The sequence below is a fragment of the Acidimicrobiales bacterium genome, assembly GCA_025455885.1.
Classification (GTDB): Bacteria; Actinomycetota; Acidimicrobiia; order Acidimicrobiales; family Acidimicrobilacustridaceae; genus Rhabdothermincola_A.
Window position 1 is genome coordinate 34,035 of sequence record JALOLR010000016.1, and the last position, 55,865, is coordinate 89,899.

Below are 55,865 nucleotides of genomic sequence, written 5' to 3' on the forward strand. Positions count from 1 at the left end.
CCCGCACCCCCCACCTCCCGGATCGTCGCCCGCGCCCCCGCCGTTCGCCGCGCCGGTGACGCGCACCAACACGAACGCGATCGTCGCCCTGGTCCTCGGGATCGTGGGACTGACCACGTGCCAGCCACTCGGGATCGTCGCCATCTTCCTCGGGCGGGCGGCTCGTCAGGAGATCGCCCGGTCGGGCGGCACCGAGTCCGGGGACGGACTGGCCCAGGCGGGGTACATCCTCGGCATCGTGAGCGCGGCGCTGCTGGCGGTCGCCGTGGTCGCCTTCGCGGTGATCCTGCTGATCGCCGTCCTCACGAGCGGCTCCGCAGGCGCATCGTGAGCGCGACCGACCGCTGTCGCGATGCCGATCCGATCCTGACGCGTCGATCGGCTGACCCCGGGCGGGCTCGCCCGGCGGCCGTGGTTCAGACGTCCCGATCGGGGAGCGCGCAGGCGTTCAGCCCGACCATCGAGGAGAGGCGGGTGCGGTTGCGGGCCACCAGGCGGTAGACCCAACCAGCCACGACCCGGATGCCGGGCGCGGCGATCACGGCGCCGATCGCCGGCCACGGACGTGACGAGAGCCGCAGCGCCTCGGCCACCCCCAGCTGGGCTTCGAGGCGCCGACCGTCGGGGGTGACGACCACGACGGCCTCGGCCACCCGGGCGGTGTCCTCGGGATGGGACGCCGTCCACTCCTGCGAGGTGACCATCCGGGCCGTGCAGCCCGCCCGACGGAGGAAGCCCACGCTGGCCGAGCAGATGCCGCAGTCACCGTCGAAGACGAGGATCGGGTGCACCGTTCCAGTGTGCCGGTCTCCTCCGGCGACCACACCCGGGACGGGGCGGGGATCCGCGGTCACCGGGGTCCTGTGGATCCGACCACTCCACCCACCGGGATCAGTCGGCGAGCGTGCCGAAGTAGATCTGCCACGCCAGTGCCGTCTTCGCCACCAGGCTCAACACCAGGTACACCTTCTCGCCGTACAAGTAGTCGGCGAACTTCCCCTTCCCCCGGTACTGCAGCCACTGGTTGAGCGCGAAGCAGTTGAAGAGCAGGAACAGCGTGACGTAGATGACGAACACGAACGGGGGCACGCCGTCCGTGCCGGGCTCGGCCTCGACGGTGGCCACCACCAGCGCCGTCGTGACGATGATCCAGGGGATGATCCCGGCGATGCAGCCGAACACGAACGGCCACCAGTCCACGTCCGAGCGGTCGGTGTTCACCTTCTCCATCACCAACCCGAACAGGATCATCGAGGCGTTCACGCCGGCGATGGCGATGATGGCGTAGAGGTTGTTCACGCCGACGAGGAGCCCGATCAGCACGATCATGATCGACGCCGAGACCGAGTACTCGGCCCACCGGGCCACGTTGATCCCCCGGCGCAGGTTGGCCTCGTACCACCCGCGGATCGACGGCGCGGCCATCAACAGGTGATCGGCGGCGGCCAGGAACAGGAAGACGGCGACGGCGATCGGGAAGCTGATCTCGAAGAAGGTGGTCGACCGGTCGAGAGAGCCGGGCGCGCCCGGTGGCCCGCTCTGGACCGTGGCGACGATCGGGATGGCGAACCCTGCGCTGATGACCAGGATGACGACGCCCTGCACCAGGTGGGCGAGGCCCACGCCGAGGTTCCAGATCCTCAGGTTGGCGAAGCGGGCGCGCTGATCCCCGTCCGACAGGCTGGTGCGGGCCGCGCGGTCCATGTGGTTCGACATGCCCCACCATCCCATGCCGAGGACCGCGTTGCGGGGGTCCGCCGGCCCCTCGATCGCCGGGACGGTCAGTCGAAGGCGGGGATGACCTCGTCGCCGAAGAGCCGGATCATGGCGGCGATCTCGTCGTAGGTGCCGAGGGACGCCTTCTCCGCGGCGCCGGGCAGGCCCGCCCCGAACGCGGCGTGGACGTGTTCGCAGCCGGTCAGCTCGCGGTAGCGCTGCACCTGGGCGATCACGTCGTCGGGGGCGCCGAACAGCAACCGGTCGGCGGCGATCTCGGTCGGAGGCACGCTCTCGCCGGCGTCGATGCGGGCGAAGAGCTCCTTCTCGGCGTCGTCCTCGACCGACTCCCGCCAGTGCTCCATCAGCCCGCCGACGTACTCGGGGAGGACCTCGTCCATCACCTGTGCCCGGTCGGCACCCACCCAGGCGTAGCGGCGCAGCACCCAGTCGGGGGTGGTGCCGGCGGCCTCGCAGGACGACCGGTAGACGCCCAGGCACGACAGGGCCTTGGCGAGCGACTGCACCGGTCCGCACAGCCAGGCATCGCCGAGACGGGCGGCCCGGTCGACGGCGGGATCGGCGACGCCGGCCACCCACAACGGGGGGTGCGGGTCCTGGACGGGGCGGGGGTGCACGGTGAGGTCCGGGAACGACCAGAAGCGGCCTTCGAACGACGTCTCCTCACCGGTCCAGACGAGCCGGAGGATGGTCAGGGCCTCCTCCATCCGGGCGCCGCGCTCGGTGAAGTCCGAGCCGTGCACCTGGTACTCGAGGGGCCACCAGCCGAGGCCGACGCCGAGGGAGATGCGACCGCCGGAGAGCTGGTCGATCGTGGCGACCTGCTCGGCGACCCGCACCGGGTTGTGCACCGGCAGCTGGAAGATGCCGGTGCCGACGCGGATGTCGGACGTGCGGGCCGCCACCGACGCCAGGAACGTGAGCGGATCGCTCATGTTGCCGGGCATGAAGTGGTGGTGGCCGATCGTGACGGTGTCGTACCCGCACTCCTCGGCCAGCACCGCCAGCGCGTAGGTCTCGCGGAACGGATCCGGTCGGGAGAGGTCCTTCAGCAGCGGCAGCGACAACGAGAACTTCATGGCCTGCAGTCAAGCAGGCCCGCCCGCCGGCACCGGACCCGCGTCGGGGTCACGCGGTCGGCGCCGGCATCTCCAGGTCCATCAGCTCGCACGTGATCTGGGTGACGGGGTTGTGGACGGCCATGGCCAGCGCGTCCGGGCCCATCGACATGGCGAACATCTCGGCGAGCTTCACCATCACGAGGCAGAAGTGGAACCCGGCCAGCTTCTCGTAGAAGTCGACGTGGGACGCGGGGCGGCCCATGAGGTCCTCCCACAGGGCGATCGTCGCCGCCCGGTCGAGCATCCCGGGGGGGAGGGGGGCGCCGACGCCGTCGGTCGAGTAGCGCTGGAGGAACAGCCACCAGCCGAGGTCGCTCTCGGGGTTGCCGAGGGCGACCATCTCCCAGTCGAAGACCCCGATCACCTCGGTGCCGTCGAACATGAGGTTGCCGGGTCGGGCGTCGCCCCAGGCCAGGCCGAGGTGCTCGGTGTCATCGGGCCAGTTGGCCTCCAGCCAGTCCCAGGCCGGGTGGACGACGGGATGGGCCTCGCCCTTCGTGGCCCAGGCGAGGTACGAAGCGGAGTAGTTGCGGCGCTGCACGGCCCCGGTGGGGCCGTGGTGGGGCTGGTCGAGGAACGCGAGCCCGGCGGCCCGCCAGTCGACCTGTCCGACCTGGACCAGCGCGGCGACGGCGTTGCGGTGCCACTCCTCGCGTCGGGCCGGGCTCATCTCCATGACGAAGCCCTCCTGGGTGTAGGGCGGCGAGTCGCCCGGCACCTGGCCGGCGAGGCGGTCCATCACGAAGAACGGGGCACCGAGCACCGCGGGGTCGGACTCGGCCCCGCGGGTGCGCGGCACCGGGACGTCGGTGTGCTCGCCGAGGTGGCGGATGACCTCGTACTGGTGGACCAACAGGTCGCTCTCGGGGAAGAGCTTGTGGACCAGCGGCTGGCTGCGCAGCACCAGCGCGGCGGTCTCGCGCCGTCCGTCGGCCCCGGTCCACGAGGCGTCGAAGAGGAAGGTCTCGTTGGAGAACCCGCTGGCCTGCGGGACGACGAGGTCGGTCACCTCGACGGGGCCGACATGGGGCATCTGCCCGGCCATCCACCTCTCGAGCACCTCGGTCACGTGCGCCGGGTCGCGTTGTCCTTCGACTGGCATGGTCCCCCCGATCGTCGTCCGGTCCTGCCCCCTGTCGGGCGGAGCGACCTTAGGCGGGAGGGGGAACGTCCGGCGCCGTGAGGTGCGGCGCGGGAGGCTCAGTCGGCCTTCGCGACCTGCTGGCTCAGGTACAGCTCGGTGCCGAGCTGCTCGATCAGGCTGAGCTGCGCCTCCAGCCAGTCGGCGTGCTCCTCCTCGCCCTTCAGGATGTGCTCGAGCAGCTCCCGCGAGCCGTGGTCGTGACGGTCGGAGCACAGCTCGATGCCCCTGGTCAGGCGCTCGACGGCCTCGACCTCCACCTGGAGGGCGAGCTGGAGCTTCTCGGGGACGTCCTCGCCGACGCGCACGGAGCCGAGGCGTTGGAGGTTGGGGACCCCGTCGAGGTAGAGGATGCGCTCGATCAGGGCCTCGGCGTCGTGCATCTCGTCGATCGACTCGTGGCGGAACTTCGCGCCGAGCCCGTCGTAGCCCCAGTTCTGCATCATCTTGGCGTCGATGAAGTACTGGTTGACCGCGGTCAGCTCAGCGGTGAGGACCTCGTTGAGGATCTCGATGACGTCGGGGTTGCCGTTCACGGTGCTCCTGTTCGGGCGGACGGGCCGCCGATCAGGCGACGGCGGAAGGGGTGCGCAGCGCCGGCTCCACCGGCGTGCCGGTGCGGGCGCTGAGCAACTCTGCCAGAGCCGGGCGACATCCGCCGCACTCGGCCCCGATGCCGCACACGTCACCGAGCTCCTCGACGTTGCAGATCCCCTCGTCGATCGCGGCGGCGACGGCGGAGTCGTTCACGTTCCGGCAGTGGCAGATGATCACCCGGTGCCCTTCCTCGAACGGCCCCCTCGCGGGGACCCGACGTCGTTAAGTATGCCTAACAACCTCGGTGGGGTCAACCCGGAGCCCGGGGCCCGGGCTCGGGTCGGGCCGCCAGCTCCCCGAGCATCCGGGCGAGGGGGTCGTCGCCGTCCCGGCGACCCACGGCGCCGTCGTCGGGGACGGGCCACCGGGATCCCGGCGCCGGCGCCTGCACCCACTCCGTCGTGGCCACCCGCTCGGCGATGCGCCACCGCCCGTCCCGACGCTCGAAGCGGTCGACGAAGCGGAACCCGACCGTCAGGTTGCGGCGCGGGTCGGGGTCCGAGCTGCGGTGGTGGGCCACCCCGTAGGTCTCCGAGACGGCGACGTCCGCCTCCCCGGTCGGATCGGCCGACGCGAAGTCGACCAGGTGGTTGGCGACCAGGTGGAACGTGGCGTCGTAGCGACGGAGCAGCCCGCCGACCCAGGCCACGAACTCGTCGACGGTGCCCGAGAAGGTGCCGTGGGTGTCCGTGGCGTCGGGGTGGTAGCACGACCGGACGAGGTCGAGGTCGAGGCGGTCGATGCCCCGGCAGTAGCGCAGCACCACCTCCTCGATGGCGCGGACGTCGCCGAGGCGACCGTCGGGGCCGGCCACCGCTCAGCCCGCCGCCGGTCGGGGCGTGGCCGGCGGGGCCGCCGACGAACCGCCGTCCACCACGACCTCGGCCCCGGAGACGTAGCTGGCCTCGGGCGAGGCGAGGTAGCAGACCACCGACGCCACCTCCGCGGCCTGCCCGGCGCGACCCAACGGGACGCCGGCGAAGCGGGCGTCGCCGAGCCCGGTGGCGTCGGGCGGGAGCATGTCGGTCTCGATGGGACCGGGCATCACCGCGTTCACGCGGATCCCCTCCGGCCCGAACTCCTGGGCGGCCACCCGGGTCAGACCCCGCAGCGCCCACTTGGAGGCGCCGTAGGCCCCCTGCCACGCGTAGCCGTGCATCGATGCCAGGGAGACGACGTTCACGACCGCGCCGCCACCCGCCCGTCGCAGGGCCGGCAGGGCCGCCGTCATGCCGAGGAACGGCCCGAGGGTGTTCACCTCGAACGCCCGACGCAGGCCGTCCGCCGACTCGTCCTCGAGGGCGCGCCGCCAGAAGACCCCGGCGTTGTTGACGACCACGTCGAGCGATCCGAAGGTCTGCTCGGCGGTCTCGACCGCCGCCGCCCAACCGGTCTCGTCGCTCACGTCGTGTTCGACGAAGCGCACACGCGGCCCGAGCTCCCCGGCCAGGGTCCGGCCCAGCTCGACCAGGACGTCGGTCAGCACCACCGACGCCCCTTCGTCGACGAGCCGGCGGGCGATCGCCTCACCCATCCCGCGGGCGGCGCCGGTCACGAGCGCCACCCGGCCGTCGAATCGCCCGCTCGTCTCGCTGTCGGGTCCTGGCACCTCACGCTCCTCCACCGTCGTCCCGGTCGAACCTTGACAGATCCGCGCCGGGCGCGCTCGACTGCCCGACGGCCGACGACGGGTCGCACGCGAGGGGGAGACGGATGCACGCAGCAGGGGCAGTGGTCGTGACCGGGGGGGCGTCGGGGATCGGCCGGGCGAGCGCGAGGGCCGTCGCCGCCCAGGGCAGGGGGGTCGTGCTCTGGGACCTCGACGGTGACACGGCCGTCGCCGAGGCCGCCGCCATCGCCGGGGAGCTCGGTGTCGAGGCCCACGGCGCCGCGGTCGACGTCACCGACGCCTCGTCCTTCGCGGCCGCCATCGACGACGCGCGGCGCGTCGTCGGACCGATGGGCGGGCTCGTGCACGCCGCCGGCGTGGTCCGCGCCGAGAACCTCGGTCAGCTCGACGACGGGCTCTGGGACGCCGTGCTCGACGTCAACCTCAGGGCCTTCCCCCTGCTCGTGCAGGCCCTGCTGCCCGAGCTGCGCTCGGTGTCCGGCGCGGCCGTCGTCGGCATCGCCTCGATCGAGGGCTGGATCGGCAACGCGGCCATCCCCGCGTACTGCGCTTCCAAGGCCGGGGTGCTCGGGGCGGTGCGCTCGATGGCCCACCAGCTCGGCCCCGAGGGGATCCGGGTGAACGCCGTCTGCCCCGGGTACATCGAGACCCCGATGCTCCAGGTCGCCCTCGACATCCCCGAGGTCCACGAGGAGTTCCGGCGCTCGTCGGTGCTCGGCAGGGTGGGTCGACCCGAGGAGATCGGCGCACCCGTGGCGTTCCTGCTCTCGGACGCGGCATCGTTCATCACCGGGGCCTCGATCGTCGTCGACGGCGGCGTCACCGCCGTGGACTGAGGCCCCACACCGGCCGACGCGCCGGCCGGTCCGACCCGGGCCCGGGGGGGGGGCGGTGGTTGCGGTGGCCGCTACGGCGCGTCGCGGGTCCCGGTCTCCGAGAGGACGGGGCCGGCGGGCTCGGTGGGGGTGGCGCCGCGGGCCGCCCGTCGGGCCTCGCGCTCCTCGGCCTGGCGGATGAAGTGCGGGATGGTGGCGTTCTCGGCCCGCTCCCGCTCCACCGCCCAGTGCAGGAAGCGCGCCGCGATCTGGATCCAGATGATCATCCCGCCGATCACCTGGGCGATGCCCGAGGCCAGCTCCTGGTCGTCGACGGCGCTGAAGCTGTCCACCACCCGGGGGGCCAGCTCGAAGGTGGCGAAGAGCGGGTACTCGGCCCAGGTCATGAAGAACGACGTGGGTAGCGGGGCGATCGACTGGATGAACAGGTAGATCAGCGCCAGCGGCCCGACCAGTCGGGGTCTCATCGGCGACGGCGGTTGCACCGGGAGCCACAGGATCACCCCGGCCAGGATCCAGAGGGCGTCGATCGCGAACGAGCCGAGCGGGCTGGTGATCGTGCGGTCCGAGACCATCGGGGTGTTGACGAGGAGCAGCAGGCCGCTCGTGGTGAGGACGGCGACCACGGGATGGGTGACGGCGCGGATGACGGCCCGTCGGCGGTCGGTGGCGTCGAGCCACCGGCCGAGCACCGGCGGCGCCCCGTACAACAGGAGCGGGATGGCGATGAGCACGACGATCACCTGGCGGCCCATCTGCACCGACAGCAGGTAGCCGGCGCCGAGCGACGCCATCGGCCAGTCGGTGGCGACCAGGACGAGGAGGATGCCGAGCACCGCGGAGAGCTTGCGCCGCAGCGGGAAGCCGGGGTCCTTGCGGTAGGCCCACGTGTAGAGCGCGACGAGGGTCCCGACGAGGAGCCAGGCGCCCAGGTAGGGGCGCCACTCCCACGTCCAGGCCCGGCCGTCCGCCGAGCACCACCAGCTCACGGGGCGCTCCAGTCGATCGTCGACAGGCGGGGGAGGTCCTCGGCCCAGGCCTGCTCACGGGTGCCGAACGGGTAGGCGATGTGGGCCAGGTTGTCGGCGGTGAACACCAGGATCTGGCTCGGGTGGCCCACCGCGTAGGAGTCGCCGCCCTCGCCCTCGGGGTCGATGACCACCGGCGGGAGGCCCACCTGGGCCATGGCCCGGTCGATCTCCTCGGGGGTCGCGGTCAGCCCGACGAATCGACGGTCGAAGCGGTTGAGGAAGTCCCGCATCCGTTCCGGGGTGTCGCGCGCCGTGTCGACCCCCACGAACACCACGTTGGGGTTGCCGGTCGCCAGGCGGGCGTCCTCGATCGCCGGGGCGATGGCCCCCATGTGGATCGGGCAGATGTCCGGGCAGCTCGTGTAGCCGAAGAGCACCATCGTGAGCTCCCCGTCGGTCTCGGCGCGCAGGTCGAACGGCTGGCCCTCGGTGTCGGTGAAGACCACGTCCGGCTTCGCCACCGGCTCGGTGAGCAGCCGGCCCTGGAAGCCGAGGTTGTCGGCGTCGGACCCGCCGACCTCGTCGGCGGGGGTCACGCAGGAGGCGAGCAGGAGGGCGGCGACCGCGACCACCAGCATCACCGGCCCCCGGTGGCTGGCGGTCACCCGGCCACCTCCGCGGGGTCGACCACGGCGACGTCGACGGTCACGTCGTTGCCGCTCTCGAGGAGCAGGGTGATCGGGTACGTGTCGCCGACGGCGAGGTCGGACGGCACGTCGAGCATCAGGTGGGCGCCGCCCGGTTCGAGCACGAGGTCGGTCCCGGCCGCCACGGGCAGGCCGTCGACGCCGCCCATCACCGCACGTCCGGTGGCGTCGACCTCGGTGCGGTGGAGCATCACCAGCGTGCTCCCGTCCGAGCGGGCCCCGAGGAGGACGTCGTCGACGGTGCCGTCGTTCGCGAGCGTGAGGTAGGCGGCGGCCTGGCCCGGATCGAAGGGGAGGGCCATGCGGGCGTCGGTCACCCGGAGCTCACCGTCGCTGCTCGTCGCCGCCCCCGACCCGGGGTCGCCGTCCTCCCCCGCCCTCCACAGGGTCACCACGAGGACCGCGGCGAGCGCGAGGACGACAGCGGGGGCCACGAACGGGCGGAGCCGGCGTCCTGCGCGGACCGGAGGGGCGGCGGCGGGCGAGCGGGGGGCGACGTCGGCCATACACCGCCATTGAAGCCCGGGTGGGTGGTGGCGCACACATCGCGCCGGCGGGAAATCCTCTCGACCCGGCCGGGTCCGGTCGGTTCAGCCCGGCGGGGGCCAGGGCGCGGTCCGGGGCCACGGCGAGGCGGACTCGATCTGCGCGGCGAGCTGCAGGAGGATGCCCTCGCGGTTGTGGGAGGCGAGGAACTGCGCGCCCATGGGCAGTCCGTCGCCGTCGTGGCCGGCGGGGACGGACATCGCGGGTTGGCCGGTGACGTTGGCCAGCGCGGTCATCTCGCTGAACCGACCGGCCCGGGTGAACATGGCCTCGGTGCTGGTCGTGTCGAGCCAGCCCAGCTCGGGGACCGGCGGGAGCAGGGTGGGGGTCAGCCAGAGGTCGTGGCCGACGAAGAAGGGGGCCACCGACCGGCTCACCTCCTCGATGCGCTGAAGGGCGCGGATGACCTCGACCCCGGAGAAGCCCACGCTGCGCTGGTGCATGAAGCGGCTGAACGGCTCGAGGTCGTCGTCGGCCAACGGGCGCCCCAGTTCCGCCAACCGGTCCTCGACCTGCGCGGCCGAAGCGGCTCCCATCACCACCGACACGCACTCGATGACCGCGCTCGGGTCGTAGGTGGGCAGGCCCTCGGTGACCTCGTGGCCCAGCTCCTCGCACAGGGCCGCCATCCGTTCGATGGCCTCGACGGCCGCGGGGTGCGCCTCGGTGCCGGCCACCGACCGGGTGGACACCGCGATCCGCAACGGCTGGAGCGGCTCGGACAGCACGGCCATGAACGTCCCTGCCCGCGGTCGGGGTGGCGTCGCCCCCGGGTCACCGGCGGTGCCTCCGGCGACGGCGTCGAGGAGCGCTGCGCTGTCGCGCACCGTGCGGGTCACGGCGTGGCCGATCGTGAGCGGATAGGCGAAGTAGTTGAGCTGGGGGAGCGACGGCGTGCGCATGCGGGTGGGCTTCAAGCCGAACAGCCCGCACTCCGAGGCCGGGATCCGTATCGAGCCCCCGCCGTCGTTGGCGTGCCCCGCAGGCACCATGCCGGCCGCCACCGCGGCGGCCGACCCACCGCTCGACCCGCCCGTGGAGTGCGTGGTCCGCCAGGGGTTGCGGGTCGGGCCGTGCAGCAAGGGCTCGGTGCTGGCGTTCTTGCCGAACTCCGGCGAGTTCGTGTTCCCCAGGATGACGAGGCCGGCGGCCTTGTAGCGGCGGGTGAGCTCGCTGTCCGACGTGGCGACCACGTCGGAGAAGAGGCGACTGCCCCGGGTGGCGGGCAGGCCGGCCACGTCGCACCCGAGGTCCTTCACCACGAACGGCACGCCCTTGAGCGGACCGTCGGGCAACCCCTCGTCGACCTCGGCCAGCGCCGCCTCGAACCGGGTGGCCACGACGGCGTTGAGCGCGGGATTGCGCTCCTCGATCCGGCGGATGGCGGTCTCGGCGAGCTCGCGGGCCGTCACCTCCCCGATCGTGACCATCCACGCCATGTCGATGGCGTCGCGGGTGTCGAAGACATCGTCGAGGTCGGTCATCGCGCCGGCTCGAGGAGGTGGTGGTAGCGGGTCGTGTAGTCGGCGAAACGTTCCGCCAAGGGCTCGGTGGCCAGACCGAACTCCTCGAGCGAGTAGGTGTGGCGTCCGTGCACGCCCTGGGTGTGCGTCGCGGAGTGCGCCCGCATGGCCTCCTCGGCCTCGGGCGAGAGCGTCTCGCCGAGCTGTTCGTAGATCGACCGCACCGTGGCCGACGGCTCCGAGACGAGGTCGTCGTAGGCGACGTCGACGAACGCCGCGCCGCGCCCTGCGGCGGTGACCTCGTCACGGAAGCGCGACTGGCGCTCGAGCAGCGTGGCGATGAGGTCGGGCCAGGTGGCGGCGATGTAGTCGGTGAAGTCGTGGTCGGTGAACGTGCTGGTGAGGGACCGCACGAGGCTGAGCACCGACGCCGTCACCCGGACGGGGTCGCGGTGCGTGAGGACGTACCGGGCGTCGGGGTACGTCGCCTCGAGCGACCAGGGGTCGACGAGGTGGATGGGCGACTTGAGCTGCCACTGCCCCGGGTAGGCGGACTGCAGGACCTGCAGCATCTGGCGGTGGTAGCGGTAGGCAGGGCCGTGGTCGGCCTCGAAGAGCCACTCGCGGTAGCCCTCGACGTTGAACATCGTCGGGTAGATCAGGCTCGTGAAGTGCTGGGCCAGCACGACCGCGCACTCGATGGGCATGTCCGGCGGGTCGAAGTGGATGGCCTTGAAGCCCGGGTTCACCAGGTCGAGCATGTTCGGCGCCTCTCGGGCCGCCACGAACCGGGGGTCGTCGACGTAGCCCTCCGCGGTGGGTGGCGGGACCGAGTCCCCCGCTTCCCACGCCAGCAGCGACCGGTTCGCGGGGTCGGCGCCCAGGAGGTGGCTCAGGGCCGTCGTGCCGGTGCGGGGGAGCCCGATGAGGAAGATCGGGGCGACCACCGGGTCGTCGGCAAGGTCGGGGTGGGTCCGGTGCCAGTCGGTGATCCGGAGGCGGTTGGTCAGGTGGTTGACGACGGTCTGCTCCACGGCGGCTTCGCCGATGGCGTCGAGGTGGGCGTCGTCCGTCAGCGACTCCAGCAGCACGGCGAGGCCCTCGCGCCACGACGGGTCGCCGGCGTCGTCGGAGCCCGCGGCCTCGGATGCCCGCTCCAACAGGACGTCGATGTCGGTCTGCACTGGTGATGCCCCCCCTGCGTTCGCAACGTCCCGGGGGACCGTAGCGCCGTGCGCCCGGCCGTGGCTCCGGCCCGGCACGGGGACGACCGCCCCTTCCCGGGGCAGCGGCCGGGGCGGACTGCTAGAACCGGGTGATGGCCCAGCACGGCGGACTCGACGGGACCAGGGCGCTCGTCGTCGGCGGGAGCAGCGGCATCGGGCTCGCCGCGGCCCGGCTCCTCGCCGCCGACGGCTGTCGCGTCACGATCGCGGGTCGGGACGAGCAGCGCCTCGTCGACGCGCTCCGCACCCTCGCCGCCGAGGGCCTCGAGGCGCACCCGTGCCCCTGTGACGCGCTCCGGCCGATGGACGTCGCCGACGCGGTGGCGTTCGCCGCCGACGGCGAGAGCCTCGAGGTGGCGGTCACCGTGCCGGGCGGCGGCACGCCGAGCCGCCTCGTCGACTACGACCCGGACCAGTTCAGCGCCGAGGTCGACCTCAACGTCCGACCGGTCTTCCTGCTCCTCAAGTACGCGGTGCCGGCCATGCCACCCGGTGGCTCGATCGTTGCCGTGTCGTCCACCGCGGCGGCCTTCAGCACCCGGGGCCTGGCGTCCTACAAGACCGGCAAGGCGGCCGTCGACGCGTTGGTCGAGGTCGCGGCCGACGAGCTCGGCGAGGAGGGGATCCGGGTCAACTCCGTTCGACCCGGCCTGACCCGCACCGCCGCCACCGAGGGGCTCTTCGCCGACGACGCCACCATGGCCGCCTTCCTCGACGCCCAACCCCTCGCCCGGGGCGGTGAGGCCGACGACGTCGCCCGGGCCATTCGCTTCCTCGCCGGGCCGGAGTCCGGGTGGGTCACGGGCCAGCACCTCGCCGTCGACGGGGGCCACACGCTACGGGCCTTCCCGGACCTGCGCCCGGCACCCGCGACCACGGACGCCGAGTCGTGACGCCGGTCCGGACGTGACCGGCGACGAACTCCCCGGCGGCTGGGGTCCGACGCTCCACGACCTCGCCGAGCGACGAGCTGCGTCGCGGGCGATGGGAGGCGAGGAGCGGCTCTCGAAGCGGCGCGCCCGAGGCCTCCTCGACGCCCGCCAGCGGGTCGAGCACCTCCTCGATCCGGGATCGTTCCGGGAGATCGGCACGCTGGTCGGCGAGGAGGTACCCGCCGACGGCATCGTCGCCGGCGCCGGTCGCATCGACGGTCGACCGGTGATGGTCGGTGCCGAGGACTTCACGACCCTCGCCGGCTCGATCGGTCCGGGGAGCAGCTCCAAGCGGTACCGCGTCGCCGAACTGGCCCTCCGGGACCGGATGCCGCTCGTGATGCTGCTCGAGGGGGCCGGCCATCGCGGCGGCGGACACGGGGGTCGGGCTCCCACCGACCTGCTCGCCCAGGCCCAGTGCTCCGGGCGCGTCCCCGTGCTCAGCGCGGTGATGGGCCCCTCGGCGGGGCACGGGGCGCTGATCGTCCCGATGTCGGACTTCAGCGTGATGACGGCGAGCGGCGCGGTGTTCACGGCCGGGCCACCCGTGGTGAAGGAGTCCCTGGGCGAGGAGATCTCCAAGGAGGACCTGGGCGGCCCCGCCGTCGCCACGGCCAGCGGGCTGATCCACAACGTGGCCCCCGACGATGCCGCCGCGCTCGACATGCTGCGCCACTACCTCGAGTTCTTCCCGTCGAGCGCATGGTCGTACCCGCCGTCGGTGCCCGGCGCCGACCAGGGGCCCCGCACCACCGACGAGCTCCTCGAGATCGTGCCCCGCGACACGCGACGGGTCTACGACATGGCCGACGTCCTCGACGTGGTCGTCGACGACGGCCACTGGTTCGAGGTGCAGCCGGGGTTCGGGCCCTCCGTCATCTGCGCGCTGGCCCACCTCGGCGGCGACCCGGTGGCCGTCATCGCCAACCAGCCCCGCGTGCTCGCGGGATCGGTCGACGCCGACGCCGCGGACAAGGCCGCCCACTTCATCACGGTGGCCGACTCCTACCACCTCCCCCTCGTGTTCCTCGCCGACAACCCCGGCATGCTGCCCGGCCGGGTCTCGGAGCAGGCCGGGGTCCTGCGCAGCGGGGCACGGATGTTCGCCGCCCAGACGCAGGCCACCAGCCCGAAGCTGCACCTCACGCTCCGCAAGGCCTACGGCTTCGGGTCGATGGTCATGTCGCTGGTCGGCTTCGACGGCCAGTCGGCGACCTTCGCGTATCCGGGGGCGACGCTCGGGGCGATGGGGGCCGCGGCCATGAGCCGCGCCACCGGGGCCGAAGCCGACGAGGCGGCGCTGCTCCGCGACGCGGAGCTGCAGGCCTCCTACCGCTCGGCCGCCAACCTGGGCTTCGACGAGCTCGTCGATCCGCGCGAGACCCGCACCGTGCTCCTCGACGCGCTCCGCAGGGCGCTGTCGCGGCGCCAGGTCGCCCCCGAGCCGGTGGCCCGCGTCGCCGTCACCCCCTGATCCGGCGCGCCTCGCGAACGAACCCCGCCCGCGTCGCCGGCGTGCCGGCCGTCGGCACTACTGTCGGTCGGCGTGGTGGTCGGTGCGCTCCTGGGAGTCGTCGCGGGCGTCGTGGCGGTCGGCGGCGCGGCCAAGCTGCGCGACCCCGACGCCAGCGCCCCCATGTTGCGGGCCCTCGGGCTGCCGTCCTCGCGACTGCTGGCGCGGGCCCTCGGCGCGGTCGAGGTCGTGGTCGGGGTGAGCGCCTACCTCCTCGGCGGCCCGGTGCCGGCCGCCGTCACGGCCGCCCTCTACCTCGGGTTCACCGTCGCCATCCTGCGGCTGCGCGCCGGCGGCCAGACCGTGTCGTGCGGGTGCTTCGGCCGCTCGTCCGCTCCGCCGAGCCTGCTGCACGTCGCCGTCGACGGCGCGGCCGCCGTCGTGGCCACCGTGGCGGCGATCACCGCCGCCCCGGGGTTCCTCGAGATGCGCCCGGACCTCCCCGGCGCCGGCGTCGCCTACCTCCTGGTCTCGGGGGTCGCCGTGGGCCTGGTCGTCGCGCTGCTCACCGCCCTGCCCGACGCCCTCGCCGCGGCGCGCCGCCTCCCGGCTTCCGAAGCGGCGGCGCTCCGTCCCGTGCAGTCCTTCCGTCTCGGAGGTTCGATCCGATGAGCATGACGTCGTCCACCGTGGTCGAGAAGCTCTCGGGGGTCCTCTCGGCCCGCATGGGGCGCCGGGGGTTCTTCGCCCGCTCGGCGGTCGTGGGCACCGCCCTGGCCGCGAACCCCGTCGCCTACGCCCTCACCCCGACCGACGCCTACGCGGCGATCTGCTCGTGCCAGGGCCAGGGTTGCGCGTGCGGGTCGCTGTGCTGTGACGGCTACACCGAGTTCTGCTGCACGCTCACCGGGCGCAACCAGTGCCCGCCGGGCTCGGTCCTGGCCGGGTGGTGGAAGGTCGACGGCACCGGGTTCTGCTCGGGACCCCGCTACTACATGGACTGCAACGCCCCCTGCAACGGCTGCGGGTGCGGCGGCAACGGCGTGTGCAGCGGTGCGTGCTCCGGCACGGGCTGCGGGTGCGCCAACGGCGACTGCAACAACCGGAAGGCGGGCTGCACCAACTTCCGCTACGGCCAGTGCAACCAGGGGATCGCCTGCCTCGGCCCGATCGTCTGCCGCCTCGTCACCTGCATCGCACCGTGGGAGATCGACGGCACCTGCACCGGCACGGTCCGGGTCGACAACGCCACCGCCAACCACGACCGGCCGTGCCTGCACACCGTGGACGGGAGCGTCGAGTCCGCCACCGAGGTCACCGGGGGCATCCGGGTGACCGGTTGGGCGCTCGACGCCGACACCAACGCGCCGATCGACGTGCACGTCTACGTGGACGGCGTCGGGGCCGGCTCCGGCGTGGCGTCGCGTTCACGGCCCGACGTGGCCGCCGCCTTCCCGGGGCAGGGGCCGAACCACGGCTACGACATCACCGTCCCGGCCGCGCCCGGGGTCCGCCAGGTCTGCGTCTACGGCATCAACGTCGGCCCCAGCGGGAACGGCAACCTGTTGCTCGGGTGCCGCACGGTCCGGGTGGGCAGCCCATTCGGCAACTTCGAGGGGTTCCGGGTCGGGACGGGCACCATCACGCTCACCGGCTGGGCGATCGACCCCGACACGACCGGGCCGGTCGACATCCACGTGTACATCGACGGCAACGGCGCGGGATCGTTCGTCGCCAACCGCTTCCGCGCCGACGTCGGCCAGGCCTACCCGGCCTACGGCCCCAACCACGGCTTCGACATCACCGTCCCGATCAGCGGCGGGCCCCACCGGGTCTGCGTCTACGCCATCAACACAGGGATCGCCGGCACCACCAACCCGGAGCTCGGCTGCATCCAGGTCGACATCGGGTCGCCGCTCGGCAACCTCGACACCGTCGACCCCGCCGCCGGCGGGGTCCTGGTCGGGGGATGGGCGGTCGACCTCGACGACCTCACCACCTCGGTCACCGTCGACCTGCGTGTCGACGGGCGGCTCGCCGCGACGACCGTCGCCAACACACCGTTCCCGGCGCTGCAGGCCTACATCCCGGCGGCCGGACCGAACCGGGGCTACCGCTCGTTCGTCCCGGCCGCCCCCGGGCGACGGACCCTCTCCGCCGTGGCCCGCAACGTCGGTCCCGGGGTCGACAAGGTGCTCGCCCAGCGGACCGTCGACGTCCGCGCCGGCGACCCCTTCGGGAACCTCGAGCTGGCCGCCGCCGGGCCTCGTCAGATCCGCGTGGTCGGCTGGATGATCGATCCGGATTCGACAGCCCCGATCGACGTGCACGTGTACGTCAACGGCGCGTTCGCGGGGCTCGGCGTCGCCGACCGGAACCGGCCCGACGTCGGCGCCGCCTATCCCGGCTTCGGGCCGGTCCACGGGTTCGACGTGGTAGTGCCCGCCGCCGCCGGGCTCCAGACGGTGCAGGTGTACGCCATCAACGTGGGCCCCGGCACCACCAATCCGCTGATCGGAACCCGGAGCGTCTTCGTGGGCGGCAACCCCTTCGGCAACTTCGAGGCGGTCCGGGACTCGAGCGGGGCGTTCCGGGTGAGCGGCTGGGTGATCGATCCCGACACCGCCGGCCCGGTCGAGCTCCACGTGTACGCCAACGGCGGGGGGGTCGGGCGGGCGGTCGCCGACCGTGACCGCCCCGACGTCGGCATCGCGTACCCGCTCTACGGGGCGGCCCACGGTTTCGACGCCACGTTCCCGGTCGCTCGCGGCACCTACGACGTGTGCGTCTACGCGATCAACCTGGCGAGCGGCAACACCAACCCGCTGCTGGCCTGCCGCCGCGTGGTCGTCTCGTGACCGCGTCCCCGACCGCCCGGGGGCCGCGTTGACCGCGGTCGTCGTCGTGCTGGCCGTCGCCGTGGCAGTGCTGGGGGTGCTCGTCGTCGGGCTGCTGCGCACCCACGCCGAGGTCCTCCGCCGCCTGAGCGAGCTCGGCGCCGGGGTCTACGACGACGAGGTGACCACCACCTCGTCGACCACCGGCGGCGTGCGCTCGCCGGTGGAGATCCGCACCCGCCCCGGGGTCCCCGAGCCCCGGGACCAGGCCGAGCCGGTCACCGCGACGGCCTTCGACGTCGCGGGCGTCACCCCCGACGGGTCGGCGGTCGCCGCCGGGGTCGTCGGTCGGGACCACACCACCCTGTTGGCCTTCCTGTCGAGCGGCTGCGGGACCTGCGCCGACTTCTGGCGGGCCTTCGGCGACGGCGAGGGGACACGCCTCCCCGGCCGCGACACCCGTCTCGTCATCGTCACCAAGGGCCCGACGCTCGAGAGCGTGAGCGAGGTCGCCCGGTTGGCTCCGGCGGGCATCACGACCGTCATGTCCGACGGGGCCTACGACGACTACCGCGTGCCCGCCAACCCGTACTTCATCCTGGTCGACGGCCCGACGGGCAACGTGGTGGGGGAGGGGGCGGCGGCGAGCTGGGCCCAGGTGGCCAACCTGCTCGGCCAAGCCGCCGCTGACGCCGGTCACGACCTCGACGGCGCGCCCCTGACGCCCTCCGCTCCCGCCGGGCGACTCACCGGCCCCGAGCGATCCCGGCGGGCCGACGAGGAGCTGCGCGCCGCCGGCATCGGGCCGGGGCACCCCAGCCTCTACCCGGACCAGCTCATCGCCGACGACGAACCGCCCGAGGCGTCGCTCCCCGGGGGTGGTGGCACCCAGGACGGGCGGAGCTGACGTGCCGCTCTCCCTGCTCGTCGCGGGGATGGCGGCCGCGGTCATCGGCGCCGTGCGCTCGACGTGGTCGCCCTGAGGGGAGTCGATGCTCTCGAGCATCACCCCGCTCGGTGAGCGGGGACGGGCCCAACGGTGGTGGCTCACGGCCACCGCCTACATCCTCGGTTCGGCCCTCGGCGGCGTCGCCGTCGGCGCGGCGCTCGGGGCCCTCGGCTCGCTGCTGGCCCGGACGGACTGGTCGGACCCGGTCGTGGCGGGCGTGGTCGTGGCGCTCGCCGTCGTCGCCCTCGTCTTCGACGCCGGTGCGGCCCGACTGCGCCTCCCCCGCTACGGCCGACAGGTGAACGAGGACTGGATGAGCACCTACCGCGGGTGGGTCTACGGCGGCGGCTACGGCCTCCAGCTCGGGGCGGGTCTCACCACGATCGTGACGGCGGCGCTGGTGTACCTCGTCTTCGCCCTCTGCCTCCTGGCCGGTTCGTGGTGGGGCGGGGCGTTGATCGGCCTCACCTTCGGGCTGACACGCGGCCTCGCGTTGCTGAGCGTGCGCCACGTGACCGACCCCGGGGCGCTGGTGGCCTTCCACCGCCGTCTGCAACGGGCGGCACCGCGAGCCCGAGGGGCGACCGTCGTCGCCGAGGTGGTCGTGCTGGCCGTCGGGATCGCGATCGTGGTCGGCGCCTGACGCCCGCCCGGCCGCCCCCCGGGGTACGACGGTGGCAGACTCGCGAGATGGCCACGATCGCCGCCCACGGGATCACGGTGACCGCCCCCCAGGGTTGGGACACCGAGATCTTCCGTCGTGACCCCGATCCGCTCCCGGACCCGGCGCTGCCGTCGACGCGGGGCCCGGCCGGGACCTCGACCACCACTGTCCCTCCCGTCGCCCACGTCGCCAACTTCGGGCTCCCGCCCGTCCGCGGCGACTTCGGGGGCGGGGCGGTCGAGCTGATGGGCAGCGGCGGGGTGTTCATCTCCCTCCTGGAGCACCCGCCGGAGGAGGCCGACACCGCCCTCTTCGCCGGCCGCACGATCCCGTGGCCGTTCGTCGCCGACGACCTGTCGCCCGACACGCTCCAGCGCGGCATCGCCGGCCAGGCCGGCCTCCAGCGGTTCTTCGTCGTCGACGGACGACCGTTCTGCCTCTACGTGGTCGTGGGCAGCTACCGCCTGCGGGCCACGCTCATCGGTGAGGTCAACCGGGTGCTGGCGTCGGTGCGCTTCGCCTGAGGCCCGTCGCGCCGCCGTCGTCGGCCGGTCACGACCTCCGCAGCGCGTCGCGCCACGAGCGACGGGGGGCCAGCTCGTGGTCACGGGCGGCGCGGAGGCGCTCGTCGCGGAGGCGGTCGACCTCGTGGTCGTCGAGCGGGGTGAGCGCCTCGCGGCCCACCACCCAGCCGAGGAGGAGGTCGGCCAGAACCGGGTTGCGGGCCAGGACGGGACCGTGCAGGTAGGTCCCGACCACACGCCCGCGCACCACGCCCTCGTACCCGTCGCCGTTCCCCTCACCGACCTCCACCGCGGCCAGCGTCGAGGAGTCCGGGCCGACGACCGAGCGGCCGGCATGGTTCTCGAACCCGGTGAGCGCGCCGAGGGCGATCGGGTCGCCGGCCGGGTCGGGCACCGTCGCCGAGCCGGTGAGCAGCTCGCCGACGGCGCGGGGTCGGTCGACGCGGATCGTGGTGCAGTCGAGCAGCCCGAGGCCGGGCCGGTCGGTCCCCGTGGCGTCGGGGAAGCGGTGGCCCAGGATCTGCATGCCGGCGCACACGGCGAGCACCACCGCACCCGCCTCCACGGCGCGGTGCAGGGCCCGGCTCTCGGCGAGGTCCTTCGCGGCCTGGGTCTGGGGGCCGTCCTCACCACCGCCGACGAGGTACAGGTCGCACGAGTCCGGGGCGACCTCGCCGCCCCGCACGGTCACGAGCTCGGCGGGGATCCCCCGCCAGGCGAGCCGGCGGGCGAGCACGACGGCGTTGCCGCCGTCGCCGTAGGTGCCGAGCAGATCGGGGTAGAGCACCCCGATCCGGACCGTCGACGCACCGCCGGCACCGGCGGTCATCCCGGCCCCCCGAGCTGGTCGAGGAAGGCCTGGAAGGCCGTGTAGTTGGCGGCGACGTCGACGGTCACGTCGGCCGAGAAGGTCGGGTGGGAGGCGACGGCGGCGACGGCCGCGTCGAGGTCGGGAGCCCGGTCGTGCTCGACGTCGGCGTAGCGCAGGCGGACGGCGAGGTCGGAACCCCGCTCGCCGGTCGCCACGACGTAGCGGCCCCGGAGGCGCTCGAAGGGCACGTCCCACAGCCACGACGGGTCGTGCCCGTCGGCGATGCGGGCGTTGATCGCCACGATGATCGGCGCGGGCGCCGGGGCGAGCAGCTCGAGCGCCTCCTGCCACCCGGCCGGGTTCTTGGCGAGCACGAGGCGGACGGCCACACCGTCGATCCTCGCCACGCGGTACCGCCCGGCGATCTCGGTCACCCCGGCCAGGGCGGCGGCCGCCGCGGCGGCGTCGACGCCCATGGCCGTGGCGGCGGCCAGTGCGAACGCGGCGTTGACGGCGTTCACCCGCCCGGGCAGGGCCAGCTCGACGGTGACGGACCCGGACGGGAGGTGGACCGTGGTGGGCTCGGGTCCCGCACCGGGCGTCGCGGTCGAGATGGTGACGTCCGGGGCCGGTCGAGCGAGATCGCAGCCCGTGCAGCGCCACGCGTCGGTGGTGAAGTCGATCCGTCCCGAGCACGCCGGGCACCCCGTGGCGTCGGCCGTCCAGTCGAGCCCGGTGCCCACCCAGATCACGGTGGGCGCCGCCATGGCCGCCCACGCCACCAGCGGGTCGTCGGCGTTGGCGACGACCCGAGCCGGGGGGTCGTCGGTGAGCGCCCGCCGCCACCGCTCGGCCAGCTTGCGCACCTCCTGGGTGCGGTCGAGCTGGTCACGGCTGAGGTTCGACAGCACGACCGTCGAGGCGCCGGTCGCGTGGAGCACCGGACCGAGCCAGCGTTCGTCGACCTCCAGCACCGCCGTCGCCGTCGGGTCCGCCGGGCCGAGGGCGGCCACGATCCCGGGGGTCATGTTGGCCCCCAGCGAGTTCGACACGACCGGCCCGTCCGCCTCGAGCGCCGCCCCCAGCAGGCGTGTGGTGGTCGTCTTGCCGTTCGTGGCGCTGACGAGGGCGACCTCTCGCCCCCCGCTCAGGTGGGCCAGCAGACCGGGGTCGACGGCCAGGGCGGCACGACCGCCGATCACGCTGCCGGAGCCGAAGCGAACGATCCTGGAGGCGCCGGCGACGGCTCGACCCACCCCGACGGCGATGCGGGCCCGCACCGGACGCGAGGGGCTCGGAGGCGGGGAGGAAGGGGGGGCGGTCACGGCGGGTCGATGCTAACGAGCGCCGCCGCGCCGGCATCGCCATCGGCCCTCGGGGCCGCGTCGCCGGGGCCCCGAGCCCGGCGGTAGCGTCGGGTGCATGGTCGCGGCAGCCCCCCGAGCGCGGCGCTCGCACCGCGACCCGAGCCGCACCCGTCTCCGGGGGGGCAGGTGACCGGCTCCGGTGGGAGTCCCACCGGTCGGGCGCAGGTCCTCGCCGTCCTCACCATCGTGCTGGCCGTGGTGGTCGGCGCGCTGGCCCTGGGTGGCGAGGAGTCGCTTCGGTCGTCGCTGCGCAGCGTCGGACCGGGCATCCCGGAGGGCGAGGCCGCAGCCCCCTCGGTGGCCCTCCTCGGCGACTCGATCTTCTCCGAGAGCGCCGACACGCTGAGCGATCGGCTGGAACCGACCTACGACGTGGCCATCGACGCGGTGCCGGGACTCACGACCACCCAACAGATCGCGGGGGCCGACCGCCTCGCCGCCGAGGCCGCCCCCGTCGACCAGGTCGTGGTCAACCTCGGCACCAACGACGCCGCCCAAGAGGTGGACCCCACCGAGTCCCGCCGGTCGCTCGAGCAGATCCTCGCCACCTTCCCCGAGGCCCGCTGCGTCCACCTGGTCACCATCACCGACAAAGCCCGCGACCTCGACCCGGTGGTGGCGTGGGACGAGGCCGTCCGGGTCAACGAGATGCTCCGCACCCTCGCCGGCGACCCTCGGGTGCGCTTCGTGGAGTGGGCGGCGATCCTCGACGACAACGATCCCGCGGACGGGGGCGGTTCCAACCTGGGGCCGCTGCTCCGGGATCGTGTGCATCCCACCGTCGCCGGCCAACAGGCCCTCGCCGAGGCCGTCGCCACCAGCCTCGACGGCTGCTGACCGGCCGGGGCTCGCGCGGGCGCGAGACTCGCCGGTCATGGAGACACCTGACTTCGGGGACCGCCCGGGCGCCGCGCTGGTGACGGGCGGGACCGGCGGGATCGGTGCGGCGATCTGTCGGATCCTCGTCGCGCGGGGCAGTGCCGTGGCCTTCACGTACCGGGCGAACGCCGTCGGGGCCGAGGACCTCGTCGCCGAGCTCACCGCCGGCGGGGGGCGCGCCCACGCGTGGCCCGCGGACCTCGCCGACGAGGACGTGGCGGCGAACGTCGTTGCCGAGACCGTCGGCCGGTTCGGCGGGCTGCACACGCTCGTGCACGCCGCCGGCCCCCACGTCCCGCAGATCCACCTCTCGAAGGTCACCCCCGCGCAGTACCGGGCGCAGCTCGACGGGGAGGCGGCCGCCTTCTTCAACGTCGTCCACCCGGCGCTCACCCCCCTCCGGGAGGCACGCGGCAGCATCGTGGCGGTCACGACGGCCGCGACCCGTCGCTACCCGGTGCGTGACGGGCTCTCCTCGGGCACGAAGGGTGCGGTCGAGCAGGTCGTGCGGGCCCTCGCCGCCGAGGAGGGCCGCTTCGGGGTCCGGGCCAACTGCGTCGGTCCGGGGATGCTCACCGACGGGATGGCCGCCCGGTTGATGGCCTCGGGCGACCTCGACGACGCCGCTCTCGAGGTCACGATGCGCAACATCCCCCTGCGCACGTTCGGCGACGCGGTCGACATCGCGGAGGCGGTGTGCTTCCTGGCCTCGGATCGGGCCGACTTCATCAGCGGCCAGACCCTCGACGTGGACGGCGGTTACGGGATCTGACGTCGCGGGCCGCCGTGCCACCAGCGGGTCCGTCAGGCGGCGGGCTCGTCGGGCACGGCGCGCAGCTCCCCGCTCCCGGCGGCGGTGCCCGACGGCTCCACCTCGAGCCCGCCCATCACCCACGCCAGCGAGCGGGTCAGGGCCCGGGCCGCCGGTCGCACGAGCAGCGGGTCGACACCCGGCGCCAGGGGGAGCCAGAGATCCCGCCGGACCCGGCCGGGGAGCAGCCCGACGGCCGCCGGGGCGATGACGGCGTAGGGGAGCCGGGTCGTCCACGGCAGCGGCGGCACCATGAGCCACCGGGCGGCCTCGCGGGCCTGGGCCCCGGCGTGCAGTTCGGGCTCCATCACCGCGAAGTACGCCCGCAGCTCGGCGACGGAGCGGGCCGCGGGTTCGGCGTCGAAGAGCTCGCAGAGCACCGACATCTCGTCGACGTAGCGGTCCTGGTCGGCGGGGGAGAGGGGCTCGGCGCCGTAGCACTGGTAGGCGGCCAGGAAGCTGTCGACCTCGGCGTGGTGGACCCAGGTCAACAGGTGGGGGTCGTTGGCCGCGTAGGGGCGGCCGTCGGGAGCGATGCCCCGGACCCGGTCATGGACCCGTTTGACCATCGCCACCGCGGCGTGGGCCTCCTCGGTGGTGCCGTAGGTCGTCGTCCCGACGTAGATGCTGGTCCGCCAGAGGCGCCCGATCGGGTCGTGGCGGTAGTCGGAGTGGTCGGCGACGCCGGCCATGGCGAGAGGGTGCATCGTCTGGAGAAGCAGTGCCCGCAGCCCACCGATGAACATCGACGCGTCGGCGTGCACCCGCCACGTCACCGACCCGGGCCCGAAGAGCCCCGGGTCACCCGATACGACCCGCAGGTCACGCGGCGGTGGACCGTCGCCGACGATGGTCTGGCGCATGGACGAGGCCAGGCGGCGCCGGGTGGAGGCCACGGCGTGCTCGACGGCGCCGACCGGGTCGGGCCAGGTGACGGCGGGGAGCCTCCCGAGCGACGGCGGCGACGGCGCCGTCGTCCGGTGCGAGCCTCGCGGAGGGAGGCCCTCGGGACGCTGGGGGGCGGATGCCACGGTGAGGAGGATACGGCCACCTCCCGTGATCGGGCCCGGTCGGCGCGCTGATTGACGGACGACCGTGGGTGTGGTTCGGTGTGCAGCACACGCAACCCGTCGATGCAGGGGAAGCCGGTCCGAATCCGGCGCTGACCCGCAGCCGTGGGTGTCGTCCGGCTCCGGCCGGTGGCACGAGCCGGAATGCCTGCACCGGAGGGATGCTCCGCCACACCCGTCGTCGGATCGCGGGAGGCGGGGCCGGAATCGGTGGCGGCCCCGTCGGCCTCCACGGGACCGGGCTCGCCCGCCCGTGTCGAGGAACCGCCCGTGACCGATCGCCCCACCGCCCAGCTCCGCCGGGGTGCCCGCGTGGTCGTGGTCGCCGCCGCCGCCCTCGTCGTCACGGCGATCGGCGCCCTGACCCCACCCGGCGGGTCGATCGCTCCTGCCCCCGCCGCGGCCGCGACGCTGTGTGGCGGGCCGGTGTCCGACGGTCAGGTGCGGGTGGTGGTCGTCGTGGACGACGGCGGCGCCCAGGGGGCCCGCGCCACCTGCCTGGTCGTCCCCCGGGGCACGACCGGCAGCCAGCTCCTCGCCGAACGGGCCGCGGCGCTCGGGGTGTCCCGGCCGCGGTACGCCGATTCCGGGCTCCTCTGCGCCATCGACGGCTTCCCGGCGTCCGGGTGCGGTGAGGCCACTGCGGGCGGCTACCGCTACTGGGCGTACTTCTCGGGGACGTCGGGCTCGTGGCTGTACGGCGGCGGGAACCCCTTCATCCGTCGGATCGCCGACGGCGACATCGAAGGGTGGCGCTTCGTCGAGGGCACCGGCACCGGCGCCGACCCACCCCCCCGCCTCGCTCCCTCGTCGGGCCTCTTCCCGGCGCTCCCTCCGCCACCGACGCCGAGCGGGCCCCCGCCTCCGCCGGCCGCCGCCCCTGCGCCCGCGCCGCCGAGCCCGTCCTCGTCAACCGGGGCCGGTCCGGGGCCGCAAGGGCCGACGGCCGCGCCGTCGGGACCCGCGACGGGCACGGACCCGACCACGACGATCGCCGCGCCCGTCGCCGATGCCACCGACCCCACCACCGTCGATGCGGCCGCCGAGACGGGTGACGGTGACGAGATGGCGGCGACGCCCGCCGCGGCCACCTCGTCGAGCGCCGACGGACCGGGCCCGTGGGGGCTGGTGGTCGCCGGGGTCCTCATCGCCGCTCTGGTCGGGGCCACCCTCGTGCGCGCCCGGGCACGGCGATGACGGTGCGTCGCACCGCGCGCCGGCCCCGCTTCCTGCACCCCGGGGCCTGGTGGGCGTGGGCCGCCGGCGCCGCCTTCGTGGCGCTCGGCACCACCAATCCGCTCCTCCTCGGGCTGTTGCTGGCCGTCGTGGCCTTCGTCGTCGTCAGCCGGCGCAGCGACGCCCCGTGGGCGCGCACCTTCGACATGGCCCTACGCCTCGGCGTGCTCGTCATCGTGATCCGCGTGCTCTTCCAGGTCCTGTTCGGCAACCGGATCCCGGGGACCACGCTCGTCACCCTCCCGTCGGCCGATCTGCCGGACTGGGCCGGCGGGGTGAGTATCGGGGGGCCGGTGACCCTGGAATCGGTGGTCGGCGCCTTCTACCAGGGGTTGCGCCTGGCCGTCGTGATCGCCTGCTTCGCCGCCGCCAGCTCGCTGGCCAGCCCCTACCGGCTGTTGCGCAGCCTCCCGTCCGTGCTCTACGAGGCGGGCGTCGCCGTCTCCGTGGCGCTCACCGCCGCCCCGCAGGCCGTCGTCACCGGTCGTCGGGTCCGCGAGGCCCGTCGGCTCCGTGGCGGCGACGGGCGGGGCCTCGGCGCGATGCGTGACGTCGCCCTCCCGGTGCTCGAGGGGTCCCTCGAGCGAGCGGTGGCGTTGGCGGCGTCGATGGACGCCAGGGGGTACGGGCGTCGGGGGGCGGGCGCCCCCGGGGTCCGGCGGGCGGCCGCCGCCCTGACCCTCGTGGGGTTCCTCGCCGCTGCCGTGGGCAGCTACGGCCTGCTCGACCCCTCCGCGCCGTTCGTGCTGGGCGCGCCCGCGCTGGCCCTCGGACTGCTCGGGCTCGCCGCGGCCCTCGTCCTCGGCGGCCGGCGGTCCTCCCGCACCCGCTACCGGCCCGATCCCTGGGTCCTCCCCGAGTGGCTGACCGTCCTCTCCGGTGCGGCGATGGTCGCGGGCGTCGTCCTCGCCGATCGCGCCGGCGCGGTGCTCGACCCCTCCGTCCAGCCCCTCGAGTGGCCGACCCTGCCGGTGCTCGCCACGGTCGGCGTCGTCGCCGGGCTGCTCCCGGCCTGGTGCACCCCGAGGCCTCCCGCGCTGGCGTCGGTCGACCTCCGCCCTGCGCCGGTGGCTGTCGACCCCTCCCCGGAGCCCGGTGTCCCGCCGCGTCACACCTCCGACCCCGAGCTCCTCGTGGAGACGGGGTCGTGATCACCTTCGACCGAGTCGGGTTCACGTACCCGGATGCGTCCGTGCCCGCCCTGCACGACGTGTCCTTCGTGGTCCCGGAGGGGGAGCTGTGCCTGGTCGTCGGTACGACCGGCTCGGGCAAGTCGACGCTGCTGCGAGCCGTCAACGGGCTGGTGCCGCGGTTCACGGGGGGCCTGCTCACCGGCACCGTCGAGGTGGGGGGACGTCGTACCGAGGACTGGCCGCCGCGCGAGCTGGCCGACGTGGTCGGCATGGTCGGCCAGGACCCCGCCGCCGGCTTCGTCACCGACATCGTCGAGGACGAGCTGGCCTATGTCATGGAGAACCTCGGCGTGGAACCGGCCGTGATGCGCCGCCGTGTGGAGGACGTGCTCGACCTGCTGGGCCTCCACGAGCTGCGCCACCGGCCCCTGGCCACGCTCTCCGGCGGTCAGCAACAGCGCGTGGCCATCGGATCGGTCCTGACCGCCGGTCCCCGGGTGCTGGTCCTCGACGAACCGACGTCCGCCCTCGACCCGGCCGCGGCCGAGGAGGTGCTGGCCGCCCTCACCCGGCTCGTGCACGACCTCGGGATCACCGTGCTCGTGGCGGAGCACCGCCTCGAACGGGTGGTGCAGTACGCCGACGGGGTGGTCGTCGTCGAGCCCTCCGCCCCGAGGTCCGACCGGTCGGCGACGGTGCGCGCGGGGGCGCCGGCGGAGCAGCTGGCGGACTCCCCGGTGGCCCCCCCGGTGGTGATGCTCGGTCGGGTGGCCGGGTGGACGCCGCTCCCACTGTCGGTGCGCGACGCCCGCCGCCGGTCCGCCGACCTGCGCAACCGCCTGGTCGGCGTCGAGCCCCTCCGCCGCCACCGTCCACTCGGACCGACCGTGGTCCGCGCCGAGGACCTCTCGGCCGGGTACGGGTCCGTCCCCGTCCTCCACGGCATCGACTTCGAGGTCCGGGGCGGCGAGGTCATCGCGCTCATGGGTCGCAACGGTGCCGGGAAGTCGACGCTGCTCGACCACCTGGCCGGCCTGCGGGCCCCGCAGCGGGGGCGCGTCGACCTCCAGGGCTCGTCGCCCCACGCGCTCGACGCCGCCCAGGTCGTGCGGCGGGTCGGCTTCGTCCCCCAGGACGGATCCGTGCTCCTCTACCACGACACGGTCGACGCGGAGTGCGCCGCCTCGGACTGCGACGCCGGCCTCGTCCCCGGGACGACCCGGGCCCTCTTCGACGGGCTCGTCCCCGGCGTGGACGCCCGCGCCCACCCGCGTGACCTGTCGGAGGGTCAGCGCCTCGGGCTCGCCCTGGCCGTCGTGCTCGCCGGCGAGCCCCCGCTGGTGCTGCTCGACGAGCCGACCCGAGGTCTCGACTACGACGCCAAGGCCCGCCTGGCGGAGGTCGTCGTGGGTCTCGCCGCCGACGGTCGGGGGGTGGTGCTGGCCACCCACGACGTCGAGGTCGTCGCGGCGGTCGCCGACCGGGCGGTGGTGCTCGCCGACGGCGAGGTGGTCGCCGACGGGCCGGCCCGCGACGTCGTCGTGCACTCGCCGGTCTTCGCACCCCAGGTGGCCAAGGTCATGGCCCCCGACGCGTGGCTGACGGTCGCCGAGATCGAGGCTGCGCTCGCCGCCGAGGTGGCGTCGTGAGCCTCGCCCGACGCGCCCCGGTCCCGGCGGTGCCGCCGCCGGCGCCGGCGGTCCGGCTCGGCTGGCGGTCGTGGGCGCTGCTGGCCGCGGCGTCCGCGCTGGGGGTGGTGGCCTTCGGGTGGCCGCTGCTGGCGTCGCCCTCGGGCTCGGTGAACACCGCCCACGCCGCCGACGCGCCGTGGCTGTTCGTCGTCCTGCTGCCGCTGTTGCTGGCCGTGGTGGTGGCCGAGCTCGCCGAGGGCTCGCTCGACGCGAAGGCGATCGCCCTGCTCGGCGTCCTCGCCGCCCTCGGGGCGGCCCTGCGGTTGCCGAGCGGAGGCGTGGCGGGCTTCGAGCCGGTCTTCTTCCTCCTGGTCCCCGCCGGTCGGGTCCTCGGCCGGGGGTTCGGGTTCGTGCTCGGAGCGCTCACGTTGTTCGTGTCGGCGCTGCTCACGGGAGGGGTGGGGCCCTGGCTGCCCTTCCAGATGTTCGGTGCCGCCTGGATCGGCTTCTTCGCCGGGTGCCTCCCGGCGTGGCGCGGCCGCGCCGAGGTCGGTCTCCTCGCCGCCTACGCGGCCGCCGCCTCCCTCGCCTACGGCCTCGTGCTGAACCTCTGGTTCTGGCCGTTCGTGACCGGGGGTTCGACGTCGCTGTCGTTCGCCCCCGGCGCCGGGCTGGGCGAGAACCTCTCCCGGTTCTGGGCGTTCCACCTGGCGACGTCGCTCGGGTTCGACCTCCCCCGGGCGGTCTTCACCGGCGGGTTCGTGCTCCTCGCGGGGCGACCGATCCTCGTCGCCCTGCGGCGGGCGTCGCGGCGGGCGGCCTTCGGCGCCCCCGTGGGCTTCGCCCCCGCTCCCGATCCCGGCGGGCCGGCTCGGTGACCGCGCCTTCGGCACCGCCGACGGTCGTCGTGACCCGGCCTCTGCCCGAACCGGGCACGGGCGGGCTCACCGCGGCCGGGGCCCGGGTCGTGGTCAACGACGCCGACGCGCCGTGGTCCAGCGCCGACCTCGCCGAGGCGCTGGCCGACGCCGACGCGGCGATCATCATGCTCAGCGACCGGATCGACGTCCCGGTCCTCGACGCCGCGCCCCGGTTGCGGGTGATCGCCAACTTCGCGGTCGGCTTCGACAACATCGACGTCGGCGCCGCCCGGGAACGGGGGGTGGAGGTGACGACCACCCCCGGGGTCCTGACCGAGGCCACCGCCGACCTGGCCTGGGCCCTCCTGCTCGCCGCGGCGCGGCGCATCGGGGAGGGCGAGCGCCTGGTCCGGTCCGGCGGGTGGACCGGCTGGGCGCCCCGCCAGCTGCTCGGTCGGCCCGTGGCGGGGCAGCGGCTCGGCATCGTCGGGATGGGGGCCATCGGCCGGGCCGTGGCCCGTCGGGCCCTCGGCTTCGATATGACGGTCACCTACCACAACCGGCGCCGGCTCCCGGCGTCCGTCGAGGCGTCGCTCGGTGCCACGTGGATGCCGGTCGAGGAGCTCTTCGCGACCGCCGACGTGATCTCGCTTCACGCGCCGCTCAACGCCGACAGCCGTCACCTCGTCGACGCCGCCGCCCTGGCGGCCATGAAGCCCACCGCCGTCCTGGTGAACACCGCCCGCGGCCCGCTGATCGACGAGGCGGCCCTCGTGGCCGCCCTCGACGCCGGCCGGATCGCCGCCGCCGGCCTCGACGTGTTCGAGGCCGAGCCGTCGATCCACCCCGGCCTGCTCGACCGGGACGACGTCGTGCTGGCCCCTCACATCGGCTCGGCCACCACCGCCGCCCGGGCCGACATGGTCGAGCTGTGCGTGGCCAACGTCCGTCGTGTGCTCGAAGGGCGACCGGCTCTCACGCCCGCGCCGGGCTGAGGGGGCTCAGGTCACCGGCGGCGCCCGGGTGCGCGCTCGTCGGCGAGCTCGGAGAACGCCGCGATCGCCTCGTCGGCGGACAGGGTGACCCGGTCGGCGCCCAGCGCGAGCCCGGCGGCCCGGTCGGGCAGTCCGTGGCCTCCGAGGACCACCGGGCACCCGAGGGCCGCCTTCACGGCCGCGACGGTCATTGCGACGGCCGCGTCGTTGTCGGGACTGGTGGCGTTGATGCCCACCGCCACCAGCCGTTCGGCCTCCTCGGCGGCGTCGATGAACGACTCGGCCGGGGCGTCGGCGCCGAGGTCGACGACGGTGAACCCCTCGTTGCGCAACAGGTCGGCGGCGAGGGCGACCGGGACGCTGTGGTGGTCGTTGGGTGGGGCCCCCACCACGATCGAACCGCGGGTGCGGCCCGGACGGACGAAGCGGGGGCCCAGCCGGCCGATGATGCGCAGCATCACCACCGAGGCCCGGTGCTCCTGGGCCACGGTCACCCGGCCGGCGGCCCACCCCTCGCCGATGGCGGCCATCGCCGGGGACATCACGTCGAGGTAGAGCGAGGTGGGCGCCACTCCGGCCGACATGGCCTCCTCGAGGATGGCCCACGACCCGGCCTCGTCGCCGGCGAGCAGGCGGGCCTCGAGACGCCGGTGGCGGTCGGTCCGGCGGCGGGCCGCCGACGTCGCGGGCGGCGCCTCGGCGTCGTTCCCGGCGCGCAGGGCCTCGACGTCGGACTCGCGGACCCGCCACGCGGCACCCGCCTTGGTGGCGGGGAGCCGGCCCGTGCGCACGTAGCGGTACGCGGTCATGTAGTGCACGCCGAGCCGCTCGGCGGCGTCGTGGAGGCTGAGGTTGGGTGGCTCCTCGTCGCCGGGCACGCGCGGGTCTCCGATCGTGGTGAGGCGGCGACGCTACCGCGACGGTCGGGCCCGTTCGCGGGTCGCGCGTCGTCGCGACCTCGTCCCTCCCCGCCCGCCCGGCGCGCCCGGCGCGCCGATACGGTGAGCGGCGATGTCCCCGGATCTGGCTGCCGTGCCTCCCACCCCTCCCGTGAGCTACCGACCCGAGGTCACGGCGGCCTTCGAGGCGCTCGCCGAGGGGCTGGCACCGGTGGTGGAGACCCACATGCACGCCGCCTTCCCCGACGACGACTGGATCGCCCTGGCGTCGGCCAAGCTCGGCAAGCGCCGCGACGTGCTCGTCTCGGTCGTCGACCCCCACTTCCAGCTCGAGGTCATCGCCCGATGGTGGGGCCCGGCCTTCTCGACGACGTTCGACGAGGACGATCGCGAGGCGGTCACCCGACTGCGCACGGCCCGCAACCACTGGGCGCACCCCGATGTCGCCCACCCCTTCGACGTCGAGTACGCGCTGGCCGTCCACCAGGACGCCGAGCAGCTCCTGCGGTCCGCCGACTCGCCGCTGGCGCCACGTGTCGACGAGCTCGCCTCCCGCCTGCGGTGGCGCTCGGTGCGCCGTGCCGCCGACGAGCGGGGCGTCGATCCCGCTCAGGAGCTCGTCGAGCAGTTCGCCGCCCTCGAGCGGGAGCAGGCCGAGCTGCGCCGTCAGCTCGCCGACGCCCGCGACGCTGCCCGGTCCTACGCCGGGCAGGGCCGCGCCGTGGCCCGCCAGCTCGCCGAGTTGCAGGCCCAGTACGCCGCGGTCGCGGGCCTCCGCGACGAGTACCTGGCGTTGCGAGGCCAGCTCGGTGCCGAACGCGACGAGCGCGAGGCCAGCTTCGGCGCGACGGCCGAGGGGCGCGCCGAGCTGGCAGCCACCGAGCGGGCCGTCCGCGACCTCGAGGCCGAGGCCGACGAGCTGCGCCGGGAGCTCGACGCCGCCCGCTCCAGGGTGGAGACGGTCGACCCGGTCGCCACCGATGCCGGCAAGCGGTGGCTGTGGCTGGTGAGCGCCCTGCTCGTGGTGATGGCCGCCGTCATCGTCCTGCTGGCCCGCTGAGGCGAACCCCGCCCGCTCACGCGACGGCGGGGGAGCGGCCTGCGACGCCTATGGGCGGCCGGCGGCCCGCTGGACCAGCTGTCCGACGATCGCCGTCTTCGCGGCCAGCTCGGCCTCGTCGAGCACGCCGGCTCGATGGAGGTCGATGAGCTTGGACAGCAGGTCGGCTTCGTCGAGGGTGGCGACGGGCGCGGTCGGGGCCGGCTCGAACGCGGAGGTCGTCGCCGGCGAGGAGGGGAGCTCGGGTGTCGACGGCTCCGGGTACCCCGGGTCGGCGGCAGCCGCGAGGTCCTTCGTGGCGAGGACGATCCGGCGGATCTCGTCGGCCTCCTCGGGTCGCAGACCCTTCATCACGAGGTCGGTGCCGGTGCGACACTCGATGGTCACGCTGGCCCCGGTGAGGCGGCGAGCGGTGGTCACCGTCGTCACGTCCCGCATGGACACGCGCTGGCGCAGCCGTCCGTGGCGGTCACGGTGCTCGAGGCGCTCGGCGAACACGAGGAGGTTCTCACCCCTCGGGTCCGGGTGCCCGCCGGCGAGGGGCCGCAGCTCGAACAACGGCCGGGGAGTGCTCTGGGCGGTGCTCCGCGATGCGGCGTACGCCGACGAGACCGCCGCCGCGGGCCCGCCGGTCGGGACGACCGGGGGGGTGCCCGTGCTCGACGGGTGGAGGTCGACGACCTCGTCGGGCGCAGGGGCCGAGGGGACGGCGACGAGCGCGGGTCGAGGGGGTGCCGGCGCGGGCGGGGTGGGCGGGACGGGCACGGGGGGTGGGGCCGTCACGGTCGGTGCCGCCGCAGCCTCGGCATCGCGCTCGTCGATCAGCAGCGCCACCGCTTTGGCCGCCGCCGCCATCCGGTTCGGCGCCTGAGCTCTGGCGTCCTCCATCGACGCCCTCAGGCGGGCCTGGATCTGAGCGTCGAGCCCCACGGCGTCGTTCTCGTCGCCGTAGCCCTCCTCACCGACCGGACCGCCGTACAGCAGGTCGTCGACGTCGGCCAGTGCGTCGAACGGCGCGTCGTACGACGCGTCGGGGTGCGGCGTGCGGTCTGGCGATGGATCGGGCACGCTTGTTCATCGGCGTGCCGACGCCGACGATTGAGCCCGAAGTCCGTCCAGCCCGCCCGGAGCACCGATGCCCACCTCCCCCGATCCCGTCACCCCCGAGCGTCCCGAGGACGAGGGCCTGTCCGAGCCGGAGCTCCCGGAGGTCGACGTCGAGGGGGCTCGTCTCCTGGCCAACGAGGCCCGGGTCCGGCTCCACGCCGACGGCTTCACCGACTCCGAGATCGACGCCTGGGTGCGGGTCTACTTCGAGCAGGGCCACGACGGCGACGTCGACGGCCTGCTGGCCTTCATCGAGACCGAGCAGGCGGCCGGGCGCAGTCCTCGCGCCTGAACGCCGCGATCAGCGGGGCGTGGCGGGCCGGAAGCGGGCGACCAGCGCCGGGAGGGCGACGAGCACCTCGACGTCGAGGTGCTCGTCCAACCACGCCTGGTTGCGTCGGTGCAACTCGTCGGCGCGGTCGAACCGGTTGAGGAACACCAGCGGCGTCGCCACGTGGGCGCCCCGGTCGAGGGCCTCGAGGCTCAGGCGGACGGCGTTGATGGTGCCGAGTCCCGCATCGGACACCAGCACCACCACGTCGGGCTGGAGCTCCTCGACGAGCGTCACCGCATCGCCGTCGACGGCGTGGGGTGACCGCACCCCGCCGGCGGTCTCGACCAGGCCGAGGTCGGGTGCCGGCACCGGCCACACGGTCTCGGCGACGAGGTCGGCGATCGTGAACGACGGTCGCCCGAGAGCGTCGGCGGCCATCGGCGGGGCCATCGGCACGGGGTACCAGCGGTGTCGGGGGCACACGTCGCCCGGGTCCTCGCCCGTGGCCCGGGCCAGTTCGTGGGCGTCGGTCGTCCGGTCGTCGGGGTCGAACGACTGCGCCGGCTTGCGGGCGGCCACGTCGAGACCGTTGGCCCGCAGCTCGCGCAACAGGTGCGAACCCACCCAGGTCTTGCCCACCTCGGTGCCGGTCCCGGCCACGACGACCGTCCTCACCGGCTCGCCCCCCGTGCGCACCCGATGCGGTCGAGGCCGGCCAGCAGGCGGTCGAGCTGGGCGTCGGTGTGGGCCGCCGAGAGGGCGATCCGCAGCCGCGAGGTCCCGGGCGCGACCGTCGGCGGTCTGATGGCCGGCACCAGGAGCCCGTCGGCGAGCAGCCGGTCGGCGGCGTCGACGGCGACCCGCTCGTCGCCGAGGAGGATCGGCACGACGGGCGTGCGATGGCCGGGTGCCAGCCGCTCGACGTGGGCCCGCAGGCGCTGTCGTAGGAGGTCGCCCTCGTCGGAGGTGACGACGCCCACGGCGGCCAGCGCGGCGGCCGCGTCGGCCGGGCTGGCCGCCGTGGTGAAGATGTAGGAGCGGGCCCGGTTGACCAGCAGGTCGGTGAAACGGCGGGGTCCGGCGACGAACCCCCCGAGGGCGCCCAGGGTCTTCGAGAGGGTGCCGACGGTCAGCACCACCGGGGCGATGTCGGCCGGAGGGGGCTCCTGGAGCACGGCGTGGGCCTCGTCGAGGACCAGCAGCGCCCCGTGGTGATGGCAGCGCTCACCGAGCCCCGCGACGTCGGCCACGTCGCCGTCCATGGAGAAGGCGACGTCGCTGACGACGACCTGACGGCGGGCGCCGGGTTCGGACAGGATCGCCTCGAGGGCCTCGAGGTCGCGGTGGGGGTAGACCCGCACCTCGGCGCCGTTGGCCCGGGCCAGGCGGCAGCCGTCGATGATGGACGCGTGGTTGAGCTCGTCCGAGCAGATCCGCACCCCCGGCCCGCCGAGGCTCGACAGCACGCCCAGGTTGGCGGCGAACCCGGTGGGGAACACCACGGCCCGCTCGGTGCCCCGCCAGGTGGCCAGGGCGTCCTCGAGGTCGTGGTGCACCGGGCGGGACCCGACGATCAGCCGAGCGGCTCCCGATCCGGCTCCCCAGCGTTCGATTGCGGCGACGGCGGCGGCGGTGACGGAGGGGTGCTGGGAGAGCCCGAGGTAGTCGTTCGAGGCGAACGACACCACCTCGGCCCCGGACGCGGTGAGCACCCCGGTGGGCCCGGCGGCGTCGAAGGCCCGGGGGGCCCGCCACCGCCCGGCGGCCCGCGTGGCCTCGTTCTCGGCGTCGGCCCAGCGGGTCCAGGTGCCTCCGTCGTTCCTCTCGCCGTCGCCGCTCACGTCGCCGCCGTGACGACGACCTCGTCGAGCGCCTCGCCGAGGACGGCGACGATGCGGTCGATCTCCTCGGCGGTCGACGTGAGGATGGGCATGATCACCACCACGTCGCCGAGGGGGCGCAGCAGCACGCCTCGGCGCACCGCCGCGGCGCACACCCTCCGCCCCCACCGCAGGCCCTCGCGGGGTGGGGCGAGCTCGACGCCGACCATCAGCCCGGACCGGCGCACCGCCCGCACCTCCGGGCGTCCGGCCACCAGGACGTCGAGGGCTGCGCCGAGTTGCGCGCCCCGCTCCCGCACGTTGGCCAGCACCCTCCACTCGTCGAGCAGCGCCAGGTGGCGGAGGGCGATCGCCGCCGCCAGGGCGTTCCCCGAGAACGAGTGCCCGTGGTAGAGCGTCCGCTCGCCCAGGTCGGGGCCGAGGAAGGCGTCGTACACCCGACCGCTGGCCACGGTGGCGGCCATGGGGAGGTAGCCCCCGGTGAGGCCCTTGCCGATCGTCATGAGGTCGGGCTGGAGGCCGCACTGCTCGGAGGCGAAGAGCGTGCCGGTGCGGCCGAACCCGGTGGCCACCTCGTCGGCCAGCACGAGCACGTCGTGGTCGGCGCACGCCGCGGCGAGGCGGCGAACCGACGCCGGGTCGGTGAGCTCCATGCCCGCCGCGCCCTGCACGAGGGGTTCGACGACGACGGCGGCGAGCTCGGCGGCGTGGTGCGCGACCATCGCCACGGCGGTGTCGGCCCAGTCAGGGTCGTCGTACCCGGGCGCCCGCAGGACCCCGAAGCGCAGCGGGTCGAACACGTCGGTGCCGAAGCCGCCTGCGCCGAGGGAGATCGCCCCGATCGTGTCGCCGTGGTAGGCGCCGCCGAGGGCGAGGTATCGGGTGCGCCCGGTGATCCCCTGGTTGGTCCAGAACTGGAAGGCGATCTTGAGGGCCTGCTCGACGGCGGCGGCCCCGTCGGACGCGAACAGGAAGTGAGGGTCGCGGACCGGGACCACGGCGGCGAGCGCCTCGGCGAGCTCGACGGTCGTGCGGTTCCCGTTGCCGAGGAGGGTGGAGTGGGCGACCAGGTCGATCTGGGTGCGCAGGGCGTCGTCGAGCTCGGGGACCCGGTGGCCGAGGGTCGTCACCCACAACGAGCTGATGGCGTCGAGGTAGCGGCGGCCGTCGACGTCGATCAGCTCGCGTCCCTCGGCGGCGGCCACGACGATGGGGGCGTTGTCGGCGTAGCACGCCATCTGCGTGAAGCCGTGCCAGACGACGGCGGCGTCGCGCCGGACCCACTCGTCGCGGGTGCTCACGCGCCCACCGACTCGACCCGGGCGCGCTCGCCGCGCCAGCGCTCGATCGCCTCACCCATCGGTGTCGACGGCGGCCCGGCGACGAACGGCCAGATCTCCTCGGCCAGCCGTCGCCAGTTCCCCGTGGCCCGCAGGTCGCCGAACAGGGCGTAGAGGCCGAGGCTGATGCGCTGGATGACCACGAAGCTCGGCGGCAGGTTGGCCGCCTTCTGCATGACGGCGTAGGGCCCGCTCGTGTCGAAGAAGCGTCGCACCGTCTCCGAGGCGTACTCGGGGGTGATGGTGTAGTCGCCGTCCTCGGCGACGAACTCGTAGAAGTGCCCGAGGTAGTCGACCACCTCGTCGTCGGTGACCGGGAGGCCCGGAGGCAACAGCCCGAGGCGCTCGACGCTGGCCCGGAACGCCGCCGCGTCGTGGTCCACGACCATGTGCACGATGAGCTCGGCGAACTCGTCGAGCTCGGCCTGGGTGAAGTGCTTCACGAGCCCGAAGTCGAGGAACGTCACCTGCCCCCCGGGGCGGAAGAGGTAGTTGCCGGGGTGGGGGTCGCCGTTGAAGGCGGCCGAGCGGTAGAGGCTTCCGAAGGCGAACCGGTAGAGGGTCTCCGCGGCGAGGTCCTTCTCCTCCTGGGGCCAGGTGAGCAGCTCGGAGAAGCGCGCCCCCTCGGCGAGCTCGGTGACGAGGACCCCCCGGCTCGACAGCTCGTGGACGACGGCGGGCACGTGGATGGTGGGGTGACCGTCGTAGAGGTCGGCGAAGAGCTGCTGGTTGCGAGCCTCGAGCTCGTAGTCGAGCTCCTCGAGGAGGCGGTCGCGCAGCTCGGCGACCAGGGCCCGGTGGTCGAGGCCGGGGAACAGCTGGCCGAGGCCGGCGAAGATGAGCCCGGCGTTGTCGAGGTCGGCGGCGACCGCCTCGGCGACGCCGGGGTACTGCACCTTCACCGCCACGGCGTCGCCGTCGTGGGTGATGGCCCGGTGCACCTGGCCGATCGAGGCCGAGGCGATCGGCGTCGGGTCCCACTCCGCGAAGACGACGTCGGGGGGTGCGCCGAGCTCCCGTTCGATCGTGGCTGCGGCCAGCTCGGCGCTCATCGGCGGGGCGTCGTGTTGGAGCTCGGCGAGCACGGCGCGCACGTGCTCGGGCAGCCCCTGGTCGAGGTAGCTCGCCATCTGCCCGATCTTCATCATGGCGCCCTTCATCTGCCCCAGCGCCTCGACCACCTGCTCGGCGGTCCTGAGCTCGAATGCCGTGTCGAGCTCCCGGCGCCGTCCGGCGTCGACGAAGGCGCGTCGGGCCCGATGGGTGGCGTAGGAGGCACCCGTCCTGGCGCCGAGCGCGGCCAGCCGGGCCGTGCGGGCCGATTGGCCGCGGTGGGCGACGACCCGTTCGGTCCGACGGCGACGGGCCGCGAGGCCGCCGGCCAGGCCCAACGCCGCCGCGGTGAGGAGGAGGGCGACGGGGACGCGGCGGCTCACGGAGCCCGAGCCTACGGGTCGCCGCGTCACCCTCCCCACTCGGAACGGCGGGGGTTCCCCGCTCGCCGTGCACGACCGACCAGACTCCACCCTGTGATGGCGTGTCGACCCCGAGCAGCTGCGCCCCGGTGGTGCGCGGTCGCCGCCGGTGTCGCGCTCGTGGTCGCGGGCGTGTCCGGCGGCCTCGGCGCCGCGCCCTCCCTGGCCCAGGACGCGGCGGTCGTCCCGCCGGCCCTGGAGGCCCGGGTCACCCCCGTGCCCACCGATCCCGTCGAGCTCCGGGTCGACGGCTTCCACCTGGAGGACGCCGGTGGCGAGCCGACCGTGGTGGTCTCGTTCCGGAGCCCGTTCGCGCTGCCCCGTGAGCCGTGGACGGTCGCCGTGTCGGTGGGCGATCCCGGTGGGGAGCGGACCCGCACGACCCTGGTGAGCGTGGCCGGTGCGGAGCCGACGGGGCGCACCGAACGGGGGGACGGCGTGCAGTGGCAGGACCTCGGGGCTGCCGACGTGGTGGCGGCGACCGACGCCGGGCAGGTGCGTCTGTCCGTCCCGATGCTGGAGGCGTCCCCCGACGCGGTGGTGTGGGTCGACGTCGAGACCACCCGGGACGGCGAGATCGTGGCGAGCGGCAGTCCGGCCGTGGCCCTCGTCGACCTCCGGGGTGGCCGGCCGGGGCCGTCGCTCGGCACCGCCGCTGTCGCCGAGGTCGTCGACGGCGGGGATCCGGGGGCCTACCCCCTCGACCGACCGGGGCCCACCGTTCGTGTCGTCGGTCGCGCCCTCGAGATCGCCACCACCGAGCCCGCTCCGGCGTCCGTCGACGGCGTCGAGGTGGTCGACGTCATCGACTCGGCGGTCCTCACCACCCAGGGAGATCGCATCGCAGGTGGAGAGGCCCCGATCGGCGCCGATCGGATCGAGATCGACCGGCGCATCGGCGAGGTCCGGCTGGTGGCCGACGGCGCGGAGCCGTTCGTGGCCGTCCCCGGCACCACGCCGTGGTTGGTGCAGGGGCCGCCGCCCGACGGTGCGCCGGGGGCCGTGGTGATCGACCTCGACGCGCTCGACGACGCGATCGGTGGGGTGACGCCCGACCGGACCACCACCCGGGTGGCGGCCGAACGGCTCTTCGCCCTCGACGACGGCCGGATCCTGGTGGCCCCGGGCGTGGCCGGGACCCTCGCCTGGTTCGACGGAGCGACCGCCGCAGCCACCACCCCCGCCCCGGACGTCGGCCGCGGTTCTCCCAGCCCGACCCTCCTCGCGGCCGCTGTCGCGGCGGTCGTCGTCGCCGCCGTGGTGGTGGTGGCGTGGTGGCGCCGACGGCGCGACCCGGCCGAGGCCGACGACGAACCTCGACCGATCGACCGGCTCGACGCCCTGCTCGCCGGGTCGGCGCCGACGGGCCCAGGCCGGCACGAACCGGTGCTGGTGCTCGAGCCGCGACCCGGGGCCCCGGCCGTCCTGATCCTCGGGTCCGAGGAGGCCGACGCCGCCGGCTCCGGTGTGGAGTCAGGTGGGGAATCCGGTGCCGGCGCCGGTGAGGAGTCCGGTGCGGGCGCGGTGTCGGAGGCGGGCTCCGGCCCGACCGGCACGGGGGATCCGCTCACCGCGTTGCTCGCCGAGGTGGACGAGCTCAGCGCCCGGGTCGACGGCCTCGCCGGGAGCGCGAGGTCGGAGGCCGGCGACCCCCGGTAGCGTCGAGCCGTGCCTGCATCGGCGACGGCTCCCCGCACCCCCACGTCCCCGTGATCGTCCGCACCGCCCACGGTCCCGTCGAGGGCTTCGAGCGCGACGGCGTCACGCACTTCCGCGGCCTTCGCTACGCGGCGCCGCCCACCGGTGAACGGCGCTTCCGTCCCCCGGCGCCCCCCGAGCCCTGGTCCGCCGTCGCCGACGCCCGCACGTTCGGCCCGTCGTCGTGGCAGAACCCGGGGGGGCTCGAGACCACCCTCGGCGGTGCCGAGATCGAGTGCGACGAGGACTGCCTCACCCTCAACGTCCAGACCCCGGCGTGTGACGACGGCGGCCGGCCGGTGCTGGTCTGGATCCACGGCGGGGGGTTCACCAGCGGGACGTCGGCGACCGCCTGGTACGACGGGACCCGCTTCGTGCAGCGCGGTGACGTGGTGGTGGTCAGCGTCAACTACCGCCTCGGGGCGCTCGGGTTCCTGTGGCTCGGGTCGCTCGGCGGCGACCTCCGGGCGAGCGGCACGAACGGGATCCTCGACCAGGCCGCCGCGCTGGCGTGGGTGCACGACAACATCGCGGCGTTCGGGGGCGACCCCGGCAACGTCACGATCTTCGGCGAGTCGGCGGGGGCCATGAGCGTCGCCACCCTGTTGGCGGTGCCCGACGCCCGCGGGCTGTTCCACCGCGCCATCGCCCAGAGCGGCGCGGCCCACAACACCTTCGATCCCCATCGGGCCGAGGAGATCACCGCCGCGGTGCTGGCCGAGCTCGAGGTCCCCCTCGTCGAGGACGTGCTCGACGTGGCCCCCGAGCGCCTCGTCGCCGTCGAGGCGGCCGTCACCCGCGCCCTGTTCCGCCAACCGGGGCGGATCGCCGGCCGCACCGGGATCTCCCTGGCCATGCCCTTCCAGCCGGTGGCCGACGGCCACTGGCTGCCGAGCGAGCCGCTGCTGGCCATCGAAGGTGGCGCGGCGTCGGACATCGACCTGATGGTCGGCAGCAACGCCGACGAGTGGAACCTGTTCCGCCTGATGTCGCCGGGCGGCCTCGACCACCCCGAGCTGCTGGGGCGCCTCGACCGCCTTGCGGGCGACGGCCACCGCTTCCACGACGTCTACGCCGCCGCGCACCCGGGCGCCTCACCCGACGAGCTGTGGAGCGCGGTGCTCACCGACGCCGCCTTCCGGGTGCCGGGGGTGCGCCTCCTCGAGGCCCACCAGCGGGCCGCGGCGCCCGGCGTGCACGGCTTCGAGTACCTGTTCACGTGGCCGACCCCGGCCTTCGGAGGCGCAGTGGGGTCGTGCCACGCCCTCGAGATCCCGTTCGTGTTCGACACGCTGCACCGCGGGGTGGCCCAGCTCTTCCTGGGCGGTCCGGCCACCCCCGAAGTCCAGGGCCTCGCCGCGGCGATGCAGGACGCCTGGATCGCCTTCGCCCGCCACGGCCGCCCCGCCTCGCCGGCGTTGCCCGCCTGGCCGGCCTTCGCCGCCGACGAGCGACGGGTGATGCGCCTCGACGTCCGGCCCGAGGTCCTCGTCGACCCCGGCCGGACCGAGCTCGACTGCTGGGACGGCCTGGTGTGACCCACGTCGGGGACCCGGCCGGCCGCCCGGCGGTGGTGCTGCTCTCGGGCGGGCTCGACTCGACCACCTGCCTCGCCATCGCCGCCGCCGAGGGGTTCTCGCCGATCGCCCTGAGCGTGCGCTACGGCCAACGCCACACCGTCGAGCTCGACAGGGCGGCGGCCGTCGCGGCCGCCGCAGGGGTCGAGCACGTCGTCACCTCGGTCGACCTGGCCGCGTTCGGAGGGTCGGCGCTGGTCGACGGCGGCCCCGAGGTGCCGAAGCACGACGACCTCGCCGCCCTCGAGGCGGCCGACGACGGGGCCATCCCCGTCACCTACGTACCGGCCCGCAACACCGTGCTGCTGGCGCTGGCCCTGGCGTTGGCCGAGACCAGGGCCGCCCACGACGTGTTCATCGGGGTCAACGCGGTCGACTACTCCGGCTACCCCGATTGCCGGCCGGAGTTCGTCGCGGCCTTCGAGGCCGTGGCCCGCCTCGCCACCCGGGCGGGGGTCGAGGGCGCCCGGCTCACGATCCACACGCCGCTCATCGAGCTCACGAAGGCCCAGATCATCGAGCGGGGTCTCGCCCTCGGCGTCGACTACTCGATCACGTCCACCTGCTACGACCCCGACGCCGGCGGCCGGGCGTGCGGTCACTGCGACGCCTGCCTGCTCCGCGCCAAGGGGTTCGCCGACGCCGGGGTGCCCGACCCGACGCGATACGCGCCTGGAGCAAAGCGGTGAGCACCTACCTGGTGAAGGAGACGTTCCTCACCCTCCAGGGCGAAGGCACCCACGCCGGGCGCCCGGCGGTGTTCTGCCGGTTCTCGGGGTGCAACCTCTGGACCGGGCGTGAGGAGCACCGGGCCGACGCGGTCTGCCGCTTCTGCGACACCGACTTCGTGGGCACCGACGGCCCCGGCGGTGGGCACTTCCGGTCGTCACGAGCGCTGGCCGAGCACGTGCGCTCGTTCTGGCCGACGACGGGTCGGGGGTTCGTGGTGTGCACCGGGGGCGAGCCCCTGCTCCAGCTCGACGAGGTGGCCGTCGCCGCGCTGCACGCCGTCGACCTCGAGATCGCCGTCGAGACGAACGGCACCCGCCCGGTGCCCGAGGGGGTCGACTGGGTGTGCCTCAGCCCCAAGGCCGGCGCCGAGGTGGTGCTCGATCGGGCCGACGAGGTGAAGCTGGTGTTCCCCCAGCCCGGCGCCGAGCCCGACCGCTGGGTCGAATTCCCCGCCGACCACCATCTCCTCCAACCGATGGACGGCCCCGACGTCGCCGCCCACACCGCCGCGGCCATCGACTACTGCCTCTCCGACCCCCGCTGGTCACTGTCCGTCCAGACCCACAAGCACCTGGGGATCCCCTGATCCCCAAGCCGGTGTCGACCCCTGCCCTGCTGGACGCAACTGGCCCTGTGAACCGAGGAGAACCATGACCGACACCGACGTGGCGCCCAAGCGGCTCACCGAGTACAGCCACGGCGCGGGGTGCGCGTGCAAGCTGCCGCCCGGGCTGCTCGGCGACGTGGTGGCCAAGCTGGCGCCCGTCACCGACGAGCGGCTCCTCGTCGGCTCGGCCACCGGCGACGACGCCGCGGTGTGGCGCCTCGACGACGACCGGGCGCTCGTGCTCACCACCGACTTCTTCACCCCGATCGTCGACGACGCCCGCACCTGGGGGAAGATCGCGGCGGTCAACGCCGTGTCCGACGTCTACGCCATGGGCGGCCGCCCGCTCATCGCACTGAACCTGGTGGCCTGGAACGTCGACGAGCTCTCGATGGACCTGCTCGGCGAGGTGCTGGCCGGCGCCCAGGAGGCCGCTGCCGAGGCCGGCTTCGCCATCGTCGGAGGGCACTCGGTCGACGATCCCGAACCCAAGTACGGGCTGGCCGTGGTGGGCGAGGCCCACCCCGATCGGCTGCTCACCAATGCCGGCCTGCTGCCCGGGCAGGTGTTGGTGCTCACCAAGGCCCTCGGTACCGGCATCGTGTCCACCGCCGTGAAGCGCGGCGTGGCCCCGCCCGACGTGGCCACCGCGGCCGTGGCGTCGATGCTGCGGCTCAACGCCGACGCGTCGCGGGCGGCCCTCGCCGCCGGCGCCACCGGCGCCACCGACGTCACCGGCTTCAGCCTCCTCGGCCACCTCGGGCGCATGGCCATCGAGTCCGGCGTCGACGTGATCGTCGACGTGGCTTCGGTGCCGGTGCTCGACGGCGTCCGCGACCTCGCCGCCGCCGGGGTGGTGCCCGGCGGGTCGGGCCGCAACCGGGCGTTCGTGGCCGACCGCCTCGACGTCGGCGACGGCGTCGACGACCTCGACGTCACCGTCCTCGCCGACGCCCAGACGTCGGGTGGCCTGGTCGTCGGCGTCGACCCCGACCGGGTCGACGAGTTGGTCGCGGACCTGGCCGGCTCGGGTCACCCGGTGGCCGTCATCGGCGAGGCCGTCGCCGCGTCGCCCACCGGCCCGGGTCGGCTCGCCCTGCGCTGACCCGCCCGGGTGGACCTCGGCGCCGCCGCAGGACCGGCCGGCCCGGCCCCGTCAGCCCTGGGGGAGGGCCACCCGTCCGAGCTGGGCGTAGTCGTCGATGTCGGGGTGCGAGGGCACGACCCGCACCGTGTAGCCGAACGTGCCCGCCCGGGGGAAGGTGATCTCGGTCCGGTAGTGCCGCCACCCGGCGTGCTCGCCGTCACCCACGAGGTCCATGGCCACGATCGCCGGCTCGCGCAGGTCGTTGTCGAGGTCGACCTCGCCGTACACGAGCTCCACGGCGACGTCGTCGGGCTCGAGCTCGCCCAGCGCGACCTGGGTGTCGACCCGGAAGCCGTCGTCGCCCCGCCCGATCGGCGCGTAGCTGGTCGACGGGACCGACACCGAGGGCCAGGCCCGCTCGAGGTGGCGGGTCCAGCGCACGAGGCCCCTCGCCCGGGCCTGGTCGTCGGCCAGCATCAGGTCCGACCGCGTCGCGGCCGGCTCGTAGAGCCGTTCGACGTACTCGCGCAGCATCCGGGTCGACTCGACCTGTGGGCCGAGCCGGCTCATCGACCGCTTCACCTTGGCCAACCAGTCGGTGGGCAGGTCCCCGCCGTTGCGGCGGTGGTAGAGGGGGACGACCTGTCGTTCGAGGATGTCGAAGACGCTCGCCGACTCCAGGTCGTTGCGGGCCTCGGGATCGAGGGTGTTCTCGGCTGACGGGATGGCCCAGCCCACCTCGGGGGTGTACATCTCGTCCCACCAGCCGTCGAGGATCGACAGGTTCAGCCCACCGTTGAAGACCACCTTCATGCCCGAGGTGCCACACGCCTCGTTGGGCCGCAACGGGGTGTTCAGCCACACGTCGCAACCCTGCACGAGCATCCTGGCCACCGAGATGTCGTAGTCCTCCAACAGCACGAGGCGGTGGCGGAGGTCGATCTCGGCGGCGAGGCCGGCCACCTGTTGGAGCAGATGGTGGCCCGGCTCGTCGGCGGGATGTGCTTTGCCGGCGAAGATGAGTTGGATCGGTTGATCGGCGTCGAGGAGGAGACGGCGGAGCCGGTCGACGTCGCGGAAGAGCAGCGTGGCCCGCTTGTAGGTCGCGAAGCGGCGGGCGAAGCCGATCGTCAGGATGTCGGGGTCGAGGGCGGTGTCGGTCCAGGAGGCCTGGGCGGCCGTCTTGCCGTGGCGCAGCGCGGTGCTGCGGAGTTTGTGGCGGGCGTAGCCGACCAGACGTTCCTTGGCGGCGGTCCGGGCCCGCCAGAGGTCACGGTCGGACACCGTCTCGACCGCCGCCCATTCCTCGGCCGACGCCTCGGGCCATTCCGGCCCGATGACCTTCCGGTAGATCTCGGCGATCTCCGGTGACGTCCAGGTGGGGGCGTGGACCCCGTTGGTGACCGCGGTGATCGGCACGTCCTCGACCGGGATCTCCGGCCACAAGCCGCTGAACATCTTCCGCGAGACGTCACCGTGGAGCTGGGCGACGCCGTTGGCCTGGCCCGCCATCCGCAGCCCCATGGCCGCCATGTTGAAGACCTCGCCGTCCGGGGTGCCGGGCTCGTGCCCGAGCGCCATGAGCTCGTCGAGGCTGATCCCCAGCTCGCGGCACCACCCCGAGAAGTACTTCTCCATGAGCTCGCGTGGGAAGCGGTCGATGCCCGCCGGGACCGGGGTGTGGGTGGTGAACAGCACCCCGGGCCGTGACGCGGCGCGGGCCTCGGCGAAGGACAGCCCGCCGTCGAGCATGAGGCCCCGCACGCGCTCCAGGGCCAGGAAGCCGGCGTGCCCTTCGTTCATGTGGAACACCTGCGGGCTCCGGCCGAGGGCCTTCAGCGCCCTCGTCCCCCCGATCCCGAGCACGATCTCCTGGCGGATCCGCTCCTCCACGCCGCCGCCGTACAGCCGGTCACAGGTGAGGCGGGTCTCGTCGTCGTTGTCGTCGATGTCGGTGTCGAGCAGGTAGAGCTGGATCCGTCCGACCTGGGCCCGCCAGAGCCGGGCGTGCACCGGGACCCCGGCCAGGTCGACCACGACGGTCACGTCGGGGACGGCGTCGAGGGCCATGGCCTGGGGATCGAGGCGCGGGAAGCGCTCGAGCTGCCACCCGTGGACGTCGAGCTCCTGGCGGAAGTACCCGTGCCGGTAGAACAGCCCGATGGCGACCAGGGGCAGGCCCAGGTCGTTGGCCGCCTTGAGGTGGTCGCCGGCGAGCACGCCGAGGCCGCCCGAGTACTGGGGGAGGGCCGCGGCGATACCGAACTCGGGGGAGAAGTAGGCCACCTCGCGCAGCGGGGACTCGCCGCGGTGCTGGAACCACCGGGGTTCGGCCAGGCTGCTCTCGAGCTCCTGGTGGATGGCGGCGGCCACGCTCGTGAACGCGCTGTCGGCGGCCAGCTTCTCGAGCTGCTCCTGGCTCTCGGTGGCCAGGATCAGCGCCGGGTCACGGCCCTCGAACTCGAACGCCTCCCGGTCGAGGCGCCGGAACAGCTCCCGCGAGCGCTGGTCGTCGGCCCACCCCAGGTTCATGGCCACGGCCCGCAGCGGCTCGAGCTGGGGAGGGAGCTGGGACACCACGGTGAACGTCTGCACGGCCTTCATGGCCCGGGACGGTAACCCAGCCCGACCCTCGATCCGACCGGCGTTCGGGGCGTCCGGGGCCAGGAAACGAACTGTTCATCGGGGCGCCACCCGTCACCGGGGGGCGCGCACCGGCGTCCTCAGGTCGGGGCCCCGGAGCGGATCACCTCGAGGGCCTCGTCGATGTGCTTCTTCGGCTTGAACTGCGACGAGAACCGGTGGCGTACGACGCCCTCGGGGTCGAGCACGTAGGTGACCCTCCCGGGGAGCAGGCCGAGGGTCTTGCCGACTCCCCAGTCCCCCCGGACGGTGCCGTCGGTGTCGGCGAGGAGCGTGAAGGGCAGCGAGTGCTTGGCGGCGAAGGCCTTGTGCTTCTCGACGGAGTCGCCGCTGATCCCCACCACCCGGGCGCCGGCGTCGATGAACGCCTCGTGGCTGTCCCGGAACGAGCACGCTTCGGCGGTGCAGCCGGGGGTGTCGTCGGCCGGATAGAAGTACACGACGCTCCACCCCCCGCGGAGGTCGTCGAGGCTCACGGAGGTGCCGTCCTGGTCGGGCAGGGTGAAGTCGGGCGCAGGTCGGCCCACGGTGGCGGTCATGGTGGCGTCAGCACCGAGCGGGACCGTGACATTCCCGGTCCCGGGCATCGGCGCAGGTCAGGGCGCACCTCGGGCACTACCGTGGGGGGATGCCGGTCGTCGCCGTCGTGAACCAGAAGGGTGGGGTGGGCAAGACCACCGTCGCGTTGGGCCTGGCCTCGGCCGCCGGCCGGCGGGGGCTGCGCACGCTCGTGGTGGACCTCGATCCCCAGGCCAACGCCACGACGGGCCTCGGGGTGTGGGAGCCGTCCCTGACCGTCGACCACGTCCTCGAGGTCGATCGGCCCGGCGGCGTCGCCGAGGTGGCGGCACCGGCGGGGTGGCCGGCCGACGAGGGCGCTGCGGTGCCCGACGTGGTCGCCTCGACGCCGGCGCTGGCCGCCCGCGAGCCCCAGCTGGCCAACGATGCCATCGGCGCCCAGGACCGCCTCCAGCTGGCCCTCGACGGCCACGGCTACGACCTCGTGGTGATCGACTGCCCTCCCTCGCTCGGGCTCTTGACCGTCAACGGGCTCTTCGCCGCCGACCGGGCGCTGATCGTCACCGAGCCGGCGGCCTGGGCCTCCGACGGGGTGGCCCAGATCCGGCGCACGATCGAGCGCATCGCCGTCCGCCGCGACGGCGTTCCCCGGATCGCGGGGGTCGCCGTGAACCGGCTGGGGCGGACCCGCGACGCCAAGTACTGGCACGCCCAGCTCGTCGAGCACTACGGCGACGACGTCCTCCCGCCGGTCCGCCTCCGGGCGGCCGTCGCCGAGGCCTCCGCCCAGTCGCTGCCCATCCACGCGCTCGGTCACCGCGCCGGCGCCCCCGAGGCGGCCGACGAGTTCGACGCCCTGCTCCGCGCCGTGGCGCCCGAGCTCGCACCGCCCGAGTCGGCGACCCCGGAGGTCGCGACCCCGGGGGTCGTGGTCGCCGGTCCGCCGGCTGCGGAACCGGCGACCGTCGAGGCGGTCCCCTCCTCGTCCCCCGTCGCCTGAGCGGAGCCCCGAATGCCGTACGACCCGCAGCGATCCCGTCACCGCCCCGAGCCGGCGGCCGACCAACCGGCGCCCGTCGATGCCCTCCTCGACGCCGACGCCGTGACGGCGACCGGGCTACCCGACGGGGTGGAGGTCGAGGTGACCGACGGCGGCGAGGTGGTCGTGCACACCCTCGACGCCGACGTGGAGATCACGCCGTCCGGCGACGACGTCGTGGTGCGCACCGACGACGCGTTCGTCGAGGTCCGCCCCGAGGCCGACGAGGTGCTCGTCCGGGCCGGCGGAGAGGACGTGGTCGTCGACACGACCCCGTGGGACGAGGTGGAGACGGGTGAGGTCCTCGCCGCCGAGCTCGACGCGGCACGACGGTCCCGGCGGGTCCGCCTCGTGGTCGTCGCCGTCGTCGCGGCGGTGCTGGCCGCCGTGGCCGTGGTCGCGCTCGGCCGGTCAGGCCAGAAGCGACGCTCGTAGCCCGTCGACGACCTCGTCACCCACGCCGATGGCGTCGGCGTACCCCCGGACGGAGCCGTGCTCGGTGCGGAGGTGGTCGAGGAGCCGGCGCATCGCGCCCGGTGGGGCGGCGAGGTAGGCCGACGGCTGGTCGTTCATGGCCGACAGCCGCTCCGGGGCGGTCGCCTTCAGGCGTTCCACCAGCTGGTCCATGGACCGCCCGCTCAGGCCGTAGTCGGCGATGATGATCTCGTCGTCGACCCCGAGCAGGCCGAGGACCAGCGCGGCGAGCACGCCGGTGCGGTCCTTGCCGGCGGCGCAGTGGAACACGGCCGGCACGTTCCCGGCCTCGGCGAGCACGCCGATGGCCGAGGCGAGCGCCGGCGCCCCCTGGTGGAGCATCTCGACGTAGAGCGAGCCGAGCACCTCCGCGGCGTCGGCGTCGGGCGGGAGGTCGAGTGGCGCCCACGACTCGCCGAGCACCGAGAGGTGGTGGTACTCGAAGCGCAGGTGCCCGTGGTCGATGCGCCCCTCGAGGACCTCGCTGGCCGTGCGGAGGTCCACGACCGAGCGCATCCCGAGGCGGTCGAAGATCTCGATGTCAGCCGGCTCCAGGCGGCTCAGCGCGTCGGCCCGGAACAGGGTGCGCCACCGTAGGTGGCGGCCATCCGCCGCCGGGTAGCCACCGAGGTCACGGAAGTTGAACGAACCGTCGAGGCGCAGGTGGCGGTCGGGGTGGTCGGTGAGGCCGTCGACGTCGGTCATGGGATCGAGGCTACGGGTCCCGGCGTCCTCCATGATCCGTCCCCGTTCCTGTCGGGAGTCCTCGGGGTGCCGCACCGAGACCGGTGGGCCGCCCCTTGTGATGTGGAGGATGCCCGACCGGGGTCACCGGCGGTCGGCGTCGGGGTGGCCTGCGGGTGAACGACGGGCGAATCCTCGGAACCGGTTCAGGAGCCGGGGCGGTGCACCAGGACCGGGCAGGGCGCGTCGCGCACCACCTTCATCGCCGTGCTGCCGAGGGCGGTGCGGGCCAGCCCGGTCCGCCCGTGGGTCGCCATCGCGATCATGCTCGCCGGGAGGTTGCGGGCCAGGTCGACCAGCGCTCCCGCGGCGTCCTTGGCCTCGACGCGCTCGACGTGGGCTTCGACGCCCGCGGCGCGCACCAGATCGCCCAACGCGTCGAGCCGCTCGATCGCCGAACTGTCCGCCGCCCCGCCCACCGGGGTGCCGTCGCCGGTCGTGACCGACACGATGCGTACCGAGAGGTGCAGGGCGCGGGCCCAGGCGACGGCGTCCGCCACGATCGACTCCGCGGTCTCGCTGCCGTCGGTGGCGACGATCATCGCCCCACCGTCGAGTGAGGTCTGCGGCGAGGCGTTCCGGCCGAGGAGCAGCACCGGCCGGGCGCTGGCCTTCAACACGTCCTCGGCGACGGAGCCGAGGAGGGCCTTGCCGATGCCGCTGCGCCCGTGCGTGGCCATCACCACCACGGTGTCGTCGGCCTCGGCCGCTTCGGCGATGGCCGTCGCCGGGAACGTGTCGACGGCGATCCGGGTCGTCCACGTGGGGACGTCGAGCCGCGCCCCGGCGGTCTCGACGTAGTCGTGCAACTCGTCGGTCGTGCTGCCCCAGCCGGAGCTGAGGAGGGTGACGGCGGCGTCGAAGTGGGCGGCCAGCTCGGCGGCCACCGGCAGCGCCGACTCCGAGAGCGTCGAACCGTCGAGTGGGACGACGATGTTGCGCAGTGACGGCATGGGACCTTCCTCACTCGGACGGTTCGGGGTGACCGGGCCGATGGTGGTCCCGTCGGCTCGGTGGCGACAGGGCCTTCGGTCCCGGACCGGGACGCTATCGGCACCGGCCCCGCCGAGGAGGCAGACTGCGCCGATGGTCGACGCGCCCTTCGAACTCGCCGGTCGCGGCCTCGCCGTGGAGGCCTGGTTGCCCGAGACGGACCCCACCGGGGCGATCGTCGTCGCCCACGGGATGGGCGAGCACGCCCGCCGCTACCGACGCCTCGCCGAGGCCCTGACCGGCGCCGGCTGGGCCGTGTACGCCCCTGACCACCGGGGCCACGGCCGCACCGCCGGGTCGCTCGACGCCCTCGGCGACCTCGGACCGGAGGGCTGGGACGGGTTGGTCGAGGACCTCGCTCGCCTCGTCGACGAGGTCGCGGTGCGCCACCCCGGGCTGGCGCTGGTGCTGTACGGCCACTCCATGGGCAGCTTCGCGGCGCAGCAGTACGTCCTCGACCACAGCGACCGGCTGGCCGGCCTCGTGCTGACGGGAACGACGGCGGTCGACCAGATCGCGGCGGCGCTCGATCCCACCCAGCCGGCCGACCTCTCCGTGTTCAACGCCGCGTTCGAACCGGCCCGCACGGAGGCCGACTGGCTCAGCCGGGACGAGACCGAGGTCGACCGCTACCTCGCCGACCCCTACTGCGGGTTCGGCCTCGACGGGCCGGCCACCGCCGCGTTGGCCGCCGCCGCGCCGAGGCTCGGCGATCAGGACGCCATCGACGGCGTGCGGGAGGGACTCCCGATCCACCTGGTCTCGGGCACCGACGATCCGCTGGCCTTCGGCGGGGCGTTCGTGGAGATGGTCGCCGAGCGGTACCGGCACGCCGGTGCCGACGTGAGCGTGGTCCTCTACGAAGGGGCGCGACACGAGGTCGTCAACGAGACCAACCGCGACGAGATCACCGCCGAACTCCTGGCGTGGCTCGACAGGCTCCGCTGACCGGGGCTCTCGGAGCGCGCGGGCGCTACTTCCGGGTGGTGAGGCGGTCGGCGGCGTCGCCGAGGGCCTGACGGAGGTCCTCGAACGCGCCCTTCACGCCGTCGGAGAGCGACGAGACGGCCCCACCGGCCGCGCCGCCCATCCGGTCCATCTGGCTGCGGGCCTCCAGCCAACGGTTGCGCATCAACTCGAGGAACGGCTCGACCTCGTCACGGGCCTCCATCTGGCCGAGGTGGGCCTGGACCTCGAGCTGGTCGATGCGGGTCTTCCACTCCTCGAGCTGGCCCTCGGCCAGCTCGGCGCGCAACGAGGCGAGTTGCTCCTCGAGGGCGGTGAGCCGGGCTTCGACATCGTGATCGCTCATGTGAACTCCTCCGATCCACGTCCGACGGTACCGAGGGGATCGGGGCCCGGCCACGGCCGAAGGTCAGTTTTCGCGGCGCCGTGAGGGTGCGGCGGGGAGGCGCACGATCACCTCGAGCCCGCGGGGCGACGCCGCCCGGAGCTCCACGTCGCCCTGGTCGGCGCGGACGAGCTTTCGCACGATGGCCAGGCCGAGACCGCTGCCGCCCAGCTCCGTCCGGGTGGTGCCGGCCCGCCAGAAGCGATCGAAGGCACGGCTGCGCTGCTCCTCGGTGAGGCCGGGCCCGGAGTCGGTGAGGTGGATGTCGACCATCGGGTCAGGGGACCCGTCGTCGGCCATCCGTGCCCCCATTCCGACGACGCTCCCCGTCGGGGCGGCGTCGCACGCGTTGGCGAGGAGGTTGTCGAGCACCTGGTCGAGGCGATCCCGGGTGGCCCGCACCCGGAGCCCGCTCGGGGTGACCTCGAGGCGGAGGGCACGTTCGGTGACGACGGCGGACCATGCGTCGGCGCGCTCCGCCAGCACCTCGTCGACGGCGATGTCCTCCGCGTCGCTCGACGGTGCCCGGTCGGCGCGGGCGAGGGCCAGGAGCCCGTCGACGAGTCGCGAGAGGCGCTGCACCTCGCCCTCCGCGGCGACGAGATCGTGGGCGGCGCCGTCCCCGACCTCCGTCTCGAGCATCTCCAGGCGGAGCCGGAGCGCGGTCAGCGGGGTGCGCAGCTCGTGAGAGGCATCGGCAACGAACTGCTCCTGCGTGTCGACGAGGTCCTCCAGCCGGCCGGCGGTGGTGTTGAGGGCCCGGGCCAGCTCACGGATCTCGGGGGGGCCGGTCCCCGTCGGGGCGCGGGCGTCGAGCGCCCCCTGGCCGATCGCCGTGGCGGCCACCTGGAGGTCGGCCACCGGCCGCGTCACCCAGCGGGCCATCACCACGGCCAGGCCGGCGGCCACCGTCAGCGAGACAGCCGCCACCCCGCCGAGCAACAGCCAGTAGGAGCGCACCCGCTCGTCGAGCTCACTGGTCGGGTAGCTGATGCGGACCGCTCCGTGGATGGTGCCGCCCGAGGTGACCGGCACCGCGACGTAGAGCAGGTCCGTCCCGAGCGTGGTCGACGGACGGACCCCGCTCGAGACCTGGCTGGCCAGCGCCGCCTCGATCTCGGGGCGTGAGCTGAACGAGCGGGGTCCCTCCACCGCGGGGTCGGAGTCGGCGCGCACGTCGCCGTTGCGATCGACGAACACGACCCGGCCGCCGGTGCGGTCGGTGTAGCCGTCGGCCAGGGCCTGGAGGTCGAGGGTCCCGATCCCTTCGAGGGTGTCCTCCGAGTACGCGGCCAGGACGAAGGCGTCGCGCTCGAGGTCGGCTTCGAGCTGCTCGCGCTGGCGCTCCCGGTAGGTGATGCCCAGCGGGATCTCGAGCATGACGAGCACGACGAGCGTCAGCGCCAGGTAGGAGACGATGAGCCGGCGGATCACGGTTCGGTCCGCAGCCGGAATCCGACGCCGCGGACCGTCTCGATGAGCGTGGGGTCGCCGAGCTTGCGGCGGAGGCTGGCGACGTGCACGTCGAGCGTCTTCGTCGGCCCGTACCAGTGCGCGTCCCACACCTCGTGGAGGATCTCGTCGCGGGTCAGGGTGGCACCCGGCTCGCCGGCCAGGAGGGCGAGGAGGTCGAACTCCTTGCGGGTCAGGCCCAGCTCCTCGCCGTCACGCGTGACACGGCGGGTGCGGGTGTCGAGCTCGATGCCCCCGCCCACGGAGCGCAGCGTCGCGCCGGCCCCGATCGTCTCGGACCCGGCAGCCCGTCGGGTGACGGCGCGGATGCGGGCCACGAGCTCCCGGAAGCCGAACGGCTTCACGAGGTAGTCGTCGGCTCCGAGCTCGAGGCCGATCACCCTGTCGACCTCGTCACCCCGGGCCGTGATGACGATGATCGGCACGGCGGAGGTCGCCCGCAGGCGCCGGCACACCTCGTAGCCGTCGATGTCGGGGAGACCCAGGTCCAGCAGCACGAGCGCCGGTACGGGATCGGCGATCGCGGCCGCCAGGCCCTCGGCGCCGGTCGCGGTGCGGGCCACGGTGAACCCTTCCCGCTCGAGCCCTCGGACCAGGGGCTCGGCGATGGCGTCGTCGTCCTCGACCACGAGTACCTGCACCGCCTCAGGCTGACACCCGCGCACCGGGTTGTGGGGGAGACCGGCCCGACTTTGCCGAACCTTTACCCTCCGCTGGCCGACGGGAGACGGTGGGGTCCGTAGGTTGCGGGCCATGGAACGACGACTCGCACTCACCCTCGCCGGAACCGCCGCGGTCGTGGTGGCCGCGGCAGGCGCCGCCGGGGCCGCCAACCTCGGGCTGCTCGGTTCGGCCTCCTCGTCCGCCGACACCGTCGGCCAGCTCGACGCCTCCAACGTCGTCGAGCTGGTGACGAGCTCGACGACCACGGCGCCCGGCGATCCGGTGGTGGTCTACGTCGACGAGTACGTGACCGTCCCGGCCGGCGCCGGTACCGGCGCCGCCCCGGCCACCGCGTCGGGTCGCTCGCCCGAAGGATCCTCCTCCGCCGCGTCAGGGTCCACCCTCCCCGCCGCGCCCCCGTCGGCCCCCGCTCCCACCACGACCGTCGGGAGGGCGGACCGCGGCTCCGAGGACGAGTTCGAGGACCACGAGTCCGAGGACCACGAGTTCGAGGACCACGAGTCCGAGGACCACGAGGATGACTGACCGGGCCCCCACCGGGCCGGGTGGTTCCGCGGCACCGGCCGGTGAGAGGGTCTCGCCGCGTCGTGGCGGATCGAGAGCGATGGCGTCGCGCATCGTCATCGGCGGGTTGAGCCTCAGCGCGACGTTCACGATGGTCGCCGTCCTGGCGGCGGGTGAGCAGCGCACGGAGGCACCGGTCGACACCGTGTCGGTGCCCGGTCCGACGGGGACCCTTCCCGTCGCGGCCACCGACCTCCCCCCGTTGGGCCCGCCGGCGACCACGATCGTCATCCGGCGGCACTACGTGACGTCGGTACCCGGGGCGTCGGCCGGCACCCCGGGGGCGGGACCGTCCACGGGGGCGGTCGCGGCACCCGGTCCCTCGGCGGCACCGGGTGCTCCCGCTCCGGCTCCGGCGGCGGCCGTGCCGGCTCCCGCTCCCCGGCCGACGGCGCCACCCGTCGCCGCCACCCGGGCCAGCTGAGCGTGTCCGCCAGTGCCCGGGACCTCCGGGCCTTCGGCACCGACTGCCGCGTGAGCGTGGTGGATCGCGACGAGCGGCGCGCCGCCGAACGGCTCGCCGACGCGGTGGCCGAGCTGGAACGCCTGGAGCAGGCCTGGTCGCGCTTTCGCCCCGACAGCGAGCTGAGCGCGATCAACCGGGCGGCGGGCCGCCCGGTGGTCGTGAGCGACCTCACGTTCGAGGTCGTGGCGATGGCCGCTCGCGCCCGCCGCCTCACCGGAGGTCGTTTCGACGCCACGATCCTCGACGCCCTGGAAGCGGCGGGCTACGACCGGTCGTTCGAGCAGATCGGACCGGTGGTGCAGCCCTCGACCGGGCGGGTGGCGACGGTCGGGCGAGGTCGGCTCGTGCTCGACCCCGACCGTCGGGCCGTCACCGTCGCGCCGGGACATCGCCTCGACCTCGGCGGCATCGGCAAGGGACACGCCGCGGACCTGGTCGCCGGCCACCTCGTCCTGGGCGGGGCGCTCGGCGCCTGTGTCGACCTCGGCGGCGACGTCCGCGTCGTCGGGACGGCACCCGAGGGCCCGAGCTGGCCCGTCGCGGTGCGCCACCCGGTGGCCGGTCGGGGTGACCTCGGGATCATCGACGTCGCCGAGGGCGGCATCGCCACCAGCAGCCGTCTTCGTCGCCGGTGGGTCGATACCGCCGGGAGCGAGGGCCACCACCTGATCGACCCTTCGACCGGCCGGCCGTCGACCTCCGATCTCGTGGCGGTCACCGTCGTGGCCGGCGAGGCGGCGTGGGCCGAGGTGTTCGCCAAGGCCGCGCTGCTGGCCGGCAGCGTCGACGGGATCGAGATGCTCGCCGAGGCCGATCTGGCCGCCCTCGTCGTCACCGAAGCCGGCGACGTGCTGACCGCCGGGCCGATGGACCTGTTCCTCCGCTCCGACGTGACCGCCTGAGCGACGAGCCGTGCCCCCCGCCCTCTCCTCGCTCGCCGCCGCCCCCTCGGCCGTGGTGCTCGCCGACACGAAGGTGTGGTGGTACGTCTCGCGAGCGTCCGGGACGGTGGCGTGGGTGCTCGTCGCGGCGTCCGTCCTCTGGGGACTCGCCCTGTCGACCCGTGCCCTCGGACCGGCTCCGCGGGCGCC

59 protein-coding genes and 1 riboswitch (1 of these 60 only partly in view) are annotated in these 55,865 nt (G+C 74.2%); of the genes, 30 read left to right on the plus strand and 29 right to left on the minus strand.

All coding sequences use genetic code 11. From position 1 onward, the window contains the following. Positions 1-103 precede the first annotated feature (103 nt). A complete protein-coding gene (locus tag MUE36_13195; protein MCU0311886.1) occupies positions 104-331 on the plus strand; it encodes a DUF4190 domain-containing protein in 228 nt (75 codons plus the stop codon). An 85-nt stretch (positions 332-416) separates the two neighbouring features. Here the strand turns inward: MUE36_13195 and MUE36_13200 are convergent, their stop codons facing one another. From MUE36_13200 to MUE36_13235, 8 genes are all read right to left on the minus strand, one after another. Beyond that, positions 417-791 carry a DUF393 domain-containing protein gene (locus MUE36_13200; GenBank protein ID MCU0311887.1) on the minus strand — a complete coding sequence of 125 codons (375 nt, stop codon included), beginning with the start codon at positions 789-791 and terminating at the stop codon, positions 417-419. A 100-nt stretch (positions 792-891) separates the two neighbouring features. Continuing rightward, positions 892-1,716, minus strand: coding sequence for a heliorhodopsin HeR (heR, locus tag MUE36_13205; protein ID MCU0311888.1), 825 nt, complete (start codon positions 1,714-1,716; stop codon positions 892-894). A 65-nt stretch (positions 1,717-1,781) separates the two neighbouring features. Continuing rightward, entirely contained in the window at positions 1,782-2,816 is a 1,035-nt protein-coding gene (locus tag MUE36_13210; protein ID MCU0311889.1) for an LLM class flavin-dependent oxidoreductase, read from the minus strand. 49 nt (positions 2,817-2,865) lie between these two features. Next, positions 2,866-3,960, minus strand: coding sequence for a phosphotransferase family protein (locus tag MUE36_13215; GenBank protein MCU0311890.1), 1,095 nt, complete (start codon positions 3,958-3,960; stop codon positions 2,866-2,868). 98 nt (positions 3,961-4,058) lie between these two features. Beyond that, on the minus strand, positions 4,059-4,535 hold the full coding sequence (bfr, locus tag MUE36_13220) for a bacterioferritin (GenBank protein MCU0311891.1): 477 nt from the start codon (positions 4,533-4,535) through the stop codon (positions 4,059-4,061). Positions 4,536-4,566: 31 nt separating this feature from the next. Then, a complete protein-coding gene (locus MUE36_13225; protein MCU0311892.1) occupies positions 4,567-4,773 on the minus strand; it encodes a (2Fe-2S)-binding protein in 207 nt (68 codons plus the stop codon). Between the two features lie 73 nt (positions 4,774-4,846). Next, a complete protein-coding gene (locus MUE36_13230; protein MCU0311893.1) occupies positions 4,847-5,410 on the minus strand; it encodes a nuclear transport factor 2 family protein in 564 nt (187 codons plus the stop codon). A gap of 3 nt (positions 5,411-5,413) precedes the next feature. Continuing rightward, on the minus strand, positions 5,414-6,205 hold the full coding sequence (locus tag MUE36_13235; GenBank protein ID MCU0311894.1) for a glucose 1-dehydrogenase: 792 nt from the start codon (positions 6,203-6,205) through the stop codon (positions 5,414-5,416). 104 nt (positions 6,206-6,309) lie between these two features. On the opposite strand from MUE36_13235, the gene MUE36_13240 reads away from it, so the two are divergent. Continuing rightward, on the plus strand, positions 6,310-7,062 hold the full coding sequence (locus tag MUE36_13240) for an SDR family oxidoreductase (GenBank protein MCU0311895.1): 753 nt from the start codon (positions 6,310-6,312) through the stop codon (positions 7,060-7,062). Positions 7,063-7,133: 71 nt separating this feature from the next. Here MUE36_13240 and MUE36_13245 read toward each other — a convergent pair whose 3' ends face one another. From MUE36_13245 to MUE36_13265, 5 genes are all read right to left on the minus strand, one after another. Further along, complete coding sequence (locus MUE36_13245) at positions 7,134-8,051, minus strand: cytochrome c oxidase assembly protein (protein MCU0311896.1); 918 nt, start codon at positions 8,049-8,051, stop codon at positions 7,134-7,136. Next, positions 8,048-8,698, minus strand: coding sequence for an SCO family protein (locus MUE36_13250; GenBank protein ID MCU0311897.1), 651 nt, complete (start codon positions 8,696-8,698; stop codon positions 8,048-8,050). The genes MUE36_13245 and MUE36_13250 overlap by 4 nt, the downstream gene beginning before the upstream one ends. After that, the gene (locus MUE36_13255; GenBank protein ID MCU0311898.1) at positions 8,695-9,246 is read right to left on the minus strand and encodes a copper chaperone PCu(A)C; all 552 of its coding nucleotides are present in this window, start codon (positions 9,244-9,246) and stop codon (positions 8,695-8,697) included. The genes MUE36_13250 and MUE36_13255 overlap by 4 nt, the downstream gene beginning before the upstream one ends. 84 nt (positions 9,247-9,330) lie before the next feature. Further along, the gene (locus MUE36_13260; protein MCU0311899.1) at positions 9,331-10,770 is read right to left on the minus strand and encodes an amidase family protein; all 1,440 of its coding nucleotides are present in this window, start codon (positions 10,768-10,770) and stop codon (positions 9,331-9,333) included. Next, positions 10,767-11,933, minus strand: coding sequence for a sulfotransferase (locus tag MUE36_13265; protein MCU0311900.1), 1,167 nt, complete (start codon positions 11,931-11,933; stop codon positions 10,767-10,769). The genes MUE36_13260 and MUE36_13265 overlap by 4 nt, the downstream gene beginning before the upstream one ends. A gap of 134 nt (positions 11,934-12,067) precedes the next feature. Here MUE36_13265 and MUE36_13270 point away from each other — a divergent pair, with 134 nt between their 5' ends. The 7 genes from MUE36_13270 to MUE36_13300 all read left to right on the plus strand — a co-directional run bounded on the left by MUE36_13270 (position 12,068) and on the right by MUE36_13300 (position 19,334). Further along, on the plus strand, positions 12,068-12,868 hold the full coding sequence (locus MUE36_13270) for an SDR family oxidoreductase (GenBank protein MCU0311901.1): 801 nt from the start codon (positions 12,068-12,070) through the stop codon (positions 12,866-12,868). Between the two features lie 13 nt (positions 12,869-12,881). After that, positions 12,882-14,381 (plus strand): hypothetical protein, encoded by a 1,500-nt coding sequence (locus MUE36_13275; GenBank protein MCU0311902.1) that lies wholly within the window; start codon positions 12,882-12,884, stop codon positions 14,379-14,381. Between the two features lie 72 nt (positions 14,382-14,453). Next, positions 14,454-15,032, plus strand: a complete 579-nt coding sequence (locus MUE36_13280) for a hypothetical protein (protein ID MCU0311903.1) — start codon at positions 14,454-14,456, stop codon at positions 15,030-15,032. Continuing rightward, positions 15,029-17,218 (plus strand): hypothetical protein, encoded by a 2,190-nt coding sequence (locus MUE36_13285; GenBank protein MCU0311904.1) that lies wholly within the window; start codon positions 15,029-15,031, stop codon positions 17,216-17,218. The genes MUE36_13280 and MUE36_13285 overlap by 4 nt, the downstream gene beginning before the upstream one ends. Positions 17,219-17,246: 28 nt before the next feature. Continuing rightward, positions 17,247-18,104, plus strand: coding sequence for a hypothetical protein (locus tag MUE36_13290; GenBank protein ID MCU0311905.1), 858 nt, complete (start codon positions 17,247-17,249; stop codon positions 18,102-18,104). An 85-nt stretch (positions 18,105-18,189) separates the two neighbouring features. After that, positions 18,190-18,789, plus strand: a complete 600-nt coding sequence (locus tag MUE36_13295) for a sulfite exporter TauE/SafE family protein (GenBank protein MCU0311906.1) — start codon at positions 18,190-18,192, stop codon at positions 18,787-18,789. 47 nt (positions 18,790-18,836) lie between these two features. Continuing rightward, on the plus strand, positions 18,837-19,334 hold the full coding sequence (locus MUE36_13300) for a hypothetical protein (protein ID MCU0311907.1): 498 nt from the start codon (positions 18,837-18,839) through the stop codon (positions 19,332-19,334). A 28-nt stretch (positions 19,335-19,362) separates the two neighbouring features. Here the strand turns inward: MUE36_13300 and MUE36_13305 are convergent, their stop codons facing one another. Beyond that, the gene (locus MUE36_13305; GenBank protein MCU0311908.1) at positions 19,363-20,163 is read right to left on the minus strand and encodes a glutamine amidotransferase; all 801 of its coding nucleotides are present in this window, start codon (positions 20,161-20,163) and stop codon (positions 19,363-19,365) included. Next, positions 20,160-21,470 carry a MurT ligase domain-containing protein gene (locus MUE36_13310; protein MCU0311909.1) on the minus strand — a complete coding sequence of 437 codons (1,311 nt, stop codon included), beginning with the start codon at positions 21,468-21,470 and terminating at the stop codon, positions 20,160-20,162. The genes MUE36_13305 and MUE36_13310 overlap by 4 nt, the downstream gene beginning before the upstream one ends. Positions 21,471-21,638: 168 nt before the next feature. Here MUE36_13310 and MUE36_13315 point away from each other — a divergent pair, with 168 nt between their 5' ends. Further along, positions 21,639-22,349 (plus strand): SGNH/GDSL hydrolase family protein, encoded by a 711-nt coding sequence (locus MUE36_13315; protein MCU0311910.1) that lies wholly within the window; start codon positions 21,639-21,641, stop codon positions 22,347-22,349. Between the two features lie 37 nt (positions 22,350-22,386). Continuing rightward, positions 22,387-23,163: an SDR family oxidoreductase gene (locus MUE36_13320; protein MCU0311911.1), complete on the plus strand. Its 777-nt coding sequence runs from the start codon at positions 22,387-22,389 to the stop codon at positions 23,161-23,163. Between the two features lie 32 nt (positions 23,164-23,195). Here MUE36_13320 and MUE36_13325 read toward each other — a convergent pair whose 3' ends face one another. Then, complete coding sequence (locus MUE36_13325) at positions 23,196-24,233, minus strand: DUF2236 domain-containing protein (protein MCU0311912.1); 1,038 nt, start codon at positions 24,231-24,233, stop codon at positions 23,196-23,198. Between the two features lie 61 nt (positions 24,234-24,294). Then, positions 24,295-24,443: riboswitch (cobalamin riboswitch) on the plus strand. A 99-nt stretch (positions 24,444-24,542) separates the two neighbouring features. On the opposite strand from MUE36_13325, the gene MUE36_13330 reads away from it, so the two are divergent. From MUE36_13330 to MUE36_13350, 5 genes are read left to right on the plus strand one after another with little or no spacing between them, the layout of a single operon-like run. Next, positions 24,543-25,469 carry a hypothetical protein gene (locus MUE36_13330; GenBank protein ID MCU0311913.1) on the plus strand — a complete coding sequence of 309 codons (927 nt, stop codon included), beginning with the start codon at positions 24,543-24,545 and terminating at the stop codon, positions 25,467-25,469. Positions 25,470-25,471: 2 nt separating this feature from the next. Then, a complete protein-coding gene (locus MUE36_13335; protein MCU0311914.1) occupies positions 25,472-26,659 on the plus strand; it encodes a hypothetical protein in 1,188 nt (395 codons plus the stop codon). After that, the gene (locus tag MUE36_13340; protein ID MCU0311915.1) at positions 26,656-28,290 is read left to right on the plus strand and encodes an ATP-binding cassette domain-containing protein; all 1,635 of its coding nucleotides are present in this window, start codon (positions 26,656-26,658) and stop codon (positions 28,288-28,290) included. The genes MUE36_13335 and MUE36_13340 overlap by 4 nt, the downstream gene beginning before the upstream one ends. After that, positions 28,287-29,150, plus strand: coding sequence for an ECF transporter S component (locus MUE36_13345; GenBank protein ID MCU0311916.1), 864 nt, complete (start codon positions 28,287-28,289; stop codon positions 29,148-29,150). Before MUE36_13340 ends, MUE36_13345 begins: the two co-directional genes overlap by 4 nt. A 29-nt stretch (positions 29,151-29,179) precedes the next feature. Continuing rightward, the gene (locus MUE36_13350; protein ID MCU0311917.1) at positions 29,180-30,127 is read left to right on the plus strand and encodes a D-glycerate dehydrogenase; all 948 of its coding nucleotides are present in this window, start codon (positions 29,180-29,182) and stop codon (positions 30,125-30,127) included. A gap of 11 nt (positions 30,128-30,138) precedes the next feature. Here MUE36_13350 and MUE36_13355 read toward each other — a convergent pair whose 3' ends face one another. Further along, positions 30,139-31,005: a B12-binding domain-containing protein gene (locus MUE36_13355; protein ID MCU0311918.1), complete on the minus strand. Its 867-nt coding sequence runs from the start codon at positions 31,003-31,005 to the stop codon at positions 30,139-30,141. A 133-nt stretch (positions 31,006-31,138) separates the two neighbouring features. On the opposite strand from MUE36_13355, the gene MUE36_13360 reads away from it, so the two are divergent. Beyond that, the gene (locus MUE36_13360) at positions 31,139-32,086 is read left to right on the plus strand and encodes a Swt1 family HEPN domain-containing protein (protein MCU0311919.1); all 948 of its coding nucleotides are present in this window, start codon (positions 31,139-31,141) and stop codon (positions 32,084-32,086) included. 48 nt (positions 32,087-32,134) lie between these two features. On the opposite strand, the gene MUE36_13365 is transcribed toward MUE36_13360, so the two are convergent. Beyond that, positions 32,135-33,154: a hypothetical protein gene (locus MUE36_13365; protein ID MCU0311920.1), complete on the minus strand. Its 1,020-nt coding sequence runs from the start codon at positions 33,152-33,154 to the stop codon at positions 32,135-32,137. 67 nt (positions 33,155-33,221) lie between these two features. Between MUE36_13365 and MUE36_13370 the strand changes: the two genes are divergently transcribed. Continuing rightward, entirely contained in the window at positions 33,222-33,485 is a 264-nt protein-coding gene (locus MUE36_13370) for a hypothetical protein (GenBank protein ID MCU0311921.1), read from the plus strand. A gap of 9 nt (positions 33,486-33,494) precedes the next feature. Here the strand turns inward: MUE36_13370 and MUE36_13375 are convergent, their stop codons facing one another. From MUE36_13375 to MUE36_13390, 4 genes are read right to left on the minus strand one after another with little or no spacing between them, the layout of a single operon-like run. Continuing rightward, complete coding sequence (locus MUE36_13375) at positions 33,495-34,142, minus strand: dethiobiotin synthase (GenBank protein MCU0311922.1); 648 nt, start codon at positions 34,140-34,142, stop codon at positions 33,495-33,497. Continuing rightward, positions 34,139-35,308, minus strand: a complete 1,170-nt coding sequence (locus MUE36_13380) for an 8-amino-7-oxononanoate synthase (protein ID MCU0311923.1) — start codon at positions 35,306-35,308, stop codon at positions 34,139-34,141. The genes MUE36_13375 and MUE36_13380 overlap by 4 nt, the downstream gene beginning before the upstream one ends. Continuing rightward, positions 35,305-36,609, minus strand: coding sequence for an adenosylmethionine--8-amino-7-oxononanoate transaminase (gene bioA / locus MUE36_13385; protein MCU0311924.1), 1,305 nt, complete (start codon positions 36,607-36,609; stop codon positions 35,305-35,307). Before bioA ends, MUE36_13380 begins: the two co-directional genes overlap by 4 nt. Next, on the minus strand, positions 36,606-38,084 hold the full coding sequence (locus MUE36_13390; protein MCU0311925.1) for an AarF/ABC1/UbiB kinase family protein: 1,479 nt from the start codon (positions 38,082-38,084) through the stop codon (positions 36,606-36,608). Before MUE36_13390 ends, bioA begins: the two co-directional genes overlap by 4 nt. Positions 38,085-38,180: 96 nt before the next feature. Between MUE36_13390 and MUE36_13395 the strand changes: the two genes are divergently transcribed. From MUE36_13395 to selD, 5 genes are all read left to right on the plus strand, one after another. Further along, positions 38,181-39,782 carry a hypothetical protein gene (locus MUE36_13395; GenBank protein ID MCU0311926.1) on the plus strand — a complete coding sequence of 534 codons (1,602 nt, stop codon included), beginning with the start codon at positions 38,181-38,183 and terminating at the stop codon, positions 39,780-39,782. A gap of 50 nt (positions 39,783-39,832) precedes the next feature. Continuing rightward, a complete protein-coding gene (locus tag MUE36_13400) occupies positions 39,833-41,359 on the plus strand; it encodes a carboxylesterase/lipase family protein (GenBank protein MCU0311927.1) in 1,527 nt (508 codons plus the stop codon). Continuing rightward, a complete protein-coding gene (gene queC, locus MUE36_13405) occupies positions 41,356-42,087 on the plus strand; it encodes a 7-cyano-7-deazaguanine synthase QueC (GenBank protein ID MCU0311928.1) in 732 nt (243 codons plus the stop codon). The genes MUE36_13400 and queC overlap by 4 nt, the downstream gene beginning before the upstream one ends. Beyond that, complete coding sequence (gene queE, locus MUE36_13410) at positions 42,084-42,716, plus strand: 7-carboxy-7-deazaguanine synthase (GenBank protein MCU0311929.1); 633 nt, start codon at positions 42,084-42,086, stop codon at positions 42,714-42,716. The genes queC and queE overlap by 4 nt, the downstream gene beginning before the upstream one ends. Positions 42,717-42,780: 64 nt before the next feature. After that, complete coding sequence (selD, locus tag MUE36_13415) at positions 42,781-43,842, plus strand: selenide, water dikinase SelD (GenBank protein ID MCU0311930.1); 1,062 nt, start codon at positions 42,781-42,783, stop codon at positions 43,840-43,842. A 51-nt stretch (positions 43,843-43,893) separates the two neighbouring features. On the opposite strand, the gene glgP is transcribed toward selD, so the two are convergent. Beyond that, on the minus strand, positions 43,894-46,428 hold the full coding sequence (glgP, locus tag MUE36_13420) for an alpha-glucan family phosphorylase (protein MCU0311931.1): 2,535 nt from the start codon (positions 46,426-46,428) through the stop codon (positions 43,894-43,896). Between the two features lie 119 nt (positions 46,429-46,547). Continuing rightward, positions 46,548-47,006 carry a peroxiredoxin gene (locus MUE36_13425; protein MCU0311932.1) on the minus strand — a complete coding sequence of 153 codons (459 nt, stop codon included), beginning with the start codon at positions 47,004-47,006 and terminating at the stop codon, positions 46,548-46,550. An 89-nt stretch (positions 47,007-47,095) separates the two neighbouring features. Here MUE36_13425 and MUE36_13430 point away from each other — a divergent pair, with 89 nt between their 5' ends. Both MUE36_13430 and MUE36_13435 read left to right on the plus strand, forming a co-directional pair. Then, on the plus strand, positions 47,096-47,986 hold the full coding sequence (locus MUE36_13430) for a ParA family protein (GenBank protein ID MCU0311933.1): 891 nt from the start codon (positions 47,096-47,098) through the stop codon (positions 47,984-47,986). 12 nt (positions 47,987-47,998) lie between these two features. Next, positions 47,999-48,460 carry a hypothetical protein gene (locus MUE36_13435; protein ID MCU0311934.1) on the plus strand — a complete coding sequence of 154 codons (462 nt, stop codon included), beginning with the start codon at positions 47,999-48,001 and terminating at the stop codon, positions 48,458-48,460. Here the strand turns inward: MUE36_13435 and MUE36_13440 are convergent. Together MUE36_13440 and MUE36_13445 are read right to left on the minus strand one after the other, a co-directional pair. Next, entirely contained in the window at positions 48,437-49,204 is a 768-nt protein-coding gene (locus MUE36_13440; GenBank protein ID MCU0311935.1) for a tyrosine-protein phosphatase, read from the minus strand. The two genes, MUE36_13435 and MUE36_13440, sit on opposite strands and share 24 nt — an antisense overlap. Before the next feature lie 185 nt (positions 49,205-49,389). Next, positions 49,390-50,196, minus strand: a complete 807-nt coding sequence (locus MUE36_13445) for a universal stress protein (protein MCU0311936.1) — start codon at positions 50,194-50,196, stop codon at positions 49,390-49,392. A 133-nt stretch (positions 50,197-50,329) separates the two neighbouring features. On the opposite strand from MUE36_13445, the gene MUE36_13450 reads away from it, so the two are divergent. Continuing rightward, complete coding sequence (locus tag MUE36_13450) at positions 50,330-51,184, plus strand: alpha/beta hydrolase (GenBank protein ID MCU0311937.1); 855 nt, start codon at positions 50,330-50,332, stop codon at positions 51,182-51,184. 25 nt (positions 51,185-51,209) lie between these two features. Here the strand turns inward: MUE36_13450 and MUE36_13455 are convergent, their stop codons facing one another. The 3 genes from MUE36_13455 to MUE36_13465 form a co-directional block, all read right to left on the minus strand. Beyond that, complete coding sequence (locus tag MUE36_13455; GenBank protein MCU0311938.1) at positions 51,210-51,548, minus strand: hypothetical protein; 339 nt, start codon at positions 51,546-51,548, stop codon at positions 51,210-51,212. A 63-nt stretch (positions 51,549-51,611) separates the two neighbouring features. Next, positions 51,612-53,021 (minus strand): ATP-binding protein, encoded by a 1,410-nt coding sequence (locus MUE36_13460; protein MCU0311939.1) that lies wholly within the window; start codon positions 53,019-53,021, stop codon positions 51,612-51,614. Then, positions 53,018-53,701, minus strand: coding sequence for a response regulator transcription factor (locus MUE36_13465; GenBank protein MCU0311940.1), 684 nt, complete (start codon positions 53,699-53,701; stop codon positions 53,018-53,020). Before MUE36_13465 ends, MUE36_13460 begins: the two co-directional genes overlap by 4 nt. A 112-nt stretch (positions 53,702-53,813) precedes the next feature. Between MUE36_13465 and MUE36_13470 the strand changes: the two genes are divergently transcribed. From MUE36_13470 to MUE36_13485, 4 genes are all read left to right on the plus strand, one after another. Next, on the plus strand, positions 53,814-54,269 hold the full coding sequence (locus tag MUE36_13470) for a hypothetical protein (protein MCU0311941.1): 456 nt from the start codon (positions 53,814-53,816) through the stop codon (positions 54,267-54,269). Positions 54,270-54,348: 79 nt separating this feature from the next. Further along, positions 54,349-54,732, plus strand: a complete 384-nt coding sequence (locus MUE36_13475) for a hypothetical protein (GenBank protein MCU0311942.1) — start codon at positions 54,349-54,351, stop codon at positions 54,730-54,732. A gap of 50 nt (positions 54,733-54,782) precedes the next feature. After that, positions 54,783-55,676: an FAD:protein FMN transferase gene (locus MUE36_13480; GenBank protein ID MCU0311943.1), complete on the plus strand. Its 894-nt coding sequence runs from the start codon at positions 54,783-54,785 to the stop codon at positions 55,674-55,676. 10 nt (positions 55,677-55,686) lie between these two features. Beyond that, a protein-coding gene (locus tag MUE36_13485; protein MCU0311944.1) for a ferric reductase-like transmembrane domain-containing protein crosses the window boundary here: on the plus strand, positions 55,687-55,865 show its 5' end (the start). 574 nt of this gene lie beyond the right edge of the window; 179 of the gene's 753 nt are visible here — the first part of the coding sequence; the start codon lies at positions 55,687-55,689; its stop codon lies off the right edge, out of view.

Excerpts from the sequence above, each read along its gene's own strand:
- MUE36_13445 (MCU0311936.1), bottom strand. The coding sequence starts at position 50,196 with ATGCCGTCACTGCGCAACATCGTCGTCCCACTCGACGGTTCGACGCTC.
- MUE36_13370 (MCU0311921.1), top strand. The coding sequence starts at position 33,222 with ATGCCCACCTCCCCCGATCCCGTCACCCCCGAGCGTCCCGAGGACGAG.
- MUE36_13270 (MCU0311901.1), top strand. The coding sequence starts at position 12,068 with ATGGCCCAGCACGGCGGACTCGACGGGACCAGGGCGCTCGTCGTCGGC.
- MUE36_13215 (MCU0311890.1), bottom strand. The coding sequence starts at position 3,960 with ATGCCAGTCGAAGGACAACGCGACCCGGCGCACGTGACCGAGGTGCTC.
- MUE36_13360 (MCU0311919.1), top strand. The coding sequence starts at position 31,139 with ATGTCCCCGGATCTGGCTGCCGTGCCTCCCACCCCTCCCGTGAGCTAC.
- MUE36_13440 (MCU0311935.1), bottom strand. The coding sequence starts at position 49,204 with ATGACCGACGTCGACGGCCTCACCGACCACCCCGACCGCCACCTGCGC.
- MUE36_13475 (MCU0311942.1), top strand. The coding sequence starts at position 54,349 with ATGGCGTCGCGCATCGTCATCGGCGGGTTGAGCCTCAGCGCGACGTTC.
- MUE36_13450 (MCU0311937.1), top strand. The coding sequence starts at position 50,330 with ATGGTCGACGCGCCCTTCGAACTCGCCGGTCGCGGCCTCGCCGTGGAG.
- MUE36_13320 (MCU0311911.1), top strand. The coding sequence starts at position 22,387 with ATGGAGACACCTGACTTCGGGGACCGCCCGGGCGCCGCGCTGGTGACG.
- MUE36_13470 (MCU0311941.1), top strand. The coding sequence starts at position 53,814 with ATGGAACGACGACTCGCACTCACCCTCGCCGGAACCGCCGCGGTCGTG.
- MUE36_13255 (MCU0311898.1), bottom strand. The coding sequence starts at position 9,246 with ATGGCCGACGTCGCCCCCCGCTCGCCCGCCGCCGCCCCTCCGGTCCGC.
- selD (MCU0311930.1), top strand. The coding sequence starts at position 42,781 with ATGACCGACACCGACGTGGCGCCCAAGCGGCTCACCGAGTACAGCCAC.
- MUE36_13240 (MCU0311895.1), top strand. The coding sequence starts at position 6,310 with ATGCACGCAGCAGGGGCAGTGGTCGTGACCGGGGGGGCGTCGGGGATC.
- MUE36_13455 (MCU0311938.1), bottom strand. The coding sequence starts at position 51,548 with ATGAGCGATCACGATGTCGAAGCCCGGCTCACCGCCCTCGAGGAGCAA.
- MUE36_13210 (MCU0311889.1), bottom strand. The coding sequence starts at position 2,816 with ATGAAGTTCTCGTTGTCGCTGCCGCTGCTGAAGGACCTCTCCCGACCG.
- MUE36_13430 (MCU0311933.1), top strand. The coding sequence starts at position 47,096 with ATGCCGGTCGTCGCCGTCGTGAACCAGAAGGGTGGGGTGGGCAAGACC.
- MUE36_13260 (MCU0311899.1), bottom strand. The coding sequence starts at position 10,770 with ATGACCGACCTCGACGATGTCTTCGACACCCGCGACGCCATCGACATG.
- MUE36_13305 (MCU0311908.1), bottom strand. The coding sequence starts at position 20,163 with ATGACCGCCGGTGCCGGCGGTGCGTCGACGGTCCGGATCGGGGTGCTC.
- MUE36_13435 (MCU0311934.1), top strand. The coding sequence starts at position 47,999 with ATGCCGTACGACCCGCAGCGATCCCGTCACCGCCCCGAGCCGGCGGCC.
- MUE36_13285 (MCU0311904.1), top strand. The coding sequence starts at position 15,029 with ATGAGCATGACGTCGTCCACCGTGGTCGAGAAGCTCTCGGGGGTCCTC.
- MUE36_13295 (MCU0311906.1), top strand. The coding sequence starts at position 18,190 with ATGCTCTCGAGCATCACCCCGCTCGGTGAGCGGGGACGGGCCCAACGG.
- MUE36_13425 (MCU0311932.1), bottom strand. The coding sequence starts at position 47,006 with ATGACCGCCACCGTGGGCCGACCTGCGCCCGACTTCACCCTGCCCGAC.
- MUE36_13395 (MCU0311926.1), top strand. The coding sequence starts at position 38,181 with ATGGCGTGTCGACCCCGAGCAGCTGCGCCCCGGTGGTGCGCGGTCGCC.
- heR (MCU0311888.1), bottom strand. The coding sequence starts at position 1,716 with ATGTCGAACCACATGGACCGCGCGGCCCGCACCAGCCTGTCGGACGGG.
- MUE36_13300 (MCU0311907.1), top strand. The coding sequence starts at position 18,837 with ATGGCCACGATCGCCGCCCACGGGATCACGGTGACCGCCCCCCAGGGT.
- glgP (MCU0311931.1), bottom strand. The coding sequence starts at position 46,428 with ATGAAGGCCGTGCAGACGTTCACCGTGGTGTCCCAGCTCCCTCCCCAG.